Source organism: Acinetobacter geminorum (genome assembly GCF_013009345.1).
GTDB classification, from domain to species: domain Bacteria; phylum Pseudomonadota; class Gammaproteobacteria; order Pseudomonadales; family Moraxellaceae; genus Acinetobacter; species Acinetobacter geminorum.
On sequence record NZ_JABELE010000003.1, the window covers coordinates 57672 to 115342 of the forward strand.

52 protein-coding genes and 2 pseudogenes (2 of these 54 cut by a window edge) are annotated in these 57671 nt (G+C 38.9%); 31 read left to right on the forward strand and 23 right to left on the reverse strand.

Translation table 11 applies throughout. The annotated features are described in order from the left end of the window. Window positions 1–734 carry the 3' portion of a zinc metallochaperone GTPase ZigA gene (gene zigA, locus HJG58_RS03650; protein ID WP_170247967.1) on the forward strand. 532 nt of this gene lie to the left of the window's left edge, so the window shows 734 of its 1266 coding nt (coding positions 533–1266); the start codon falls outside the window, past its left edge; the stop codon is at window positions 732–734. Between the two features lie 33 nt (window positions 735–767). Here the strand turns inward: zigA and HJG58_RS03655 are convergent, their stop codons facing one another. Beyond that, window positions 768–1880: an acyltransferase family protein gene (locus HJG58_RS03655; RefSeq protein ID WP_170247968.1), complete on the reverse strand. Its 1113-nt coding sequence runs from the start codon at window positions 1878–1880 to the stop codon at window positions 768–770. A 353-nt stretch (window positions 1881–2233) separates the two neighbouring features. On the opposite strand from HJG58_RS03655, the gene hutC reads away from it, so the two are divergent. The 10 genes from hutC (at window position 2234) to murI (ending at window position 14427) form a co-directional block, all read left to right on the forward strand. Continuing rightward, window positions 2234–2986 carry a histidine utilization repressor gene (gene hutC / locus HJG58_RS03660; protein WP_170247969.1) on the forward strand — a complete coding sequence of 251 codons (753 nt, stop codon included), beginning with the start codon at window positions 2234–2236 and terminating at the stop codon, window positions 2984–2986. After that, complete coding sequence (locus tag HJG58_RS03665; RefSeq protein ID WP_216076497.1) at window positions 2983–3558, forward strand: HutD/Ves family protein; 576 nt, start codon at window positions 2983–2985, stop codon at window positions 3556–3558. The genes hutC and HJG58_RS03665 overlap by 4 nt, the downstream gene beginning before the upstream one ends. A 261-nt stretch (window positions 3559–3819) precedes the next feature. Continuing rightward, window positions 3820–5487, forward strand: coding sequence for a urocanate hydratase (gene hutU, locus HJG58_RS03670; protein WP_080947673.1), 1668 nt, complete (start codon window positions 3820–3822; stop codon window positions 5485–5487). A gap of 87 nt (window positions 5488–5574) precedes the next feature. Further along, window positions 5575–7113 carry a histidine ammonia-lyase gene (hutH, locus tag HJG58_RS03675; protein ID WP_170247970.1) on the forward strand — a complete coding sequence of 513 codons (1539 nt, stop codon included), beginning with the start codon at window positions 5575–5577 and terminating at the stop codon, window positions 7111–7113. A 64-nt stretch (window positions 7114–7177) separates the two neighbouring features. Next, entirely contained in the window at window positions 7178–8590 is a 1413-nt protein-coding gene (locus HJG58_RS03680; protein WP_170247971.1) for an amino acid permease, read from the forward strand. A 51-nt stretch (window positions 8591–8641) separates the two neighbouring features. Next, the gene (gene hutI, locus HJG58_RS03685) at window positions 8642–9847 is read left to right on the forward strand and encodes an imidazolonepropionase (RefSeq protein ID WP_170247972.1); all 1206 of its coding nucleotides are present in this window, start codon (window positions 8642–8644) and stop codon (window positions 9845–9847) included. 11 nt (window positions 9848–9858) lie between these two features. Further along, complete coding sequence (hutG, locus tag HJG58_RS03690) at window positions 9859–10779, forward strand: formimidoylglutamase (protein WP_170247973.1); 921 nt, start codon at window positions 9859–9861, stop codon at window positions 10777–10779. Window positions 10780–11033: 254 nt separating this feature from the next. Then, window positions 11034–12860 carry a DUF885 domain-containing protein gene (locus tag HJG58_RS03695; RefSeq protein ID WP_170247974.1) on the forward strand — a complete coding sequence of 609 codons (1827 nt, stop codon included), beginning with the start codon at window positions 11034–11036 and terminating at the stop codon, window positions 12858–12860. A 104-nt stretch (window positions 12861–12964) separates the two neighbouring features. Further along, window positions 12965–13603 (forward strand): HAD family hydrolase, encoded by a 639-nt coding sequence (locus HJG58_RS03700; RefSeq protein ID WP_170247975.1) that lies wholly within the window; start codon window positions 12965–12967, stop codon window positions 13601–13603. Window positions 13604–13626: 23 nt separating this feature from the next. Continuing rightward, window positions 13627–14427, forward strand: coding sequence for a glutamate racemase (murI, locus tag HJG58_RS03705; protein ID WP_170247976.1), 801 nt, complete (start codon window positions 13627–13629; stop codon window positions 14425–14427). Here murI and HJG58_RS03710 read toward each other — a convergent pair. Continuing rightward, window positions 14414–15037: a LysE family translocator gene (locus HJG58_RS03710; protein WP_005300472.1), complete on the reverse strand. Its 624-nt coding sequence runs from the start codon at window positions 15035–15037 to the stop codon at window positions 14414–14416. The two genes, murI and HJG58_RS03710, sit on opposite strands and share 14 nt — an antisense overlap. 900 nt (window positions 15038–15937) lie before the next feature. On the opposite strand from HJG58_RS03710, the pseudogene HJG58_RS03715 reads away from it, so the two are divergent. Beyond that, window positions 15938–16232: pseudogene (locus HJG58_RS03715) on the forward strand (hypothetical protein). A 241-nt stretch (window positions 16233–16473) separates the two neighbouring features. On the opposite strand, the gene glmS reads toward HJG58_RS03715, so the two are convergent. The 8 genes from glmS to HJG58_RS03755 form a co-directional block, all read right to left on the reverse strand. Further along, a complete protein-coding gene (glmS, locus tag HJG58_RS03720; protein ID WP_170247977.1) occupies window positions 16474–18312 on the reverse strand; it encodes a glutamine--fructose-6-phosphate transaminase (isomerizing) in 1839 nt (612 codons plus the stop codon). 12 nt (window positions 18313–18324) lie between these two features. After that, the gene (gene glmU / locus HJG58_RS03725) at window positions 18325–19689 is read right to left on the reverse strand and encodes a bifunctional UDP-N-acetylglucosamine diphosphorylase/glucosamine-1-phosphate N-acetyltransferase GlmU (protein ID WP_170247978.1); all 1365 of its coding nucleotides are present in this window, start codon (window positions 19687–19689) and stop codon (window positions 18325–18327) included. Window positions 19690–19705: 16 nt separating this feature from the next. After that, window positions 19706–20221: a phosphatidylglycerophosphatase A family protein gene (locus HJG58_RS03730; protein ID WP_016143831.1), complete on the reverse strand. Its 516-nt coding sequence runs from the start codon at window positions 20219–20221 to the stop codon at window positions 19706–19708. Continuing rightward, on the reverse strand, window positions 20199–21116 hold the full coding sequence (gene thiL / locus HJG58_RS03735) for a thiamine-phosphate kinase (RefSeq protein ID WP_170247979.1): 918 nt from the start codon (window positions 21114–21116) through the stop codon (window positions 20199–20201). Before thiL ends, HJG58_RS03730 begins: the two co-directional genes overlap by 23 nt. A 16-nt stretch (window positions 21117–21132) precedes the next feature. Continuing rightward, window positions 21133–21582, reverse strand: coding sequence for a transcription antitermination factor NusB (gene nusB, locus HJG58_RS03740; protein WP_002119137.1), 450 nt, complete (start codon window positions 21580–21582; stop codon window positions 21133–21135). A 3-nt stretch (window positions 21583–21585) separates the two neighbouring features. Beyond that, entirely contained in the window at window positions 21586–22056 is a 471-nt protein-coding gene (gene ribH / locus HJG58_RS03745) for a 6,7-dimethyl-8-ribityllumazine synthase (RefSeq protein ID WP_002119264.1), read from the reverse strand. 11 nt (window positions 22057–22067) lie between these two features. Next, a complete protein-coding gene (gene ribBA, locus HJG58_RS03750) occupies window positions 22068–23189 on the reverse strand; it encodes a bifunctional 3,4-dihydroxy-2-butanone-4-phosphate synthase/GTP cyclohydrolase II (protein ID WP_002119278.1) in 1122 nt (373 codons plus the stop codon). Between the two features lie 240 nt (window positions 23190–23429). Then, a complete protein-coding gene (locus HJG58_RS03755; RefSeq protein WP_170247980.1) occupies window positions 23430–24737 on the reverse strand; it encodes a hypothetical protein in 1308 nt (435 codons plus the stop codon). Window positions 24738–24796: 59 nt separating this feature from the next. Here HJG58_RS03755 and serB point away from each other — a divergent pair, with 59 nt between their 5' ends. Next, window positions 24797–26020 carry a phosphoserine phosphatase SerB gene (gene serB / locus HJG58_RS03760; RefSeq protein WP_046812091.1) on the forward strand — a complete coding sequence of 408 codons (1224 nt, stop codon included), beginning with the start codon at window positions 24797–24799 and terminating at the stop codon, window positions 26018–26020. A 23-nt stretch (window positions 26021–26043) separates the two neighbouring features. On the opposite strand, the gene HJG58_RS19150 is transcribed toward serB, so the two are convergent. Then, window positions 26044–26316, reverse strand: coding sequence for a hypothetical protein (locus HJG58_RS19150; protein ID WP_309171223.1), 273 nt, complete (start codon window positions 26314–26316; stop codon window positions 26044–26046). Between the two features lie 113 nt (window positions 26317–26429). On the opposite strand from HJG58_RS19150, the gene aciT reads away from it, so the two are divergent. Continuing rightward, window positions 26430–26765: a ciprofloxacin tolerance protein AciT gene (gene aciT / locus HJG58_RS03765; protein ID WP_002119105.1), complete on the forward strand. Its 336-nt coding sequence runs from the start codon at window positions 26430–26432 to the stop codon at window positions 26763–26765. A 252-nt stretch (window positions 26766–27017) separates the two neighbouring features. Continuing rightward, on the forward strand, window positions 27018–27497 hold the full coding sequence (locus HJG58_RS03770; protein WP_033849133.1) for an SCP-2 sterol transfer family protein: 480 nt from the start codon (window positions 27018–27020) through the stop codon (window positions 27495–27497). 43 nt (window positions 27498–27540) lie between these two features. On the opposite strand, the gene dtd is transcribed toward HJG58_RS03770, so the two are convergent. After that, complete coding sequence (gene dtd, locus HJG58_RS03775) at window positions 27541–27984, reverse strand: D-aminoacyl-tRNA deacylase (protein ID WP_170247981.1); 444 nt, start codon at window positions 27982–27984, stop codon at window positions 27541–27543. A 168-nt stretch (window positions 27985–28152) separates the two neighbouring features. Here dtd and pncB point away from each other — a divergent pair, with 168 nt between their 5' ends. From pncB to HJG58_RS03800, 5 genes are all read left to right on the forward strand, one after another. Then, complete coding sequence (pncB, locus tag HJG58_RS03780) at window positions 28153–29367, forward strand: nicotinate phosphoribosyltransferase (RefSeq protein WP_170247982.1); 1215 nt, start codon at window positions 28153–28155, stop codon at window positions 29365–29367. A 148-nt stretch (window positions 29368–29515) separates the two neighbouring features. After that, the gene (locus HJG58_RS03785; protein ID WP_032006659.1) at window positions 29516–30364 is read left to right on the forward strand and encodes a sulfurtransferase; all 849 of its coding nucleotides are present in this window, start codon (window positions 29516–29518) and stop codon (window positions 30362–30364) included. Next, the gene (gene asd / locus HJG58_RS03790; RefSeq protein ID WP_170247983.1) at window positions 30361–31212 is read left to right on the forward strand and encodes an archaetidylserine decarboxylase; all 852 of its coding nucleotides are present in this window, start codon (window positions 30361–30363) and stop codon (window positions 31210–31212) included. The genes HJG58_RS03785 and asd overlap by 4 nt, the downstream gene beginning before the upstream one ends. Window positions 31213–31641: 429 nt before the next feature. Beyond that, entirely contained in the window at window positions 31642–32862 is a 1221-nt protein-coding gene (locus HJG58_RS03795) for an acetamidase/formamidase family protein (RefSeq protein ID WP_170247984.1), read from the forward strand. A 130-nt stretch (window positions 32863–32992) separates the two neighbouring features. Beyond that, a complete protein-coding gene (locus tag HJG58_RS03800; protein WP_170247985.1) occupies window positions 32993–33412 on the forward strand; it encodes a hypothetical protein in 420 nt (139 codons plus the stop codon). A 72-nt stretch (window positions 33413–33484) separates the two neighbouring features. Here HJG58_RS03800 and HJG58_RS03805 read toward each other — a convergent pair whose 3' ends face one another. Continuing rightward, the gene (locus HJG58_RS03805; RefSeq protein ID WP_170247986.1) at window positions 33485–34243 is read right to left on the reverse strand and encodes an AcfC family putative adhesin; all 759 of its coding nucleotides are present in this window, start codon (window positions 34241–34243) and stop codon (window positions 33485–33487) included. 242 nt (window positions 34244–34485) lie between these two features. Here HJG58_RS03805 and HJG58_RS03810 point away from each other — a divergent pair, with 242 nt between their 5' ends. Beyond that, window positions 34486–35682 carry an alpha/beta fold hydrolase gene (locus tag HJG58_RS03810; RefSeq protein ID WP_216076499.1) on the forward strand — a complete coding sequence of 399 codons (1197 nt, stop codon included), beginning with the start codon at window positions 34486–34488 and terminating at the stop codon, window positions 35680–35682. A 69-nt stretch (window positions 35683–35751) separates the two neighbouring features. On the opposite strand, the gene phoR is transcribed toward HJG58_RS03810, so the two are convergent. The 3 genes from phoR to HJG58_RS03825 all read right to left on the reverse strand — a co-directional run bounded on the left by phoR (window position 35752) and on the right by HJG58_RS03825 (window position 38756). Beyond that, window positions 35752–37110, reverse strand: coding sequence for a phosphate regulon sensor histidine kinase PhoR (gene phoR, locus HJG58_RS03815; RefSeq protein ID WP_068564604.1), 1359 nt, complete (start codon window positions 37108–37110; stop codon window positions 35752–35754). Window positions 37111–37119: 9 nt separating this feature from the next. After that, entirely contained in the window at window positions 37120–37830 is a 711-nt protein-coding gene (gene phoB / locus HJG58_RS03820; RefSeq protein WP_000650776.1) for a phosphate regulon transcriptional regulator PhoB, read from the reverse strand. Window positions 37831–38084: 254 nt separating this feature from the next. Beyond that, on the reverse strand, window positions 38085–38756 hold the full coding sequence (locus HJG58_RS03825; protein ID WP_031949648.1) for a TetR/AcrR family transcriptional regulator: 672 nt from the start codon (window positions 38754–38756) through the stop codon (window positions 38085–38087). Between the two features lie 212 nt (window positions 38757–38968). Here HJG58_RS03825 and HJG58_RS03830 point away from each other — a divergent pair, with 212 nt between their 5' ends. Beyond that, on the forward strand, window positions 38969–39802 hold the full coding sequence (locus tag HJG58_RS03830) for an SDR family NAD(P)-dependent oxidoreductase (protein WP_039766441.1): 834 nt from the start codon (window positions 38969–38971) through the stop codon (window positions 39800–39802). A 56-nt stretch (window positions 39803–39858) separates the two neighbouring features. Here HJG58_RS03830 and HJG58_RS03835 read toward each other — a convergent pair whose 3' ends face one another. The 5 genes from HJG58_RS03835 to HJG58_RS03855 form a co-directional block, all read right to left on the reverse strand. Beyond that, the gene (locus HJG58_RS03835; RefSeq protein ID WP_216076500.1) at window positions 39859–41226 is read right to left on the reverse strand and encodes an MATE family efflux transporter; all 1368 of its coding nucleotides are present in this window, start codon (window positions 41224–41226) and stop codon (window positions 39859–39861) included. Window positions 41227–41332: 106 nt separating this feature from the next. Next, a complete protein-coding gene (locus HJG58_RS03840) occupies window positions 41333–42487 on the reverse strand; it encodes a pyridoxal phosphate-dependent aminotransferase (protein ID WP_170247989.1) in 1155 nt (384 codons plus the stop codon). 28 nt (window positions 42488–42515) lie between these two features. Then, window positions 42516–43826, reverse strand: a complete 1311-nt coding sequence (locus HJG58_RS03845) for a DUF445 domain-containing protein (protein ID WP_005078711.1) — start codon at window positions 43824–43826, stop codon at window positions 42516–42518. Window positions 43827–43839: 13 nt separating this feature from the next. Continuing rightward, window positions 43840–44403 (reverse strand): CC0125/CC1285 family lipoprotein, encoded by a 564-nt coding sequence (locus HJG58_RS03850; RefSeq protein WP_108009723.1) that lies wholly within the window; start codon window positions 44401–44403, stop codon window positions 43840–43842. Between the two features lie 59 nt (window positions 44404–44462). Next, a complete protein-coding gene (locus HJG58_RS03855; protein WP_170247990.1) occupies window positions 44463–45002 on the reverse strand; it encodes a DUF924 family protein in 540 nt (179 codons plus the stop codon). A gap of 168 nt (window positions 45003–45170) precedes the next feature. Here HJG58_RS03855 and gshA point away from each other — a divergent pair, with 168 nt between their 5' ends. The 7 genes from gshA (at window position 45171) to HJG58_RS03885 (ending at window position 54241) form a co-directional block, all read left to right on the forward strand. Next, window positions 45171–46748, forward strand: coding sequence for a glutamate--cysteine ligase (gshA, locus tag HJG58_RS03860; protein ID WP_170247991.1), 1578 nt, complete (start codon window positions 45171–45173; stop codon window positions 46746–46748). A gap of 16 nt (window positions 46749–46764) precedes the next feature. Further along, on the forward strand, window positions 46765–47286 hold the full coding sequence (locus HJG58_RS03865) for a disulfide bond formation protein B (RefSeq protein ID WP_170247992.1): 522 nt from the start codon (window positions 46765–46767) through the stop codon (window positions 47284–47286). Between the two features lie 156 nt (window positions 47287–47442). Beyond that, on the forward strand, window positions 47443–50826 hold the full coding sequence (locus HJG58_RS03870) for a type VI secretion system Vgr family protein (protein ID WP_170247993.1): 3384 nt from the start codon (window positions 47443–47445) through the stop codon (window positions 50824–50826). Between the two features lie 3 nt (window positions 50827–50829). Beyond that, window positions 50830–51366, forward strand: coding sequence for a hypothetical protein (locus tag HJG58_RS03875; protein WP_170247994.1), 537 nt, complete (start codon window positions 50830–50832; stop codon window positions 51364–51366). After that, entirely contained in the window at window positions 51363–52454 is a 1092-nt protein-coding gene (locus tag HJG58_RS18970; RefSeq protein WP_235944456.1) for a hypothetical protein, read from the forward strand. The genes HJG58_RS03875 and HJG58_RS18970 overlap by 4 nt, the downstream gene beginning before the upstream one ends. Before the next feature lie 147 nt (window positions 52455–52601). Beyond that, on the forward strand, window positions 52602–53759 hold the full coding sequence (locus HJG58_RS18975) for a M23 family metallopeptidase (protein WP_328704247.1): 1158 nt from the start codon (window positions 52602–52604) through the stop codon (window positions 53757–53759). A gap of 8 nt (window positions 53760–53767) precedes the next feature. After that, a complete protein-coding gene (locus HJG58_RS03885; RefSeq protein WP_170247995.1) occupies window positions 53768–54241 on the forward strand; it encodes a hypothetical protein in 474 nt (157 codons plus the stop codon). A gap of 288 nt (window positions 54242–54529) precedes the next feature. Here HJG58_RS03885 and HJG58_RS03890 read toward each other — a convergent pair. Further along, window positions 54530–55186: pseudogene (locus HJG58_RS03890) on the reverse strand (haloacid dehalogenase-like hydrolase). Between the two features lie 144 nt (window positions 55187–55330). On the opposite strand from HJG58_RS03890, the gene HJG58_RS03895 reads away from it, so the two are divergent. Next, the gene (locus tag HJG58_RS03895) at window positions 55331–55687 is read left to right on the forward strand and encodes a DUF5991 domain-containing protein (RefSeq protein WP_170247996.1); all 357 of its coding nucleotides are present in this window, start codon (window positions 55331–55333) and stop codon (window positions 55685–55687) included. A gap of 67 nt (window positions 55688–55754) precedes the next feature. Here HJG58_RS03895 and HJG58_RS03900 read toward each other — a convergent pair whose 3' ends face one another. Continuing rightward, window positions 55755–57098 (reverse strand): PGAP1-like alpha/beta domain-containing protein, encoded by a 1344-nt coding sequence (locus HJG58_RS03900; RefSeq protein ID WP_170247997.1) that lies wholly within the window; start codon window positions 57096–57098, stop codon window positions 55755–55757. Window positions 57099–57308: 210 nt separating this feature from the next. Here HJG58_RS03900 and HJG58_RS03905 point away from each other — a divergent pair, with 210 nt between their 5' ends. Then, on the forward strand, window positions 57309–57671 hold the 5' portion of the coding sequence (locus tag HJG58_RS03905) for a YqiA/YcfP family alpha/beta fold hydrolase (RefSeq protein WP_170247998.1). 219 nt of this gene lie beyond the right edge of the window; the window shows 363 of its 582 coding nt (coding positions 1–363); its start codon is at window positions 57309–57311; its stop codon lies beyond the right edge, outside the window.

Consider the following 57671-nt stretch of genomic DNA (forward strand, 5'->3'; position numbering starts at 1 on the left):
TAGGCGAACAAGATGAGAGAACTGTGGTTGACCTTCTTATCGATCAGATTGAGTTTTGTGATGTGATTGTGCTGAATAAAATTGATTTGATTGACCAAGCTCAGCAAGACCAGCTTATCGCCATTTTAAAAACATTAAACCCGCGTGCCCGAATTGAAATTGCACAATTTGGAAACATCGCTTTAGATAAAATCTTAAATACACAGCTATTTGATTTTGATGAAGCCGCACAAGCACCAGGCTGGTTAAAAGAGTTACGTGGTGAGCATACGCCAGAGACTGAAGAGTATGGCATTAGTAGCTTTGTTTACCGCGCGCGTCGACCTTTTCATCCAGAGCGTTTTTATGATTTGGTACAGGCTGAATGGCCGGGAGTCGTACGTTCCAAAGGCTTTTTCTGGTTGGCTGCCGAACCGACATTGGCTTATTCATGGTCACAAGCGGGTGCAATGGCTCGACATGGCTTAGCTGGTTATTGGTGGGCGGCCGTTGCAGAAGAAGATTGGCCGAGTGACCTAGCCAGCATTGAACAAATTAAGAAAAATTGGGATGCCCGCACAGGTGATGCGCGTCAGGAACTGGTTTTAATTGGTATGCAAATGGATGAGCAAGCGTTACTACAGCGCTTAGATCGTTGCTTGTTAAGCGATGAAGAAATGGCTTTAGGGCCACAAGTTTGGCAGAGCTGGTCTAACCCTTTTAAGCAAGATGATGAAACCATGTTGATTGCTTAATTAAATAAGCCCCTATTTTAAAGGGGCTTATTTTTATGATTTATCTTTAATGAAAATCTTTCGAACATAGTTGTTGAGCGGAGTCGAATAGTATTTTTCAATCGCTGCGCTGATGATAAAAGTCAAAACCAGATAGCTAATTAAAAGCATAATTTTGATGCTAGAGTCGGTTTGGGCGGGAATAAAAGCAACTTTCATAAGGCCCAGCACAACCAGATGAAACAAATAAGTTTCATAACTTCTTTGCCCCAACAAGACCATCACTTTGGTAAATAGGCTATGCGCTTGCGTTTCGGAAGGATGCTGAAAACACAGAATGAGTAAACTTGTGGCAAGAGCAAATAAGCTAATACCCCATGTGCTAACTTCTTTAATTGGCGCATATAAATATAGAGCGGTCATGCTCAAAATAATTAACCATGAAAGAGGTTTTTTATAGGTCCAATTTGGTCGATATGTATGAGAAAATATCGCAGTTAAGCAACCAATCGCTATGCCGTCAAAACTCGAAAAATAATGATATAAATAGGCACCGCTTTCTTCTCCAAAATGTAGAGATCTAAAATAAGGTCCGTATAAAATTACTCCAATAAGCACGGCAATAAATACCTTATTACTACGCGTGAGCAGGCACAATAATGGGAAAACAAAGTAAAAAACTTCTTCTACAGAGAGTGACCACAACACCCCCAAAGCGTAGTTTACCCAACCAAATTTAATAATCAGGATATTCATCCAGAAGGTTAAAGCCGCAAAAATTGTTAGTGGATAAGAGACCTCAATGCCATTCGGTGCTTGATTCATAAAGGGTTTTAAGTCAAATGAACCAAGTATGCTTACACCTAAAATGAGTAATACCAGACACGGTAAAATACGCGCTGCCCGTCGGATATAAAAATGTTTGAGGTTAATTGCAGAGAATTGTTTGTCTCTTTTTAAGGTGTGATGGGTAATTAAAAAACCCGAAATCACGAAAAACATGGTGACGCCATAATTTCCGTTTCTTGCGATGACTGTGCTAAATGCATCACCTAAGAAATCAAAACCTAACCATGTATCTTTGAGTTTATAGGGAATATTAAAATGATGTAAAAGAACCAAAAGGATAGAGATTCCTCGAAGAATATCTATTTTATAATTACGCATTCGATGTGCTTCCAGCTTTATTAATATACTGTGTGGCAGAAGAATACTATCGATCAGTTATTTTAAATAAAAGTTTTAAGCATCATTTCGTAAATTAGAAAAGACGATACTTTTTACATCCTTGAATTGAGCATAGACTTAGCAGAAATAACTATTAAATAAATATTGATAAAATCCTAATATATTTGAATTTCTCTACATAAAACTTTAAATTAGCTCTTATTGAGATATGTTTAATTTTTAAACTTTTTGAAATCTATTTAATTCATAAATTAACATGTTGTATGTGGTTGTATATACATAGCATGTCAACTAAAATACCTTTTTGCCTGCTGCCTTTTTGAGTATTTGTTATGCCCAGAACATCAAAACAAGAACATACTGAGCTTTCGATTGAAACTGATAGTCCAGTTCCTCTATACCAACGCGTAAAACAGCTGATTTCACAAAAGATTTATGAAGGTTCGTGGGCTGTAAATAAAAAAATTCCTTCGGAAAGTGAACTCGTTAATCAACTCGGCTGTAGTCGTATGACGGTAAACCGTGCGCTACGTGAGTTAACAACAGAAGGCTTACTTGTTCGAATTCAAGGCGTTGGTTCTTTTGTTGCTGAAGGGCAAGGCCGAACTGCACTTTTTCAGATTAACAATATTGCCGATGAGATTATTGCACGAAACCATAAGCACCATGCTGAAGTTTTAGTCTTAGAACAAATTTATGCAAATGCAGAGCAAAGCGTATTAATGCAGACTCGCGAAGGGCAAAGATTATTTCACTCGATTATTGTGCATTATGAAAATGATGTACCTGTTCAGGTCGAAGATCGTCTGGTTGATGCAGCATTGATTCCAGATTATTTAGAACAAGATTTTAAAACCATTACGCCTAATGCTTATCTCATGGCAAAAGCACCCGTGACGGAAGGTGAACACATTGTTGAGGCCGTTTTAGCATCTCCTCAAGAGTGTAAGTGGTTGAAGATTACTAAAGCTGAGCCATGCTTACTCATTCGTCGCCGTACATGGTCAAATAAACAACTCATTTCAAGTGCGCGTTTGATCTATCCGGGTAGTCGCTATTATCTCGAAGGGAAATTTAACCCATGATTGAATTGATCAGGGCCGATCAATATACAAAAATGCTTTGGAAAAATGGTGCGGGTTTTACTTTGGAAATTGCCAGAAGCCAAGGTGAAGCTGATTTCGATTGGCGTATTTCGATGGCAGATGTGACCACTTCCGGACCATTTTCACTATTTCCCAGTAAGCAGCGCATTATTAGCGTACTCGATGGGCAGGGTATGGTATTGCATGTCGATGATCTTCCTGTCAAAACGCTAAACCAAGGCGATATTTTTGCTTTTGACGGTGAAAGTCATGTCCAAAGTGAACTGGTTGACGGTGCAATTCGAGATTTAAATTTAATTTATGATCCTGCAAAGTTCCATGCCCGTTTTCAGCGGTTGAATGATGCGGCGGAGCAGACATTTATTAGCTCGGCAGACCTGATTTTTATTTTTAATCAGGGCGCTGAAACGGAAGTAAATGTTGATGATCATTCCTTTCAGATTGCTGCTACTGAGACTTTAAAAATTGAAAAAAATAGTGGGGTAACATCGGTTCATTTTACGCAAAATCAGCCAAACAGTTGTTATGTTATTGAGCTAATTCAACGTTAAAACTTAAGTGATTTGCTTCTTTGAAAGCACATGTCTAGTGAAAAGATATGTGCTTTTTTTCTGCTAGATACAAAAATAAATTAATTTAATTCATTAGCTTATTCAATTTTTTCAAAAAAATATGAGTCACCCTCTTCACGCCAAAAAATATTTGTGTAGTATATGGATGTATATACAAGTTAATACATTACTATACAAATGCAGAAACAAGTGATGTTCTGCTGATGTAAGCTCAAAGGAAGGAGTCCGCCTGTGACAACAATGACAACAAAATTTCGTGATGTAGAAATTCGTGCGCCACGCGGCACTGAATTGACGGCTAAAAGTTGGTTAACTGAAGCTCCATTACGTATGTTGATGAATAACCTTGATCCGGACGTTGCAGAAAACCCGAAAGAGTTGGTTGTATACGGTGGTATTGGCCGTGCAGCACGAAACTGGGAATGTTTCGACAAAATTGTAGATACTTTAAAAAATCTTGAAACTGATGAAACATTATTAGTTCAATCAGGTAAGCCAGTAGGCGTATTTAAAACTCATAAAGATGCTCCACGCGTTTTAATTGCAAACTCAAATCTTGTACCGCACTGGGCAAACTGGGAACACTTCAACGAGTTAGATGCAAAAGCACTGGCAATGTACGGTCAAATGACAGCAGGTTCGTGGATCTACATTGGTAGCCAAGGTATTGTACAAGGTACTTACGAAACATTCGTTGAAGCAGGTCGCCAACACTACAACGGTGACCTAAAAGGCCGTTGGGTTCTTACTGCTGGTTTAGGTGGTATGGGTGGTGCTCAGCCTTTAGCTGCAACACTTGCAGGTGCGTGTTCTTTAAACATTGAATGCCAACAAGCAAGTATCGATTTCCGTTTACGTACCCGTTATGTAGACGAACAAGCAACTGACTTAGACGATGCTTTAGCGCGTATTGACCGCTATACAAAAGAAGGTAAAGCAATTTCAATTGCGCTTCATGGTAACGCTGCTGAAATTTTACCTGAGCTTGTACGTCGTGGTGTACGTCCAGACATGGTGACTGACCAAACAAGTGCGCACGATCCCCTTAATGGCTACTTACCAGTAGGTTGGACTTGGGATGAATACCGTGCACGTGCGAAAACCGAACCAGAAGCTGTTGTAAAAGCTGCAAAACAGTCGATGGCGAAGCACGTACAAGCAATGCTTGATTTCCAAAAAATGGGTGTCCCAACATTTGACTATGGCAACAACATCCGTCAAATGGCGAAAGATGAAGGCGTAGCAAACGCTTTTGATTTCCCTGGCTTCGTACCTGCATACATCCGTCCATTGTTCTGCCGTGGTATTGGTCCATTCCGTTGGGCTGCGCTTTCTGGTGACCCAGAAGACATTTATAAAACAGATGCAAAAGTTAAAGAGTTAATTCCTGATGATGAACATTTACATCACTGGTTAGACATGGCACGTGAACGTATTAGCTTCCAAGGTTTACCAGCGCGTATTTGCTGGGTTGGTCTAGGCTTACGTGCAAAACTTGGTTTGGCATTTAACGAAATGGTTCGTAGCGGTGAATTATCAGCTCCAGTTGTGATTGGCCGTGACCATTTAGACTCAGGTTCGGTTGCGAGTCCAAACCGTGAAACCGAAGCAATGCAAGACGGATCAGACGCAGTATCAGACTGGCCCTTATTAAACGCGTTGCTCAATACAGCAGGCGGCGCAACTTGGGTGTCTTTACATCACGGTGGTGGTGTAGGTATGGGCTTCTCTCAACACTCAGGCGTTGTGATTGTGTGTGATGGTACAGATGAAGCTGCTGCACGTATTGCTCGCGTACTGACCAATGACCCTGCAACAGGTGTTATGCGTCATGCCGATGCAGGTTATGAGATTGCGATTAACTGTGCGAAAGAGCAAGGCCTACACTTGCCAATGATCACGCAATAAAAATACACGGAAGAACTGGCGGTGCTTTTTGCAATTGTGAAAAGCACCGTCTCAGCAGAATATAGTGCAAAAAATTAGGAAGCCAACATGGAATTACTGATCCAACCGGGAAAACTAACCTTAGCCGATTTACGTCAAGCTTACCTCAACCCAATTAAAGTTAAATTAGATGAAAGTGCTTCATCTGCAATCAATGCAAGTGTGGCTTGTGTAGAGCAGATTGTAAATGAAGGGCGTACAGCTTACGGCATTAATACTGGTTTTGGTTTACTTGCTTCGACCAAGATTGCTCCTGAAGATTTAGAAAAATTACAGCGTTCATTAGTTCTCTCGCATGCGGCAGGTGTAGGTGAAGCACTTGATGATGCAATGGTTCGTTTAATTATTCTATTGAAAGCAAATAGCTTGGCGCGTGGTTTCTCTGGTATTCGCCGTAAAGTCATTGATGCTTTGTTGGCTTTAATTAATGCTGAGGTTTATCCGCATATTCCTCTTAAAGGTTCAGTAGGTGCATCAGGTGACTTAGCACCACTTGCACATATGTCCCTAATTTTATTGGGTGAGAGTAAAGCGCGTTATAAAGGTGAATGGTTACCAGCAGTTGAAGCTTTAAAAGTTGCAGGTTTAGAACCGATTTCTTTAGCAGCTAAAGAAGGTTTAGCACTTTTAAATGGTACACAAGTTTCAACCGCTTATGCTTTACGCGGCTTATTTGAAGCGGAAGATTTATTTGCAGCTGCAACAGTTTGTGGTGGCTTAAGCGTTGAAGCAATGCTGGGTTCACGTGCACCATTCGATGCGCGTATTCATGAAGTACGTGGTCAACGTGGCCAAATTGATGTGGCTGCGGCTTATCGTGATCTATTAACAGACTCAAGTGAAATTGCACATTCGCACGAAGACTGTAGCAAAGTTCAAGACCCGTATTCATTACGTTGCCAACCACAGGTAATGGGTGCATGTTTAACCCAAATCCGTCAGGCTGCTGAAGTACTAGAAATTGAAGCAAATGCTGTATCTGATAACCCGCTTGTTTTTGCTGAACAAGGTGATGTGATTTCTGGTGGTAACTTCCATGCAGAACCTGTAGCAATGGCGGCCGACAACTTAGCATTGGCAATTGCAGAAATTGGTTCACTGTCTGAACGTCGTATTTCGATGATGATGGACCGTCACATGTCACAACTTCCACCGTTCTTAGTAGCAAATGGTGGTGTTAACTCAGGCTTTATGATTGCCCAAGTAACTGCTGCTGCTCTTGCAAGTGACAACAAAGCACTTGCACATCCGGCAAGTGTGGATAGCTTGCCAACTTCAGCGAATCAGGAAGACCATGTATCAATGGCTCCGAATGCTGGTAAACGTCTTTGGTATATGGCTGACAACGTCCGTGGCATTTTAGCTGTTGAATGGTTAGGCGCTTGTCAGGGTCTAGACTTCCGTGAAGGCTTAAAAAGCTCGCCTAAACTTGAACAAGCTCGTAAAATCTTGCGCGCTCAAGTGCCTTACTACAGTGAAGACCGTTTCTTTGCTCCTGATATTGAGCAGGCAAGTGAGTTACTCGCGAGTGGTTGCCTAAACGAGTTACTCATTCCAAAACTACTCCCTAGTTTATCTGAAGTGTGATTGAAAAAACGGTCACATGGAGTGGCCGAATCTAACTAAATATCCTCAAGGATTGGAGATTATAATGTCGCAAAGCTCCACACTACAGCGGGGGTTGAACACTCGCCACATTCGTTTCTTGGCATTAGGCTCAGCAATTGGAACTGGGCTTTTCTATGGTTCGGCAACTGCCATTAAAATGGCAGGGCCTTCAGTATTACTTGCGTATATCGTTGCAGGGATTGCAATTTATATCGTGATGCGTGCACTGGGTGAAATGGCTGTCCAAAACCCAGTTTCTGGCTCGTTTAGCCACTATGCTTCGCAGTACATTGGTCCTTTGGCAGGTTTTACCACAGGATGGACTTATGTTTTTGAGATGATCATTGTGGCTTTGGCCGATGTCACTGCTTTTGGTATTTATATGGGGTTCTGGTATCCCGATGTGCCACGGTGGATCTGGATTTTGTCTCTCATTATGTTCTTAGGTGCGATTAACCTGATTCATGTAAAAGTCTTTGGTGAGCTCGAATTTTGGCTGTCTATCATCAAAGTGAGTGCCATTGTTGCCATGATTTTAGGCGGAATAGGCTTAATGTTCTACGGCTTCCATGCTGACCATAGCAGCGTGGTACCGGGCATTCAAAACTTATGGATTTATGATGGCTTTATGCCACATGGTATTGCAGGTTTGATTGCTTGTTTATCTGTAGTTGTATTTGCTTTCGGTGGTATCGAAATTATTGGTATTACAGCAGGTGAATCACAAGATCCGAAAACCACTTTACCAAAAGCAATTAATGCTGTTCCAGTACGTATTTTACTTTTCTATGTACTGACCATTTTTGTACTGATGTCGATTTTCCCATGGAACCAGATCGGTAGCCAAGGTAGTCCTTTCGTACAGATTTTTGAGAACTTAGGCATTCAATCAGCAGCTACAATTCTAAATATTGTAGTCATTACCGCGGCAGTTTCAGCAATCAATAGTGATGTATTTGGTGCCGGTCGTATGCTTTATGGCATGGCGAATCGTGGTCAAGCACCTCGAATTTTCCAGAAATTATCACGTAATGGTGTGCCATGGATGACTGTAGTGGTTATGGCTGGCGTGCTATTAATTGGTGTAGTGCTGAACTACCTGATTCCTGAAAATGTATTCATGATCATTGCATCAATTGCAACATTTGCAACGGTTTGGGTGTGGCTCATGATCTTGCTTTCACAAGTTGCGATGCGCCGTAAATTATCTACTGCTGAAATTAAGGCATTGGATTTCCCAGTCATTGGTTGGCCATATGCTCCTGCTTTTGCAATTGGTTTTATGGCGTTCATTTTAGTCATGATGGGATATTTCCCAGACTCGCGTCCTGCAATTTATGTCGGAATCACATGGCTTGTTCTGTTAATGATTGCTTATCGTATTTGGGTAAAACCTCAGCAAGATTTGGGAAAGCAAAATAATTCAGTCCCGCATAATATCGAGATAGAAAGCTAACAAATGAACTGCCCAATGGTTTAACGATTGGGCAGTTTCGAGGATAGGCGAATGAAAAAACTTTGGCAAAACTGCCATATTGCGACCATGCAAAATGGGCAATATTCCTACATTGAAGATGCTGCAATCGTCACAGAAGGGCATCTGATTCACTGGATTGGAAAACAACAACAACTTCCTGCCGACACATATTCCGAAACAGTTGATTTAAAAGGAGCTTGGGTAACTCCAGGATTCATCGACTGTCATACACATAGTGTATTTGGTGGCAACCGTAGTGTTGAGTTCGAAAAGCGCTTACAAGGTGTGAGCTATGCTGAAATTGCAGCAAGCGGTGGTGGCATTGCCAGTACAGTACGTGCAACGCGTGAAGCCAGCGAAGAACAATTACTAAGCTCAGCCCTGAAACGTATTCGCTGTATGCAACAAGACGGCGTTACAACCATCGAGATCAAATCTGGCTACGGACTCAATTACGAAAATGAGCGCAAGATGCTGCGTGTGATCCGTCAAATTGGTGAAGCTTTACCAATGACGGTAAAAAGCACTTGCTTGGCTGCACATGCGTTACCGCCAGAGTACAAAGACCAAAGCGATGCTTATATCGAGCATATCTGTACAGAGATGTTGCCTAAACTGCATGCTGAAGGTTTAGTCGATGCAGTAGATGCATTCTGTGAGCATTTGGCATTTTCACCAGCTCAGGTTGAACGTGTTTTTAAAACAGCACAGTCTTTGAATCTACCGGTTAAGCTTCATGCTGAGCAGCTCTCATCGCTAGGTGGCTCAAGTTTGGCAGCACGTTATCATGCTTTGTCGGCTGACCATTTAGAGTACATGACCGAAGATGATGTTAAAGCCATGGCAGAGTCGGGCACGGTTGCGGTGTTATTACCGGGTGCCTTTTATTTATTGCGTGAAACACAATATCCACCGATTGAAAGTCTCATTAAACATGGCGTGCGTATTGCGCTGTCGAGTGATTTAAATCCGGGAACATCTCCAGCACTTTCTTTACGTTTAATGCTCAACATGGGCAGTACACTTTTTCGCTTAACGCCTGAGCAAGCATTAGCGGGTGTCACCATTCATGCTGCACAAGCGCTCGGTTTAGAGCAAACACACGGCAGTTTAGAGCAGGGTAAAGTCGCTGACTTTGTTGCTTGGGATATTGAGCATCCATCTGAAATAGTTTACTGGCTTGGCGGAGATTTGCCTAAGCGAGTAATTCAGCATGGACAAGAAGTTATTTTTTAAACGGTATCACCATGAATCACACATTTAAATGGCAAGGCCGCCATGATGGCGAAGGTGAAGCACACCAACGTATTCATCATATTATCAACAAGACCCAACATGCCGAATTTGCGCTGATTGGTTTTAGCTCTGATGAAGGCGTGAAACGTAATAAAGGTCGCGTCGGGGCTGCCGATGCGCCAGATGCAATCCGTAACCAGCTTGCCAATTTACCTATTCATCGTCCAGTCAGTATTGTCGATTTGGGTACAGTGACCTGCGAATATGACAATTTAGAGCAAGCCCAAACTGAGTTAGCTGAACAAGTCGCAAACAGCTTGCAAAATGGTTTAAAGCCGATTGTATTGGGCGGAGGACATGAAGTTGCATTTGGTAGCTTTAGTGGTCTGTTCCAATATATACAAGCCCACGCGCCAGATAAAAAAATAGGCATTATTAATTTCGATGCCCATTTCGATTTGCGTGAAGCAGAGCATGCTACCTCTGGAACACCTTTCTTACAGGCAGCTCGACTTTCAGAACAGCATCAAAAACAATTTAATTATTTATGTATTGGGGTCGCCAACCATGCCAATACTAAAATTTTATTTGATACAGCCGATGCTCTAAATTGTTCATATGTACGAGATCATGAGGTTAATATTTTTAACCTAAACAACGTGCTTGCAGCGGTTGATGCTTTTATTGAAAAAGTAGACTGTTTGTACGTTACGATTGATTTAGATGTCTTCGCGGCTGCGGTTGCACCGGGGGTCAGTGCGCCAGCTGTAAAAGGAATTGATTTAGCGACTTTTGAAGCGATTTTTAAGCATATTCAAGAGACTGGCAAAATTCAACTGTTAGATATTGCTGAGTGCAATCCAAAATTTGATTTGGACAATAGAACTGCAAAGTTGGCTGCCTATATTGTTTATCAATATTTGTTTTCTTGAGAAACAATTTTTAATGTAGAAATTCAAAAGTGCACTGAGATCGTTCATGTGCACTTTTTTTTAAGTTCTTGGTCTATTAAAGTCAGATGTGGAATATAGATAGCAACTATAAATAATATAATTAAAAAGAAAATTAATTTATAAAATCATTGAGTTAAAAAAATACTCGATTTTTACACCATTTTATATGCTGCTTGGCACGTAATTTGTTTTGTCTTTATTTTAACCTTTGTTAAATATTTCTGGATAATTAAATGAAAAACAGAACCTTACATTTTGCTTGTATCAGTGTTTTATTTTGGATGTCTCATTCTTCTAATGCTGCAACCCCCGAAATAAATACAAATACCATCGAAAAATCACAATCTAAACAAAACAGTAATGTCTCTGTTCGGGTGAAAGCTTTAAACCAGCTTTTACAAGAACAATGGGAATATACTTTGAAAAATAGTCCTGAAACTGCAACCGTTTTAGGAGATTTACGCTACAACAATCGATGGACCGAGCTTTCAAAAAATCAGATCGAGAAAGATAAAAAAAGCACTCAAGATTTTTTAAAACGTTTTGAAGCAATTGATAGCACAGGATTTTCAGCAACTGATCAATTAAATAAAGACTTAATGATTTATCAGTTGAAAGAAACACTTAAAAATTATGATTTGAAATTGTATGAGATGCCTTTTAATCAAATGTGGGGGCTACATTTACAATTTCCGGGATTTATTAGTTCGATTCCATTTGATAATGCTAAGCAATATCAAGACTATATTTCTCGTTTAAAACAAATTCCTCTTATTCTTGATCAAGGTATTCAGTTAGCGAAACAAGGACAAAAAGATGGTTTGATGCCACCCAAATATTTAATTGAAAAGGTGGCAAAGCAGATTAATAGCATTGCAACTCCCGCAGGGAAGGACAGTGTGTTTGCTTCTCCATTAAAGCAATTTCCAAAAAGCATTTCAAAAGCAGAACAAGAGCGTTTAAGCCGTGAAATACTACAGGCCATAGATCAAAATGTTCGACCTGCTTATCAAAAACTCGGGACGTTTATTCAGAAAGATTACTTACCCTATGGACGACAACACGAGGGTATATGGAGCTTGCCAAACGGTGACGAGCTCTATCGCTTTTATGTAGAAAACAATACGACAACTTCTGAAAGCCCTGAAAATATTCATCAGCTCGGGTTAAAAGAAGTTGCTCGCATAGAAGCGGAAATGTTGAAAATTGCCAAAGCGCAAGGTTTCAATGACTTAAAAAGTTTCCAACAATCATTAAAAACAAATCCAGCGGTTTTCCCAAAATCTCGTGAAGAAATTTTAGAAATTTATCGTGGGTATATTGCGCAAATGCAACCAGAGTTGCCGAAGCTGTTTGGTTTATTACCCAAAAATAAAGTCGAAGTTTTACCTGTAGAGCAATATCGAGAAAAAGAAGCGGCAGGTGCGGAGTATCACCAAGGCACACCTGATGGTTCACGTCCCGGACAGGTGTATGTAAATACTGGTGACTTCTCTGAACGTTCCAACATATCCATGGAAGCGACTGCTTACCATGAAGCAATTCCCGGCCACCATATGCAGATTGATATTGCCCAAAACCTGCCAAATTTGCCGATGTTCCGAAAGCAGCCGAATCACACCGCCTATATTGAAGGATGGGCACTTTACGCAGAGCAATTGGGCAAAGATGTGGGTTTCTATAAAGACCCGCTTTCAGACTATGGAAGACTATCGAGTGAGTTGTTCCGTGCTTGTCGTTTAGTGGTTGACACTGGCGTGCATTATAAAAAATGGACCCGTCAGCAAATGATTGATTTTATGCGAGAACATTCTGCGTTAGATGAACCAGATATTCAGGCAGAGGCAGACCGCTATATTGCTATTCCTGCCCAAGCATTAGCATATAAGATGGGACAACTAAAAATTTTAGAGCTAAGAGAGCTAGCCAAACAGGAGCTTGGAGACCGTTTTGACATCAAAGCATTCCATGACATGATTTTAAATGCAGGAACATTGCCTTTAAATATTCTGGATGCACGTATTAAAAATTGGATTAAGGAACAAAAAGCTGCAGCTTAAAACAAAATTCGAAATTTAGGTCAGGTCCTCGTTGGGCCTGATTTAAAAACTGATAGAAAACAGAATATAATTATAAAAAATATATTTTATTTCAGAACTTTAAAATGGAAAAATCTTTAAAAGAATACCAAGCTATTATTTTTGATATGGACGGTACTTTAGTCGACTCCTTTAGCTTCTTTTTAGGTGCTTTAAATCAGCTTGCCAAGAAGCATAAATTTAAATCTGTAGAGCTACATGAAGTAGAGCAGTACAAACATCTTTCACCAAAAGAAATTATGAAAGAGATGAAAGTCTCCAGATGGAAACTACCTTGGATAGCTAAGGATTTCATTCGCTTAATGAAAGAAAGAGATCAAGAAGTTAACATGTTTGAAGGAATGCGGGATCAGCTAATAGAACTCCACAATCGAGGCTATACGCTCGCAATTATTACTTCAAACTCTAAAGAAAACTGTCAAAGTCTTCTTGGTGCAGAGCTATGTGAGCTTTTTGCTCATATTGATGGTGGCTCGTCTATATTTGGTAAGGCAAAAAGAATTAGGCGTGTGCTCAACATTTTGGATGTAAGTAAAAACCAAGCAATTTATGTTGGCGACCAAACCACTGATGGCGAAGCTGCACATAAAGCAGGCATTGATTTTGCTGCGGTAGGTTGGGGTTATACATCGCCTGAAAAATTAAAAACCATTCAGCCCAAAGTCGTGCTAACAGACTTAGCAACCATGAAAGAATTTTTCTAAATATATGAAATGCAGGATAAACCATGAATAACAATAACAACCCGATTGGAATGATTGATTCTGGTTTAGGTGGGCTGTCTCTCTTTAAGCACATTCGGCAGGCACTTCCGAATGAAGACATTATCTATTTCGCTGATTCGAAATATGTCCCGTATGGAGACAAAGAAAGCGACTGGATTGTTTCACGAACCACTCACTTAATCTCAAATCTTATAAATGACGGGAAGTGCAAAGCGATTGTGGTTGCTTGTAACACCATGACGGCAGTAGCGATTGAAACGATTAGAGCACAAATTAGTGTTCCACTTATTGCAATAGAACCGGCCGTAAAACCCGCAGTGGCAATCACTCAAAGTAAACATATTGCGGTTTTGGCAACTGCAACGACGGTTAAGGGAAAAAATCTCAAGAATTTAATCGAAACTTACGCACAAAATATCAAAGTGTCTTTAATACCTTGTATTGGTTTGGCCGAAAAAATCGAAACGGGCAAAGCACATACCGCGGAAGTTAAGGATTATTTAGAAAATATTTTGGCGCCGTTAGTCGAGCAAAAAGTCGATACGATTATTTTAGGATGTACACACTATCCATTTGTCTTAGATACGATTCAGGAAATTGTAGGTCGTGATATACAAATTATTGAGCCTTCGGAAGCTGTAACAGCGCAATTAATTCGGCAGCTCAATCAATATCATTTAAGTTCTGAAAGTCCAAATGAGGGAAATCATATTATTTGGACCAGCTCAGATCCGTTGGAAGTTGCGGACGTGACTTTTTCTTTGTTAGGTAAACATTTACCCGTAGAAACTACTGGTTTTTAAAGCCAAGAAAAACGCCTAGCCCCATAAAAATGAGTCCACCCATAACTGACATAGATTTTTGGGGCTTCTTTGATTTAGTTAATTTTTGGCTAATGTAATTGGCTAAAAACACACAAACAATATCAGCAGAAACAAAGATTAGATTCACAATCAGCCCCAGAATGATGAATTGAGACCAAACTGGAAAATCTAATGAGGTATTAATAAATTGAGGTAAAAATGCGATATAAAAAATAGCGGTTTTAGGGTTTAAAACTTCGACCAGAATGCTCTGCTTTAAAGATAATTGACCATTTTCAACATTTTGTTGAACAGTAGGGGACGAGGTAGATCTAATTAATTTAATGCCTAACCAAACTAAATACAAAGCACCTAAAATCTTAATAATATCATAGAGTTTTGGAATAATTTGAAAGATAGTCGTTAAGCCTAAAGAGGCTGCAATGATATGAAAACAACCTCCTAAGAAAATTCCAAATGCTGCCATCAAACCAGATTTCCTACCGCGAGAAAGCGTCTGTGCAGCCGTATAAAGCATGGCTGGACCCGGAATATAAGCAAAAATAATTGTAGTAATTAAAAATGTAATGAAAAGCTCTAAAGAAATCATGTTTTACCTATCTTATTGTTACTATTTTTGAGTGAATTTTAAACAATTTAAAGTATATGAAATTTATAAGTATTTCAATTTTATAATCAGATTTATGGCTATAAAAACTCAAAATAACTTGATCTAACTTTTAGAGTCACTGTCAAAAAATCTCAATCACAAAACTCTAAGCTCAGAGTACCTAGATTAAGATATTTTTTATACTTAACTTTTCTCATCTTAGACGTATTTATATTAATTGTTAAATTAGAATTAATGATCAATCTATTTTATTAACCAAATATATATAACTCAAGTTTATATTTTAAATTTAATTAAAAGCCGTAAATATAATAAAGAAAATAATATTATTTAAATATGAATAAAATTATTATATTTAAAATTTTTCATTAAAATAAATTGACGTACTTTATTATACCGATTAATATCTCGTTGCTGGCCTACATTGCCAGCCGGTTTTGACAGACCGTACTTAGCAAATGGGTTATACTTACTCAGTATTTCCCATGTGGAAACCTTTGTGCCCCCTTTTTCTCTATGGTAGGGCGGAAGGGGGACGCGTTCGCGCGTGCTGGTCGCTAGGTCTAGTCTGTCAACCCTCTTTCGTCCTGCCACCCTAATCAATTGACGGTGATTTGGTGGTAGGACTCCATTTTTAAGGAGTTGGCCATGCCACTATTTAAACTCATTTTCTCTCTCAGTTAATAATTTTATTTATTTAAAATTGGGATTCTTACAACCTGATTTTTAAAATTTGTAAATTATTTTTATTTTAAAATTTTAATTATTTTATTTTCCTATATTTGTGGGAGGGTTGATTGTCATTTAAAAAATTATTTTAATATTAAGATTGATCATATTTTTATTTTATTTGAAGATATAAATAATCATGAGAATAATATGAAACTTCATAAATTTATATTAGTTTTAAACCTTGTGGTCGGTGCTTATAGTATTACAAATGATGAAGCCAATGCTCAGCAAGAATTTAAAAGAATTTGCTTGTCAGGTGAACACATGCAAGCCAGTTGTAATTGTGTTTGCCAACAGCTTGCGCAAGTGTATTCACCTCAAATCGTGCAACGTTTAAAACACACCAGTTTGCAAAGTCCTGATCTCCCACAGGACTTTGCCCCTAACTTGTTCAGCAGCATTCAACGCTGCGACAAAAATGAAATGGGCTAAGTTCGCTTAGCTCCTTTATCTCTGTGTCGCAATGATCTCTCAAACTTTAAATCAGCGCAAAAGTAAAAGTCCATTGTGACGCAGGGTCCTATAGGGGCTTTACTATCAAACTGGTTTTTCTTTCGTGAGAAAGCTTCTGTGTAGCGGTATGAAAGCAATAAAAAAGCCCGATAGGCAATTAATGCATGTCGGGCTTTCTAATCAACAGAAGCGATCTACACCTTTTATGGCATAGATAGCATGTCTGATTATTATTCTACAGTTACTGACTTCGCCAAGTTACGTGGCTGGTCAACGTCCGTACCACGTAATACAGCAACGTGATAAGACAACAACTGAACTGGCACGCTATAAACGATTGGAGCGAGCCATTCGTTTACTGCTGGAATATGCACAACGTGTTGACGGTCTTTTTCATTGATTCCGCTATTTTCATCAGCAAAAACAAATAACTCACCACCACGTGCCTGAACTTCTTCCATATTTGATTTTAGCTTATCAAGCATTTCATCATTTGGAGCAAGAATCACGATTGGCATTTCGCTATCAACAAGTGCCAATGGGCCGTGTTTTAACTCGCCCGCTGCATAGCCTTCTGCATGAATATATGAAATTTCTTTTAGCTTTAATGCGCCTTCCAATGCGATTGGATAATTCGTACCACGGCCTAAGAATAAGCAGTGATTTTTTTCAACGAATAATTCAGACAAACGCAAAATTTCTGGGTCATTTTTAAGCGTATCAAGAATAACTTTCGGGCTGTGCCATAACTCACGTGTAATCTCTTCAAGCAGAGCAGGGCTAATACGTTGTTTCACTTGACCAATTTTCAAGATTAACAACATAAGCGCAGCGAGCTGAGTCGTAAACGCTTTAGTTGATGCAACACCAATTTCAGGACCAGCAAGCGTCAATAAGTGATGATCGGTTTCACGAACCATTGAAGACGTAGCAACGTTACAGATAGTCAAAGTCTGAATATTGATATTGTTTGCTTTCGCACGCTTTTGAGTTTCACGTAGTGCAGCTAAAGTATCGGCAGTTTCACCTGACTGTGAAATACAAATATAAAGTGTATTTTCGACAATTACAGGAGTGCGATAGCGGAATTCACTTGCGATTTCAACTTGGCAAGGCACACCAATCAGTTGCTCAAACCAATATTTCGCAATCATTCCTGAGTGGTAACTTGTACCACAAGCAATGATTTGTACGCTTTGAATTTTGTTGAAATCTGCATCAGCATTTTTCAGGAAATCATCACGTAAGCTATTGCCATCAAGCGCTTGAGAAATCGTTTGCTTGATTGCTTCTGGTTGCTCATAAATTTCTTTGAGCATGTAGTGCTTGTATTCACCTTTTGATGCACTGCTTACGGTTGCATCAAGCTCTCGCACTGGACGCTCAACGCGCTCGCCATTTGCAAATACTTCAATTGAAGTACGTGTAAGACGTGCAATATCGCCTTCTTCTAGGTACATAAAGCGGTTAGTCACTGGTAAAAGTGCAAGTTGGTCTGAACTAATAAAGTTTTCACCAATACCTACACCAATGACTAAAGGTGAGCCTTCACGTACAGTAATCAGTTCATCTGGATAATCGCTGTGGATAATACCTAGCGCGTAAGCACCTTTAAGCTGAGGTACAACAGTTTCAACAGCTTCTAAAAGGCTATCTGTACTTTTTAATGCTTCAGCAACTAAGTGTGCAACAACTTCAGTATCTGTTTGAGAAGTAAAAACGTAACCTAAAGCTTGAAGGTCATCTTTTAATTCTTGGTAGTTTTCAATGATACCGTTATGTACAACAGCAACCTTACCAGACATATGCGGGTGAGCATTGTTTTCAGTTGGTTTACCGTGTGTTGCCCAACGGGTATGTGCAATCCCGATAGCCCCTGTAAGCTGGTGTTCAGCAACTGCATCGGCAAGATTGATTACTTTACCTACACGACGCTCACGTAAAATTTGTTGGTTATTCAGTAAAGCAACACCCGCAGAATCATAACCGCGGTATTCAAGACGTTTTAAACCTTCAATTAAAATCTCAGTTACACAACGTTCTGCAACGCCTCCGACGATACCACACATACTTCAATCCTCTTATTTCTTCAGCTTTTGGGGACGTTGATAATTTGCTTTTGAAATTTGTTGCGCACGTTCAAAGGAGAGACTTTGTTCGGCTACATCTTTCGTAATCACAGAACCCGCACCAACTGTTGCGCCATTCCCAATGGTTACCGGAGCAACCAGCGAGCTATTAGAACCGATAAAAACGGCATCGCCAATAGTGGTTTTGTGTTTATTTGCACCGTCGTAATTACAAGTAATCGTACCTGCCCCAATATTCGATTCAGCACCGATTTCTGCATCACCTAAGTAGGTGAAATGGTTGGCTTTACTACCCAATCCAATCGTTGTGTTTTTAACTTCAACAAAGTTGCCGATATGTACTTCATTTGCCAATTTAGCGCCTGGGCGTAAGCGTGCAAATGGTCCAATTTGAGCATTTTCACCAACTACTGCACCATCAAAAACGCTATAGGCTTGAACCTTAGTGCCTGCTGCAATTTTGGTATTCTTTAAAATACAACCAGCGCCGATTTCTACAAAATCGCCCAGTTCACAGTCACCTTCAATAATCACATTTACGTCAATACGAACGTCATGTCCAACTTTCACAGAACCGCGTAAGTCAAAGCGTGCAGGGTCTGCAAAAGTTACGCCTTGTTGCATAAGCTCTTTTGCTTGCTGTTGCTGGAACTCACGTTCAAGTGCAGCAAGTTGTAAGCGGTCATTGACGCCTTCAACTTCAAAAGCGAGTTCTGGTTGAATAGATGCGATTTCTAGACCATCTGCAACAGCCATTGCTACGATGTCAGTTAGATAATATTCGCCTTGCGCATTTTCATTTGAAAGTTTAGGCAACCACTCATGAAGTTTTGCATTGCTAACACAGTAGATGCCTGTATTGATTTCTTGAATCTGACGCTGAGCTTCTGTTGCATCTTTATGTTCAACAATCGCTTGAATCTTACCTTCTTGACGAACGATACGACCATAACCTGTTGGGTTGTCGACATGTAAAGTAATCATGCCAATGCCCGTTTTACTTGAAACTTCAACAAGTTGCTCTAGCGTTGTTTGACGTACTAAAGGTACATCACCATAAAGAATTAATGAAATACCGTCTTTAGGAAGTACGGGTAAGGTCATTTGTACCGCATGACCTGTACCTAGTTGTTCTGCTTGTTCAACCCACCCAATATTTTCTTGTGCAAAAGTTTGTTTGACGTGGTCACCACCATGTCCATAAATCGTAATAATATTTTCTGCGTGTATTTTTTTTGCTGTTTGAATGACATGTCCTAAAAGTGGGCGACCCGCTAAAGGTTGTAATACTTTAGGAAGCTGAGAACGCATACGCGTTCCTTTGCCTGCAGCAAGAATAATGACGGTAGTTGACATGAATAACTCTAATGATTTAACTCAAATGGATAATAATTAGTGTACAAAGAGCAGCCCATACACCGGCAATAATATCGTCAAGCATAATACCAAAACCACCATGCACTTGACGATCAATAACGCGTATAGGCCAAGGTTTCCAAACATCGAAAATCCGAAATAATATAAATCCCCCAATCACCCACATCCAATTCATTTGTTGTAAATAAAGCAGGGGAAGGAAGGTAATAGATTGTCCTGCAAATTCATCCCAAACAATTCGACCATCATCGTGTACATCAATAACTTTTGCAGTTTGACCACAAATATAAATTCCTACCAAGGACATGATAAGGATAGCGATTAAGCTTAAGTTAAAGCCAAGCGATAACCAGATTGGAACGAAAAGTAGGGCAAAGGCAGAGCCAAAAGTACCGGGAGCTTTAGGTGCGAGACCAGATCCGAAACCAACTCCACAGAAAACGATGCAGCGGTTGAACCAAGACATGTCCTTAAAATGAATCGGTGGCTTATGCAAAGTGTTGGTATCCATGAATTTGCAATGGGTAATCTGAACCCAAATGCTTAAAAGTTAGTTGTGTTTGCTCAACGATCTCTCCGATCATTGTAATCTTAATGTCTAGTTGTTTTTGCAAAAGTTTTTCATAATTTTGCGGTGTTATTGTAAAACATAACTCGTAATCATCACCACCAGCTAAAGCGTATTGCCAGCGCTGTTGTTCTGGTAGTGCTTGTAGTGTTGAATCAATCGGTAACTTTTCTAAAAGTAATCGGGCACCGACATTTGAAGCTTTTAAGATATGGCCTAAATCTTGGGCTAATCCATCAGAAATATCAATCATACTAGATGCTAATCCCTTCAGCTGTTGTCCAAGCTGACAACGTGGTGTCGGGTAGTCTAGTCTTTCTTGTAATGGATGACCTAGGTGCTGTAAACCATACGCGGCATCACCAACTTGACCGCTCACACAAACATAGTCACCGACTTTGGCACCTGAACGTAACACGGCTTGTCCGTTTTCAACCCAGCCCATGGCTGTGACAGTAATGGTGAGATGAGGGCCTTGGGTCGTGTCTCCACCAATCAGAGCAACCCCAAATTGATTACAGCAGTCATAAATTCCCTGACTGAATCCTTTAAGCCATTCATGATCAATTGTAGGTAGGCTGAGCGCCAGTAAAATACTATGCGGTTTTGCCCCCATTGCTGCAATATCTGAAAGATTAACAGCTACGCTTTTCCAGCCAATTGCATGGGCAGAGGTATCAAGAGGAAAATGACGTCCAGCAACTAGCGTATCTGCACAGATCACCAATTGTTGGTTTACGGGAGGGGTAATTAAGGCTGAGTCATCTCCAATACCCAAGGTGACATCTGTGTAAGATTGTCTGTTAAAGTATTGGTCAATAATAGAAAACTCAGCCATATCAACTTCAAACCTATTAGTTTGCTTGTTGTTTTTCAGCACTACGTAGTGTTGAACTTAAACGATCTAGAACGCCATTAATGTATTTATGGCTATCTGCTCCACCAAAGTGTTTAGCGAGTTCAATAGCTTCATCTAGAACTACTCGGTAAGGTACTTCTAAATGATCACGTAATTCGTAAGCACCCAAGCGTAATGTTGCTAGCTCTACACCATCAAGTGCACTAAGTTCACGGTCAAGGACCGGAATAAGTAATGCATCAAGATCTTCGTGCTGTGCAATCACTTGTGTTAGCAGTTCGTGATAGTAGTTTAAGTCTACCTTGTGCATTGCATTTTCAGCACGGGTGCGTGCTTCGATTTCATGTACAGGGTTGTGACTCATTTGCCACTCATAAATACCTTGTACAGCAAAACGACGTGCTTTACGTTTTGCTGCATAAGCGGCTTGCAGTGTTTGAGACATGCTTTAAATTGCCTTTAATAAATTAACCATTTCAATTGCAGTTAAAGCAGCTTCGCTACCTTTGTTTCCTGCTTTTGTACCTGAACGTTCGATGGCTTGCTCGATGCTATCAGTAGTTAATACACCATTGATGACAGGCAAGCTGCTTTCTAACGCGACTACACCTAAACCTTTTGCACATTCACCTGCAACGAAGTCAAAGTGTGGTGTGCTACCACGAATAACTGCGCCAAGTGCGATGATTGCATCAAACTGGTTTGATGTAGCTAATTTTTTAGCAACAATCGGGAGTTCCCATGCGCCAGGAGCGTGAATAACAGTAATGTTATCTTCATTTACACCATGGCGTTTTAATGTGTCGATTGCACCATCCAATAAGTGTTCAACAACAAAGCTGTTGAAACGACCCACTAAAATCGCATAACGACCTTCGCTTGCGAGATGTAATAAACCTTCAATACGGCGAATTGCCATAGCAACCTCGATTATTTCGTTGTGATTTGATCAGCAGTGACATATTCCACTACTTCTAAATTAAAGCCAGATAAGGCATTGAAACGTAATGGTGAGCTGAGAAGCTTCATTTTTTCAACACCTAAATCACGCAAAATTTGAGCACCGACACCAATGGTTTGATATTGATGTGAAAGTGCTGCATTGGATTTCACCGGTTTTGGCTTATTTAAATCATCCAACGCTGGTCCCAAGTCTTGCAAATGATCTTGTCCGATCCAGACTAAAACACCGCGATCACTCGCTGCAATCGTCTGTAGGGCACGGTCTAAGTTCCACGCAGGTTCACCATCAGCTTTATTGAGCTTAAGCAAATCGCGAATTGGACTAAAACCATGCACACGTACTGTTGTAACACCTTCTTTTGGCTCGCCTTTAACTAAAGCCAAATGAATGTCCGGGTTACCAATCTCACGATAACGATAAAGTTCAAATGAACCATATTCTGTTTGAATGGTTTTTTGATCCAGACGTTCAACCGTTTGCTCATTGGTCATGCGGTAGTGAATCAAGTCCGCAATTGTACCAATTTTTAAGCCATGCTTCTCGGCAAAAATTTCTAAATCTGCACGGCGTGCCATTGTGCCATCTTCATTAATGATTTCACAAATAACAGAAGCTGGTTCAAGACCTGCTAAACGGGCTAAATCACAACCTGCTTCGGTATGGCCTGCACGATGTAAAACACCGCCTGGTTGTGCCATTAACGGGAAAATATGACCCGGCTGTACGATATCAGTTGGTTTTGCATGCGCTGCGACAGCAGCTTGAATTGTATGTGCACGCTCTGCTGCTGAAATACCCGTGGTAATACCTTCAGCGGCTTCAATTGATAAGGTAAAGTTTGTACTGTGCTGAGCACCGTTTTGGTCAACCATCAACGGAAGGTTTAACTGTTTACAGCGCTCACGGCTTAGCGTTAGGCAAACTAGACCACGTGCATGGGTAATCATGAAGTTAATATCTTCAGGACGAACATGCGTTGCTGCAATGACAAGATCACCTTCATTTTCGCGATCTTCGTCATCCATCAAGATAACCATTTTGCCTGCACGAATATCGGCGACAAGATCTTCAACACGACTCAGCGGCATTCGCTTTCACCTTTTTTTGTCGTAAGACAATTTCTATTTAATAAATTTTGCATAGTTTACGCTGTTTAGAGAATTTTGCCTATGATTCTGATTTATCCAAATTTGTGACATCTAAGAATAGATCGAGATTTATTTATACAAATAAATCATAAGAAAATGGAGTGGTTTTAAATAAAAGCCATGAATTTAAATAAAAAAAACCTAGCCAAAAGGCTAGGTTCTGATGCGCGTAGTTACTTTTTATGAAGCTGCACTACTTGGACTATCATTTTGTGGGATTGATTTTTTCCCCATTAAAATTTCAGTCCGGATATTTTGAGCAAGTTCAGCACATTCTGCATTCATACCATTGATCATAAATGCATGACGTGTCATCACATTGCTTGGGTTTGGCATTGCAACAAGTTGGTAGCTGTCTTGAATTGCTTTGAGCTGTTCATTTTCGAGATATAAAGCTGACTCTTTAGCGTGAAGATGCTGTGCTAAACGTTGAGCAGCTTCTTTTGCATCGATTTGCATAGCTTCTACAGCATTACATGTTGCACTACGAGTTTGCAGCGCAAAACGTTTATCTTCACGGTAACGTTTATATAAAACATCTGAAAGTAATTGGAATACGGTTCCAATCATAAGCAGACATTCTACGGCATGCGTATGAGAGGTTGAAATCGCAAGTGTCGCGCCTTCGGCATTAAACTCATCTACTACTTCAATATCTGTGAGCTTCAATTGGTAATGCTTAACGCATAACTCAATACTCTTGTTTAAAAAGAGCTGGCAGAGTTTGAAATAAGGAATAGATACCGATTGGTTAACACTGCTTAATAACTGTTTAGGGTCATAAAACTGAATATTGAGTGCCAACGTATGTTGATCAGCTGAATCTGAAGCTTTCTCGGTTTGTTGGCGAACTGCTGGTTTCGCTTTCGCTTGTTGCTGAGCTTGTGCAACCAAAGTTACCGTATTTTGTTTTTCTAGAGCCAATGCTTGAGTTAACTGCTGAATTTCATGCTTCAAGCGGTTTTCTTCATTAATGCGTGCCAAATATTCGGTACGGGTTGGACGAGCAATCGCGCGATAGGCAAGCCACAATAAAACATGCAAAAACAGAGAAGCTAAAATTGCAAGCCATTGAGTACGAAGAATTTCTCCAATACTTGGCTGAATCAACGTAACTTCGATAGATCCGACTTTCTTTTCATTTTGAAGGGCATCACGAGCAAAAATTTCGCCTTGGCGGGTTTTTGAAATTCCGCTTGTTGCTAGAACCTGTTTGTTTGCATCAAGAATGCGAATAGACGCAACACTTGGATTGGTCGCATAGCGATTGGCAATCAGAGCTAAAGACACCGTATTAGCAGGTTCAAGCTCAGATAAGCTGTCTGCAACGAGCTGACTGGTCATGAGCTGACCTTGACTCGCACGGTTTTCATTAAGCTGGTGTGTCGTTGCAATGACCAATAAAAAGGTATGCAATGCAAAACTAACGATCAGTAGGCTAGCAAATAGCCCTTGTCTAGGCGCAATCAAGTTAAACTTCCAAGGCAATTATATTGAAATTCGATTATGATTCTTACAATAGTTGTCACTCAGACTAGAGTCAATTCATGCGAGAAATCATTCTTATATCCTTTTTAGGACCGGACCAACCAAACCAGTTTACCCGATTAATGCAAGTACTATCCGTACATTCATTGCAAATACTGGATGTAGGTCAGGCTGTTATTCATAATCAACTTACATTAGGCATTGTGGTCGCTTCTGATAATGAAACTGCGACCGCTTTGGCAATGAAAGAGATTTTGATTTTAGCACATGATATTGGCTTAACAGTGCGCTTTAAACCAATCACGGGCGCAGAATACGATCAATGGGTAAGTGAAGGTGGTCGGACTCGTTATATCGTCACGGCTTTAGCCCCAGAACTCACTGCGGCACACTTACAAGCAGTTACAAAAATTGTGTCTAGCCAAGGCTTTAACATCGAAACAGTAACGCGTTTATCAGGTCGTGTAGACTTCGAAAGAGATAATAAATTTCCACGTCGTGCCTGCGTACAGTTTGGTCTAAGTAGCGGCCCAACTTTAGATGCACAAGCCATGCGTGCTGCATGTTTACTTCTTTCAAGCGAATTAAATATCGATGTTGCTGTTCAAGAAGACAATGCTTATCGCCGTAACCGCCGTTTGGTGTGTTTCGATATGGACTCAACATTAATTGAACAAGAAGTGATTGATGAGTTGGCGATTGAAGCAGGGGTAGGTGCACAAGTAGCTGAAATTACTGAAAGAGCGATGCAAGGTGAGCTTGATTTTCAGCAAAGTTTCCGTGCGCGCGTTGCATTATTGAAAGGACTTGATGCTGCTGTTTTACCTAAAATTGCAGAGCGTTTAACCATTACCGAAGGTGCAGAACGTCTTATCTCGACCTTAAAGGCACTTGGTTATAAAACGGCAATTTTATCTGGTGGATTCCAGTATTTTGCTGAATATTTACAAGGCAAACTCGGTATTGATGAAGTCCACGCTAATATCTTGGATGTGCAAGACGGCTTCGTAACAGGTGAAGTGAAAGGCGCAATTGTAGATGGCGCCCGTAAAGCTGAGCTATTACGCGAGCTTGCGAATAAGATGGGGATTTCTCTAGAGCAAGCGATGGCAGTAGGCGATGGTGCAAACGATTTACCAATGCTTGCGATTGCAGGCTTAGGCGTTGCCTATCGTGCAAAACCATTAGTACGCCAAAATGCAAATCAAGCGATTTCAAGTGTTGGTTTAGATGGTGTGCTGTATTTACTCGGTATGCATGATAAAGATTTAAATCGTGCTTAACCTACATGGATAAGCTTTAAGCGCTACTTCAGAGTAGCGCTTTTTTTATGCAGAATAGTCATAAAAACAAGCAAGTTATGACAAAATTTTGCACAGAAAAAAGGCAATAAAAAAATCTGAAAAAAACTTATTTGGGGCCTTAAAAACAGCATATTTTTTTGTAATGACACGCCAGAATTGATGCTATATAGGGAATCGAACTTTTTGAATTTTACAAAAATGTAATGACAAAAGAATGTTGCGACAAAGTATGTCGCATTGAGAAAAAACGGGTCTTTTTTTCTAAAAAAAAACATCCATAATGCATCGTAAGCTTCAACACAAATCATGAATTAAAGTTGTTTTTGGAATGAGGTCGGGTATTTAAGACCGAATGTTTTTAGACGTTTTCATTAAGACGGAGGTTTCTATGGTAACAGCGAATTTTGCCGCTATCGCCGGATTCAGCTTAATTGCTGTCGCGCTTGTTGCTGTTTTCTTTTCTCCTTACCGTCGTTGGCTTGGTTTTATGCTTGCAGGGATGTTCTTTTGGGGGCTATTGGAAGTGGTCCGTTTTGGAGTTCAAGTCACTTTTGAAATGCCAGTCACATATAGTTATTTAACTGCACTAAGTCTAGCGATGGTAATGGTTACATTTATTCTGTTACGTGAGGATAAACAAGCACAAAAGGCATTGGCAAATCGCCAATATATAGAACACACGCCAGTATATGAAGATGATCAGCAGCAATGTTCTAGCCGATAATTAAATTGTTATCTAACGGTAAAAAGGTATGCACAGCATGCCTTTTTCATTTACGAAACGTGATTTTTATTATACAAAGCATTTATTAAAAAATAGCCAGTTATGCTACGATAGATGCGTCTGTTGACGTTTCATCTAGATTGCGTTGCCAGCTAAAAAATTATCAATTGATGCATAAAACACAGGCAATGGTATGTCGTTGCTAAGTTTTGCTCTAAAGTTTTCATAAAAATACAATAGGCGTGAATGTTCATGAAACTTTCTTCCATACCTGTAGTCAAGTTACCTCTCGTTGATGTCAGTACAGACCCGTTAGATTTATTGGTAGCAGGTTTAGTGCTGCGTATGAAGCAGTTGGCGCGTACTAGCCCTAAGTTTATTGAACTGATTCATGACCGCGCGTTCCGTATTCAGATTGGTACAGACCTAGGCGTTGCACGTCAGATCATTATTAATAATGGTCAAATTGACACGGTTGCAGGTGCACCTGAGAAAGCTGATTTTATTTTGCAATTCGCAGACAGTGAGCAAGGTGTAAAAACTTTGATTAAAGGTGACCCAACAGCATTTATGACGGGTATGCAAGACGGCAGCATTAAAATGGAAGGTGATTTCAGCCTATTGGTATGGTTTAACCAAGTCGCTAAGCTCATTCCACCTAAGTTACCAAAACCAGTAAAAGAAAAAGTACGTCAGGCGCGTGCTTTCATTAAAGAGAAAACTGGACGTTAATTGCCAGACATAAAAAAACTCCCATTTGGGAGTTTTTTTATGTCTATGCTTCAACTTCCAAATTGAAAGTTACTGGGCCATCATTAATGAGGTGTACTTTCATATCCGCAGCAAAAATTCCGGTTTGAACGTTTTCAAATTGAGAATGTGTATATTCAACCAATTGTTCGTATAATGCTTTTGCATCGCTAGGTGGCATTGCCGGGCCAAAGTCTGGACGCAAACCTTTTTGTGTTTGTGCCATTAAGGTAAATTGCGACACAAGCAGGATTCCACCATTTGCTTGAGACACGTTCCAGCCCATTTTGCCTTGCTCATCATCAAAGATTCGATATTTCAAAATTTTATCAATAAGCTTTTGGCCAACAGCCAAATTATCATCTCTGCCAATGCCTAAAAACACCAGTAGGCCGTGTTGGATTTCGCCTGTAGTTTCACCGTCTACCACCACTTTGGCTTCAAGAACTCGTTGTATTAAAGCGCGCATAGTTAAAGCAAATTTCTATAATTAATTGAATTAACGTAGTTTAGCAGAATTTAAATTAAATGATTTTTAAAAGGAAATTTCATGGAACTGCAACAATGGTATAAAACCTCGCAATTCATCCATAAAAATATGCTTTAATGCTAAGAAGCAAGCGAATAATCATTGACTATGTCTCCAATTATCCATTCTTTACTAGATACAGACTTGTACAAATTTACGATGTTACAAGTGGTTTTGCATAAATTCCCGCAAACCCATAGTGTCTATCATTTCCGCTGTAGAAATTTAGAAGATACTGTCTATCCACTAGTAGATATTTTGGATGATTTAAACGAGCAACTCGACTATTTGTGTAGCCTTAAATATAAAGAAGATGAGCTTCAATATTTACGTAAATTACGCTTTATCAAAAGTGACTTTGTTGATTATTTAGAACTATTTCAACTGAAACGACGTTTTATTCAGGCTAGCATTGATGCAGAAGGTCGTTTGGATATTCGTATTGAAGGTCCAATGGTCCAGGCCATGATGTTCGAGATTTTTGTTCTGGCAATTGTAAACGAGTTATATTTTAGCCGTATCAAAACAGACCAAGTTTGGGCTGAAGGCGAACGCCGTTTACAAGCAAAACTTGATTTGATTCAGCAATATGAAAAATCTCAACAGCCGAATGATCCACCGTTTTTAGTTTCTGATTTTGGTACACGCCGTCGTTATAGCTTTGCATGGCAAAAGCATGTCGTAGCGGCATTTCATAAAACTGTACCAAATGTGTTCCGTGGTACAAGTAATGTGTTGCTGGCTAAAGAGCTTAACATTACACCAATCGGGACCATGGCACATGAGTTCCTACAAGCTTTTCAGGCACTTGATGTACGTTTGCGTGATTTCCAAAAAGCTGCTCTGGAAACGTGGGTACAAGAGTACCGTGGAGATTTAGGAATTGCCCTAACCGATGTGGTAGGGATGGATGCTTTCTTACGCGACTTTGACCTGTATTTTGCCAAACTCTTTGATGGTTTACGTCATGACAGTGGCGACCCGTATGAGTGGGGCGATAAGGCGTATGCACATTACCGTAAATTAAAAATTGATACCAAAACCAAAATGCTGACCTTTAGCGATGGCCTTAATTTGCCAAAGGCATGGGAATTGCATCAGTACTTTAAAGATCGTTTTCAGGTGAGTTTTGGCATTGGAACTAATTTGACCAATGACATGGGGCAAAAGCCGCTGAATATTGTGTTGAAACTGGTTGAATGTAATGGTCAGTCAGTTGCGAAAATCTCAGATAGTCCGGGTAAAACCATGACTGACAACGATACTTTCTTGGCCTATTTACGTCAGGTTTTTGAAATCGAAGAACTTGAAGAAGCGGTTTAAGTAAAAAGTAGTCTCGCTATTTTTTATTTTTAAAAGTGAGAATGCTGATATCTGATTTGCTGCTAAAGTGTAGCAGAAAATCAGAGTTTGTTAGATATATGCTTATGCTAAGATTGAAAATAAGCTGGTATAAAAAGAAACCATGACGATGACACTCCCTGATTTTAAACTCGATTTATTAATAGAAGCAGAAGAATTAGTGCCTTATTTAGGCAATGAATATATTCGCATTATAGATTTGAGCCGTGCATCGGTTTATGAACAACTCCATATTCCACATGCCATTCATTTACAGCCTAAATGGTTAGTGGCTCAGCATGAAGAAGCAACTGGTGTTTTGCCGGATGAAGCGGGTTTACAAGCACTTATTGAAAAATTGAATATTTCACCTAATCATCATGTCGTAGTGTATGACGATGAAGGCGGGGCATGGGCTGGGCGTTTAATCTGGAATTTGCATTGCTTAGGATTTACCCGTACCAGTTTAATTAACGGTGGTATCCATGCATGGTTAGGGGCAGGCTTACCCACTACAGCAGAAGTCGAAAAAATTTCTCCTGTTACAGACTTAATTCAAATTGATTTATCACATGCTGCTCAGTTCAGAGTGAACTATGAAGAGCTACGCAAACAAGTTGAACAAGAAAGTGTGCAACTATGGGATTGCCGGACGAGTGATGAATATAGTGGTGTCCGTTTAGCAGCGCGACGCGGCGGTCACATTCCAAATGCCCTCCATTTTGAATGGAGTACTGCACTTAATCGTCAAAATCATCTAAAATTGCATCCGCTTGAACGCACGCGGCAGCGCCTTGAACAACTTGGGTTCGATTTACAACAACCTGTAGTTGTGTACTGCCAGTCACATCACCGTTCCGGTTTGGCCTATATTCTGGCTAGACTCTTGGGCTGGGAAGCAAAAGCCTATGATGGTGCGTGGAGTGAATGGGGCAATCGCCTCGATAGTCCTATTATTACTGGAGAATCACCCTCGTGAGTTTCACATCTCGATTAAAAAAAGAATTATTTATTAAGGCACAAAACCTTGTACCACAGCACCAATTGAGCCGTGTGGTAGGTAAAGTTGCTGCGAGTGAAAATCCAGTTGTGAAAAACGCTGTTATTCATGCGTTTAAAGCTAAGTATGGGATTGATTTATCGATTGCTGAACAAGGCAATGCACTGAAATATAAATCTTTTAATGACTTTTTTACCCGTGCATTAAAAGAAGGTGTACGTCTAATTGATGAAAATGCAGATAGTATTGTGTCACCAGCGGACGGTGCAATTTCCCAAATTGGTAAAATTACTGCGGGTGAAGTCTTTCAAGCCAAAGGTCAAAGTTTCTCTGTAGAGAAATTAATTGGTGATCCGCAACTTGCTCAGCCATTCCAAGATGGTGAGTTCGCGACAGTTTATTTATCACCACGCGATTACCACCGTGTTCATATGCCGTTTGCAGGTACTTTAACAGAAACGTTATATGTGCCAGGCGAGCTATTTTCGGTAAATCAGGTCACTGCTGAAAATGTACCGGGATTATTTGCTCGTAATGAACGTATGGTGTGTTTGTTTGATACTGAACTTGGCCGTATGGCTGTTGTTCTAGTGGGGGCGATGATTGTTGCTGGTATTGAAACTGTGGCAACAGGCAAGGTAAAACCTTCAGGTCGTATCGAATTACAGCATCATCAGTTAAAGCTAGAGAAAGGTGCTGAGCTTGGACGTTTTTATTTAGGTTCTACAGCCATTATTTTATTTGAAAAAGATAAGATCGAATGGGAACAACGTTTTAAAGCTGAGTCTGTGGTTGTAATGGGTGAGCGCATGGGACATACAGTTTAGTAAACGATATAATCACCATAAAATAAGTAAACCCTGACTTTAATTATTCAGGGTTTATTTTTTTAATTTAAGTTATATAAAATTAAAATATATAACTATGTTTTGACTTATATTATATAGAAAAATAATTATTATTAAGTGATCTAAATGAGTACGTTATATGAGCTAGTCTATAAATATGTATCTGAAGAGAGCAAAAATATTAATATGATTAAAAATTAATAAATAAAAATAGAATGAAATATTTAAGTTAGACTTAAGTCGAGGTTTTAATTTTATTTGAAGATAAGTTATTAAATCTAAAAAAATTATTTATTTTTTATAACCATGAAGCGCTTTTTTGATATTACACCACTTTAGCCTTGGCACAATGCTTGCTACTTGTTTAGGACTTTACTGTAACTTTCATATTTTTTAGGTTCTGAAATCATGTTAAAAGTTAAACGCCTGACAGCTTCGGTTTTATCTGTACTTTGTATTTCACTCACCCATGCCAATGATTTTAAAGTTTTAAATCAAATTTCAAAACAGCCTACTCAACTTCAAAGTGGCGAATATAAAGGTAATTATTATGTTCCCTCTACTTTAAATACCATTACATGGGGCTATTTACCAAATCGAGATGCTAAACCCGTGCTTACTGTTCCGTCGGGTAGTGTAGTGACATTCGATACGGTTTCTCATGAAGGTTTACTTGAAGATCAGGGGCGTAATGCTGAAAAGTTCTTTAAATCGAAGGGTGTAAATTCTAATCAAATATTGGAAGATGCAAAAACAATTACACAGTCAAATTTAAAGCATGATTTTCATAAAGATGGGCCGCATATTGTGACAGGCCCTGTTGCCATTGAAGGCGCACAGCCCGGTGATATTTTGAAAGTTGAAGTACTTAAAGTTGAACCGCGTGTTCCTTACGGTGTGATTTCAAATCGACATGGTAAGGGGGCTTTAGTAGGGGAGTTTCCTAAAAAAGCGAAGCAAGAAAATGCATCGGCTGAACATCCTGAACGCTATGGAAATGTATCGATTTTCACCCCAATTGAAAAAAATGCACAAGGTGAATATGAAGGGGTATTAAAAACAGAATCTGGTAAATCAATACGTTTTCCGCTGTATCCTTTTATGGGAATTATGGGGGTAGCAGCCAATACATCTGAGCCGGTTCACTCTGTACCACCTGCAATGTATGGCGGAAATATTGATATTAATGAACTAGGTACAGGTTCAACCGCGTATTATCCTGTTCAGGTTAAAGGTGCATTATTCTATACGGGTGATAGCCATTTCGCGCAAGGCGACGGAGAGGTGGCATTAACGGCACTGGAAGCTTCAGCCCGCGCCACGCTCAAATTTACCTTACTCAAAGCAGGTAAGGACAAAATACCGGGCAAAGATTTAAAACAACCCTTAGCTGAAAATGCTGAGTTTTGGATTACGCCGGGACTTGATGAGGATTTAGATGAAGCCATGAAAAAGTCTACACGTGAAGCCATTCGTTTCTTAAACCAAGAATACGGTATTGATGAAGCGACAGCGTATGCCTATTTAAGTGCCGCAACTGATTTTGAAGTTTCACAAGTAGTAGATAAAACTAAAGGTATTCATGCAAAAATCAGAAAAGCTGATTTTAAAGAGTTTGAGCGTAAATAATTGAGATGATCAGAGCTTGGTATTTAAAATATTAAATACCAAGTTAATCTTATTTTAACTATTTATAAGTATTATATAATTTATAATTAAGTATAATGAATATCACACATATTTATTAGTATAAAATCTAATGCAATCACTTCCAAACGTTCTACTATATCTTGCTGCTTTATTAACATTCTGTGCCGCATTACTTCATTTTGTTTGTGTGTTCTGGGGAGCAAATGGTTTTCGGTTTTTAGGGGCGGGGAAAAGTATTGTCCAGATGGTTGAAAGAGGGCACTGGTATCCTAATTTTACAGCTATAACTGTGGGGTTAATTCTAACTGTATGTGCTATTTATGCCTTCTTTGCAGCAAAGGGAATACAGGTATTACCATTTACTAAACTTATTTTGTCACTTGTTTCAGCGGTTTTTCTTATCCGTGGTTTTGCTTTTTCATGGTTAAAGTCAAAATTTGTGGGAAATAGTGATTTATTTTGGTATGTCAGCTCAGCCTTTTGTTTAATACTCGGCGCTTTATATGCCGCAGGCGTATATTTAATTTGAAACGAATATATTCTAAGTGAACTAGAGTGAATAATTTTAAAAATTAAAAAGGGAGCTTAGCTCCCTTTTTAATTATTTAGTCCAGCCATATTTTTTGAAAATAGCATTAGCTTGCTGAGACGATAAGAACTCTACAAAACGTTTAGCCTCGGCATCTTTTAAACTATGTTTAGTTAATGCTACACCTGTGTCACGATAGACAACTAGCTCTGGTTCGATAGGGATAATTTGTCCAACATCTGGGTTACTAACTCCCCAAATATTAAAGACTAACCAAGCATCATAGCTGCTATTTTCTTCCCAGTTTTTCTTGGCAATCCCTGTGTTGGCTGCATAGGTGGCAATATTCTTTCGAAAAGCTTTTGTTAATTGAATATTTCCGGTTCTGCCAGCGATATCTTCCCACATACCGACTTGACCTGCACCATGTGTAACTAAAACTTTAATATTGGGTTTAGCTAGGTCTTTAAATCCTTTAATATTTTTAGGATTTCCTTTGCGTACTAAAATGGCTGCGGGGCGTAAATATAAAGGTTCCACCGAGTCTTTTATAATTTGCTCAGAAAAGGTATTTTCGAAATCAGACATCATGGCTTCGGAACCACTATAGATAACATCTGCATTTAGTTTCGCTTTTTCAGACCATTGAGCAGTAGGAACAGAAGTCACATGGACTGCTATGCCAGTTTTATTGGTGAATTGTTTGGCGGCTTCTTTCATGGCGGGTGCGGGCCCACCTGGACCATAGACTTGTACGTCTGCAAAACTATGGATAGATAGAGAACCGAGAATAAGAAAAATCAGGTAGGGTATAAATTTTTGTTTTGACATTTTAATCACTATAGTAATTAAGAAAATATCAGCATATATTTTTTATTATTGAAATTGGATTAATTTTTGCAACGATATTTATAATACATTTCTTTGAAATATATTTAATGAGATTTTAAGAGACTATATATAAATGTAAATTATTTTGAGTTGAATATAAATATAGAAGATTCTATGGTAATTTATATTTTATAAATTAATTATTTAAATAGATGTAATGTAAATAATAGAGGAGTAATCCCTTGATTAGAAAAAGTAATTCTTTTTTAAAAATTTTATTTAGCAGTATTTGTTTGGTGTCTGGCTCTGCTATGGCTGCTCAAATTACTGATTTGGGTAAGCAAATTGTGAGCGAAAAACCAGGCTCCATACTCTCGATAGCACAACAAGATGTGACAGATTTATTTCCTCATGCAGATCAGCGCTTGTTGGTTAATTATCGTAGTCGAGGTATTCAGGGCGAGCCTATTGTTGCATCGGCTTTTATTTTATTACCGAAAGGAACACCACCAAAAAATGGCTGGCCGATACTGGCTTGGGCACATGGGACGACAGGAGTTGCTGATACTTGTGCACCTTCGGGTGACTATGTGGGTGGACCAGTTCACTCATATCAAGAAGTTGCTTCCAAAGCTTTAGATGGTTGGCTTGCACGTGGCTATGCAGTTGTTGCACCTGATTATCAGGGCTTAGGTACATCAGGCGGGCATCCTTATATGAATGCAAAGAGCCAACTACATACGGTTGTCGATGCAGTGCGTGCATTGCATTTGCTTAAGCCCAAGAGCTTTAATAAACAGTGGTTGGTGATGGGGCACAGTCAAGGTGGGGCTGCGGCAATTGCAGTGTCTGCCTATGGTCAAAAAGATGCACCTGAACTAGATTTAAAAGGGGCAATTGCTCTTGCGCCAGGCGGCTATCAATATGAAGGCATTGCAGAATATGTGAAAACTAATCCGAACCCAGAACCTAGTGTGGCAGCATTTTTCCCGATTGTGTTATTGGGAGCACAAGCAGCAGAACCAAGTATTGTTCCTGAAAACTTAGTCAGTGCAGAAATGAATGCGGTGCTAACTCAAGCGCGCAGTCGCTGTTTATCTGAACTTCAATCTGATTTGAAGAAGTCTCCTTCTAGCATATTTCTGCCTAATGCAGACTTAAAACCTCTTCTGGCTTATCTAAAACAACAGTCCATTGAAAATATGGTGCCGACTGTGCCATTAATGATTGTTCAAGGTTCTAAAGATCATTTAGTCGACCCTAGAGGCACATCTGCTTATTATCAGCAGTTATGTAAATTAAAAAAACCAACTATATATCAAACGATTGATGGCGGAGATCATCGTGATGCATTACGCCAGAGCAATACTTTTGCCACTAGTTTTTTAAACGTAATAGAGAAAAATCAGACAAAATCGTATTGCTCCAATTTTAAGTAAATTGGTTTAAATAATACAAAAAAGCCGACTTTTCATGAGTCGGCTTTTTTGTATGTGCAGGGAATAGTTTTAGGTCATGTTATATAGTCTTTCTTTTGGAAAAACTGCGGTAAATGTTGATCCCTCGTTTTCTTTAGACTGCACATCTAAATACGCACCGTGTTGCATAAGCACATGTTTTACAATTGCTAAGCCTAAACCTGTACCACCTGTTTGACGGCTACGGTCGCTGTCCACACGATAGAAGCGTTCAGTCAGGCGTGGTAAATGTTTAGGATTAATTCCGATGCCCGTGTCTTGTACACTAAAGTAAGCATGTTCGCCATCATCATGCCAGCCAATGGTAATGGTTCCACCTTTTGGCGTGTACTTGATGGCATTGGTAATTAAATTACTAAATGCGCTGGCAATTTCCATGTCGGAACCAATCAGGTCGCAGTGGCTATCAATGTGTAAATTGAGCGTATGTCCATAATCGGCATTATAGGCCTGAGCATCATCAAATAATTGATTCATTAAACTCGGCATTTCAATAATCTGATTTTTCGCAATTTTCTTGTTATTTTCTAAATTTGATAACAACAGTAAATCATTGACCAAAGCATTCATACGCTTGGTTTGTGACTGCATTTGATCAAAGGCACGTTTCCAGCGTGGACTAATATCTTCCTGATCGGTAAATGTTTCGATATAACCACTCAGTACGGTTAATGGTGTACGAAGTTCATGTGAAATATTATCGACGAAGTCTTTACGCATTTGCTCAAGGTTATGCATACGAGTCACGTCGTAAGCTACTAATAAACGACTTTCTCCACCAAATCGAGTGAGCTTAACCTGTACATAACGGTCATCATCAAAATTGGAATGGAGTTTAATCCCATCGGGTGCCTGATCAATATTGTTAAAATATTCAATAAAGGTCGGCTGACGTAAAATCGTTAAGAGGTTTCGGCCACGGTCAAGTGGACTAATCCCTAATAAACGCTCTGCGGCTGGGTTCCACCATTCGATTTGATGTTGATCATCAATTAGAACTACGGCCTCAGCAAGGGCAACTAAGGAAGATTGTGCTCGGTCAATTAAACCGACCATTTCGGCCTGAACAATTCGTTCCTGACGCTGAGCACGGTAAACATTAAATAATAATGCACCCCAAATCCCGTTAAGATTTGGAGGCACATCATAAGGTTTATTGGCAATCCAGTCATTGACCAGATATAAAGAACGCAACTGGAGTGTAAAAAACACCACGAAGGCGATAAAAATACAACTCCAGAAATACCCGACACCTAAACCGACTAAACCGGCAATAATTAGAAAAAATAATAAAAGCCGTAAATCTTGTTTGGCAAACGTCCATAAACTACTGTAACGAGAAAGTTTTTGTTCACGTACCTGTTCAGGGACGGGGTAGGGTTCATACATAAATCTTGGTTAACCTGCGGCTAAATCTGCACGTGTTGAGAAACGGTAGCCAGTTCCACGTACAGTCTGAACAAATCGGTCAACACCAAAAGGTTCTAAGACTTTACGCAAACGACGGATATGCACATCGATAGTGCGGTCTTCAATATATACATTACCGCCCCATACCTGATCGAGCAACTGGGCACGCGTATATGCACGCTCTGGATGGGTCATAAAAAATGCAAGTAAGCGATATTCAGTTGGGCCCATATCTAAAATGCTGTTGCCAAAGCTAACACGCTGGCTTACAGGATCAAGAATTAAACCATTGGCATCAATTGTTTTTTCACCACTTAATGCATTTGCACGGCGCAGAACTGCCTTAATACGTGAAACCAGTTCACGTGTTGAGAAAGGCTTCGTCATGTAATCATCTGCACCCGCATCAAGACCTTGTACTTTATGGTCTTCTTCTCCACGAGCGGTGAGCATAATCACTGGAATTTCTGCTAGGTTCTCATCACGTTTTAAGCGGCGACATAAATCGACACCACTTACGCCTCCAGGTAACATCCAATCAAGCAAGATAAGCGCCGGACGTTGGTCGACGATAATTTGATGAGCCTGTTTGGCATCTTCAGCCTGTAAACACTGAAAGCCTGCCATGTCCAAAGAAGTATGGATCATTTCACGAATAGGGAGCTCATCATCGACAATTAAAATATAGTCATCTTTCACAGCGCAATATCCTATAGATTTAACGGTGAACCGTTTTGTAGTTATGACAGGCTTATTACAAAGATTAATTATGACAATTTCATTGCAGAAAAGTCTATAAAATTGAATTTAGCAATAATTTGTGACAAAACCAAGGCAAAGGCATGACCAAATGATGACATATAAACTTTAAACTTCTTAAATTCATTCAATGGGTTATTACCATAATTGCTTAACCGGTTTTTCAGATTATTAGCTGTCAAAAAACTTTAATATTATTTTGAAACTTGGGCTAATAGGGATAAGAAAACAATACGGCATGCGGTTAAAACCTGCTCAAGAGACTGCTCAAATCCTCCCATGACCCATCGAATCGCAATTTGAGTGACATATCCATTCAAGCCAGTTGCGATTAAAGAGAGCTCATTTTCATGGTGTTGAATTTGCGGCATGGTTAGCATAACAAAGGCCTGAATCATGCGATCAAATTGCGCAAGCGTTTCTTGAATGGTGGCTTGATTATGTAATTCTTGTACCAAAACGGCATCGACATAGATGATACGAGCTAATCTTGGATCATCTTTTAAGGTGGTCAGCAGTGCTCTTAAACCCGCATCGACCATTTTTTCTGGGTCGGGTGCAGCTTTAATCACGGCTTGCATCAGATTTTGCTGTAATTCTTCAATCATTTTTAAAAAGATGGTTTGGAATAAATCTTCACTTTTCTTAAATGATTCATAAAAATAACGTTCTGTGAGTTTTGCCTCTTGGCAAACATCTTTTACCGTCACTGAAAAAAAACCGAGCGTTCCGTAGGTCGCAATACCTGCTTCAATCAGTTTTTCACGGCGTGCCTCTTTACGTTCAGATAGAGATAACCCTTTGAACTGACGTTCTTTACTCACACTTTTTGTTTTCTTTTTACTGGTTGAGTCGTTAGTCGCCATAAATAAGTCGTTTCCTAAAGATTGGTTTCCTAATTTATAGGTTTTGGCCAAATATGCTCACTATGATAAAGCCCTCAGAAGAATTGTGCCATTCTATCTGAAATTACAGTGTACTATATTGACAATGGATATTGTCAAAATTATATTGAAGATGTCTGAACTGCACATGCAATGAACCGACTGTGCAAATATCGAAAAACAAAGGATGGACAATGAAAAATTTTAAAAACAAAGTCGCTGCAATTACGGGCGCGGGTTCTGGCATTGGGCAACAGTTAGCAATTCTTTTGGCAAAACAGGGCTGCCATCTTTCGTTGAGTGATATTAATGAAAAAGGATTACAACAAACTGTCGAGCTTTTAAAGCCTTACAGCAATATTACTGTTACCACCAAAAAGCTTGATGTGTCTGACCGTGAAGCGGTAAAACAGTGGGCGCAAGAAACTGTGCAAGATCACGGTTCTGTTAACCTGATTTTTAACAATGCTGGCGTTGCGTTAGGCTCGACTGTCGAAGGCGCAACCTACGAAGATTTAGAGTGGATTGTTGGGATTAACTTCTGGGGTGTCGTATACGGTACTAAAGAATTTTTACCGTTCATTAAGCAAACTCAAGATGGGCACATTATTAACATCTCGAGCTTATTTGGTCTAACTGCTCAACCAACCCAATCTGGCTATAATGCAACTAAATTTGCTGTGCGTGGCTTTACCGAATCGTTACGCCAAGAGTTGGATATTGAAAAAAGTGGCGTAAGTTCTTTGTGCGTACATCCGGGAGGCATTCGCACCAATATTGCTAAAGCTGCAAAAATGAGTGACAGTTTGACTAGTTTAGGTATGGACCCGACAAAATCGATTCAAAACTTTGACAAGCTACTTCGTACTCCTCCAGAAGAAGCTGCCCGTCAAATCTTGGATGCTGTTTTGAAAAATAAACGCCGTTTATTGATTGGTAGTGATGCAAAAATTCTTGATGCATTCCAGCGTTTATTCCCGACCGGATACCAACGTGCTTCAACCATTGTGACTAAGTTAATGAAATAATTTTCAATGCAAAAAAGCCATCAATTGATGGCTTTTTTTATAATATTTAAATAGTTCTAAATAAGAACTTTGATCGTCTTTTTCTTCCAGATAAATTGATAATACAAGCCTTGAATAATACATAGACTGACAAATGCCAAGGCATAGGCAACCCAAATGCCTTTAAGTCCCCACATTGAGCTAAACCAGTAAGCACATGGAATCTCAATAAATAAAATGGCAGAGATGTTAATCAGCATTGGAACAGTCACGGTACCGCTCGCACGCATGATAGATGCAAAAATGGCACCTGCGCCAAAGAATAAAATTGCCCAAAGTACAATAAATAAAAGCTGCTGTCCTAACACCACCACAGTTGGGTCTGTGATGAATAAAGCCATCAAATATTTTGAAAATAGATAACCAAGTGCAATTAAGGTACCTGTAAATAAAAAGTTCATTCCCAGAGCCGTGCGAGTTACTCGTGCTAAGAGATCTGATTTACCCGCACCAATCGCTTGCGCTGCAAAAATTGAGGCTGCGATGGAGATCGAAATCGCTGGAAACTGAATGTAGTTGAGCACCTGATTCACTGCACCATACGCTGCTGTAGCATGTGAACCATAATGGTTAACCAACCCAACAATAACTAAACCCGCCATTGAGGTCGTAATCATTTGAATACCAGTTGGGACGCCTAAACGTAAAATGATTTTACTCAGTTCTGGATTATGACGAATATGTTGCAGAAGTTGACGATTCGGCCGGAGTGGATGATTTTTCTTATTTAGATAAATCGCGAGAAAAATCAAAATAGCCACATAACCCATGATCGTTGCGATTGCTGGAGCAATAATCCCAAGAGCAGGTAAGCCAAAATAACCTTTAAGTAATATTGGGGTAATTACTAAACCAATTACACTTGTTAGAGCAAGGGCCAGTAAAGGGGTTGTACTATCTCCCACACCACGTAAAATTGAGGTATAGATAATATAAACGAACAGAAGTGGGCTACCTGCCAGCATCCATTGCACATACGGCAAAGAAAGATGCATGACCTTGGGATCTGTACCTAAAAGCTCCAAAATATCATGAGCGAAAAACACACCGATAATCGCGGTAATAATTCCGCCAATGATGGTCATAAACAGGGTAGAACCAACCACACTTTGGACCTTTTCTATATTTTGCGCGCCCCATGCTTGTCCTACTAAAACAGTAGTACCCGTTGAAATCCCGATGATAAAAGCGAGGAGCAAAAATAAGATAGGAAAAAAAACCGAGACGGCAGCAATCGCATCAACTCCCATCATTTGACCAACAAAGATGGTGTTAATAGTTCCCGACAAGTTCTGCAAAATATTGGTTGCAATCAAGGGTAGCAAGAAAACAAAAAATGTTTTCCATAGATTTTGCTGTTGAATTAAGGACTGTCTTGGTGGCATGTATTCTCCATCGCCCATCTCTTTGTTGAGCTGGGCGGATATTCAACTTAGCATAGTTGGAGCGAATGACTTGTAGTATTTTTACAGCGCTAAGTGGCTAAATTTATTAACATTGATTCAAAATTTCTCCTGCTTTTTTCAGAGTCTCATCATTTTTAGCAAAGCAGAATCGAATCAAGCGTAAAGACTCAGGCGCTTGCTGATAGAAAACCGAAACTGGAATAGCCACAATCTTATGTTGTTCGGCAAGAAACTGGCACATTTCTACATCGTTTAAGTCGGGACGAATTTGACTGTAATCGAGGTTTTGGAAATAAGTACCTTGAGAAGGTTTAAGTAAAAAACGACTATTATGAATTGCCTGATTAAATCGATCTCTTTTCGTTTGGTAAAACTGCGAAAGCTCTTGAATATGTTCTGGATGTTGCTCCATATATTGTGCTAGAGCAATCTGACAAGGAGTCGTACCACAGAAGTTCGCATATTGATAAATCTGGCGGAATAAACGCATCAGTTCAGGTGAAGCGACGCAGTAACCTGTTTTCCATCCCGTCACATGAAAGGTTTTTCCAAAAGAACCAATTACAAAACTACGCTCTCTGAGCTCTGGAAAATGCAATGCACTAAAGTGTTGTTGACTATCAAAAACTAAGTGTTCATAGACTTCATCGGATAAAACTAAAATATTTTTATCTTGAATCAGTTCAATGAGTTCTAACCAGTCTTGTTTATCCCAGATCGTACCTGTTGGATTATGGGGAGTATTCACCACAATCATGCGTGTTTTGTCATTGATCAAATCTTTAACCTGTTGCCAGTTCACCTTAAAGTCGGGTGCTTGCAGGGCAATATGAACCGCTTTGCCGCCTGCTAATTCGACAGAAGGGCCATAACTATCATAACTTGGGTCAAAAATAATGACTTCATCACCTGCATTGATGCAGGCTTGTATGGCACAAAAAATTGCAATGGTTGCACCGGGAGTAATCGTGATTTGAGTAACAGGATCAAGTTGAATTTGATCACGCTGCTGAAATTGTAAAGCGAGTTGCTCCCGTAAACCGAGAATACCATCGCCAGGCGGGTACTGATTATGTCCAGCTAAAGTCGCTTGAGATAAGGCTTCAAGTAGGGCTTGTGGCGCCGGAAAATCTGGAAAGCCCTGTGACAGGTTGAGTGCACCTAGACGATGTGCCAGTGCCGTCATGGTACTAAAAATAGTCACGCCTTGAGTGGCCAATTTTGACTGTAGCTGAAGCATATTGTTCTCTTATTAAAAATATTTAAAGTTATAAAATTGATTCAATCACTGCCCGAATTACACCGAGTGTCAAACCAATAAATGCACCCACTACCACACCATTTACACGGATCATGTGCAAGTCGCCACCGACTTCATTTTCAATTTTCCCGATCATTTCACGTGAGTCCCATTCATGAATGCGTTCACTCACATAGCGTATGATTTTATGGCTATACTGATCCGTAAAATTCATGGCAAGTCCTGTCATTTCTTTGTTGAGAACTTCACGTACTTTTACATTTTGAACAAGGTTTTCACCGAGCTGCTGAATCGCAGCCCGCAGGTTCATTGCAATGCCAGAGTCTTCTTTCATTAAATCTTCTTTAATGGCATCACACAAAATGGTGACAGCACCACTAATGAAATTTAGAACTTGAGGACTATCAAGGAGCGCATCTTTACCACTGTTAAGACGTTGACTGGCAACACTATCGGGTTTCGCTAGTTCCAGCATGAGTGAATGTGCAATTGTTTCAATTTCTTGCCGCCATGGGTGTTCATGGTCTGCCAGCATCGATTCTACTTTTTCAACCAATGAGTCGATGGTACGTTGTTGAACATCAATTCCAATCCAGCTTGCACCTCTTGCAAGTGACCAGACGCCTAGTGCTTTAAACATTTTTCGGGTTAATTCACGAGTTTTATCTGGATTTTGTACGACCCATTCATGAGCGATATCGAGACCACGCTGTAAAACGTCTTGGTGGAAATCATTTTCCAATACCGCGCGTAGCATCTCACTGGCGAGTTTGTTGACTTGGGTATTACGTACCCATTGCACACTGTTGTTTTGCACGAAATTAGCAATTTGCTCTTGGCTCACAAATTCAAAAATTTTCGGTACAGTTTGCTGAATGAGCTGCACTACTTGAGTATTGTTTTGTGGACTTGCCAACCATTGACCAATTGCGAGACTTAAGTCTGTTTTTTCTAAGCTTCTTTCGACTACTTGAGGCGAAAGAAAATTTTCCTGTACAAAACGGCCCATTGACTCTGCAATGCGTGCCTTATTGCGCGGAATAATCTCGGTATGGTCGCGTAAAAACTTAGGAATCGGTAACTTACCAAAAGGGTTCCGAAACAGAACTGTAATCGCGTACCAATCGGCTAGACCACCAACTACACCTGCTTCGGCCCCTAGCATTAAAATATGAATAAAACCTGTGTACTCTGGCAGAAAACGGTCGGCTACCATCAGTGCAATCCACAGCACAACGACGATGATCAGCGCTAGGGTAGCAAAATATTTACTACGTTTAAGACTGGGCACGTGGTGAACTTCTTCTGCCATGCTCATAAATTTATCCTATTCATTTTTGTTTTACTGGAGGCTCGGGCGGTGGCAACAGCGCTCCTGTCGGACTCAATCCATATTTTTGTCCGATTGATTTCAAGATCAAGGTTGCATCAAAAGCGTCTTGAGGAGCTTGCTTTTGATCCCGATAACATTCAATAGTATACGACACTTGAACAGGGTCGATATTGACCACTTGTGGGAAATCGTAGAACGGATCATGCCAGAAACCCGGATAGCGACGACCATAGCCATAAGGATAAAAGCTCGGCGCAGATGGATAAATCACAGCCTGACGTGGTGGTTTCTGACTTTGGTTACTTGGGTCATTCAGTACTTTAAAAAAGCGGAAACCTTTTTGCACGGTCGTTTGTGCTGATTTTACCAAAGTGATTTCTTCAGCTGCACCGTAGCTCATATTCGGATCGGCTTGGAAACTAATACGAAACGTTTGCGCATTTAAAGGGTATGCGGAAAACTGGCCAAGTTGATCAAAGGTTTTTGGTTTACTTGGAGTCGTCGCACAAGCAGTTAAAGTTAAGGCAGTGCCTAATGCTAAACAAAGAGAGAGATATTTCATGGTGAACTCCCAGCTGAGTATTAAAACAAAGATGACTCAGCATTAAAAATTAATAAGCTTTAAAAACTACTGTTCGGTTCTAATAAAAATTCGGTTTCCTCTGGAGTAGAAACACGTCCAAGAATGGTATTGCGATGAGGATAGCGTCCAAAGCGATCAATAATGACTTTATGCTTTTTTTCAAAGCTTAAGTTAATTTCATTGCCAAGACGTTGAAATAGTTTCAAGGCAAATTCATGGATCAATTTTGATTCACTATGCATAAACGGCATATATAAAAAAGAGCGTTGCTCTGGATTAAGCTGTGCATCGAGTTGCAAACTAATTGCTTCTTGTGCCAAAGCTAATGCCAAGCCGTCATAGGCAAAAGATTGGGGCTGATCACGATAGATGTTGCGAGAAAACTGGTCTAGTACAATAATCTCTGCCAAACGACCTTCTGCTGTTTTTCGCCAAGACCAGAGTTCTGCTTGAGTTGCCTGTCGATGAACATCAGAAAAATTTTCACGGATTTTTTTGTCAAAATCATCACTTTTTGCAAACCAAAGTGAACGGTGTTCAGGAGAAAACCAGAAGTTTAAAATGTCTTGTTCGTTCATGATATTGACAACTCTTTAGCAATTATTCTTCAATAAAATCACAATTCTTTCGTGTCTTAAATAACAAGATTGTGATAAAAATTGCCAAACTGGAATGATGTGATTATATAAGTAACCGTATCATCTCACGATTTTGTATATAGTGATCTTTAATAAGCGAGCAAATGCATGAGTCAACCCACTACACCATCTCAATCAGTTATTCCTGCTTGGGTGGATTCGTCGCTACTACAAGGCATGTTACGTGGAATAGAGCGTGAAAGCCTACGTATGCAAAGTAATGGGTTCTTATCACAAGAGTTACATCCGAAAGCATTAGGTTCAGCTTTAACACATCCAAAAATTACGACTGATTATTCAGAAGCGTTGATGGAGTTTATTACTTCACCTAAGCCAACCATTGAAGAAGCTCTGCACGAGCTCACCGATATTCATGCGGTTGTGCATCATCATTTAGAAAATGGTGAAAAACTCTGGCCGCTGTCTATGCCATGTATGTTAGACGACAATGAAGAACGCATTCGTCTAGCGCAGTACGGCACCTCTAATATTGGTCGTTTTAAAACACTATATCGCCGTGGGTTAGGAATTCGATATGGTCGTCGTATGCAGACCATTTCAGGTGTGCATTACAACTTATCTTTCCCAGATACACTTTTTGCTGAGCTACAAGCTCATGAAACTGACGAACAATTAAAATCATTAAGTTTGCAGGATTATTGTAGCCATCGTTATTTTGGCCTTATTCGTAATTTTATTCGTTTAACACCATTGGTCATGTTCTTGGTGGGCGCGAGTCCAACAGTATGTCGTTGTTTCTTGACCGGACACAAACATCATTTGTTGCCTTTAATCAAAGGTTCATACTATTTACCGTATGCTACAGCACTCCGTATGGGGCGATTGGGCTATCAAAACTCAGCCCAAAAAAGCTTAGGTATTCATTACAACAATTTGTCTGGCTATCTGGATGGTTTACAAAAAGCCGTTCATTCTCCTTACCCACCATTTAGCCGTTTAGGGTTAAATGATGCATCTGGTGAGCCGTTGCAAATTAATGATCATGTTTTGCAGATTGAGAATGAATATTACAGTCTAGTACGTCCAAAACAGGTGCCTCAAGCAGGTGAAACACCGTCTCAAGCTTTAAAAAATCGAGGCGTGGGCTATGTTGAGTTACGTGCTGTAGATGTAAATCCATACTCGGCAATTGGCATTGATGAAACGACAGCAGGCTTTCTTGAAGTGTTAGCACTTTATTGTTTGTTAAGTGATAGCCCAGACTTGTTATGTTCTGAGCAAGACTTGGTTGAGAAAAACCAGACAGAGGTGGTCAACCGAGGTCGAGCGCCAAACGCCACCATTACAGATTTAACTGGGTCATATCACATCGAAGATTGGGCACGTTTACATATTGCAAAAATGCAAGATTGTGCACAGCTACTCGATCAGACCTATGCAACGGACTTGTATGGTTCAGCTTTGGCGGTCATGCAAGCACGAATTGATGAAGTTGATGAAACTTTATCTGCCCATGTCATTGACGATACGTTAAAGCATGGTGGAACTTGGAGTTTTGGTAGCCACATGGCTCAGTTACATGCTGAAAGTTATGAACAGCATGAGCTTAGTGTGGAAACTTTGAAACATTTTGAACAGTTGGCTGCGCAATCTTTACAGCAGCAAGAAAAACTTGAGCAAGATACCAAGATCAGTTTTGATCAATATCTTGAACAATATCGATAATAAAACGAGGTTTTACATGCGATTAAGTTACCGTTTGGTGAGTGGACTACTTGTTTTAGCAAGTATAGTCGGCATGTCTTTTGCGTTGTATCTGGAACATGTAAAAGGTTTAGAGCCATGTCCGCTCTGTATTTTTCAACGTGTTGGCTTAATGGCGATGGGCCTTGTAGCACTCATAGCCTTTTTGCATAACCCAGTTTCCAATGCGATTAAACGTTTTTATGCATTTTTAGCAGGCATTGCAATTTTATGGTCAGTGGGTGTGGCAGGACGTCATGTCTGGTTGCAACATTTACCACCTGATCAAGTACCAAGCTGTGGTCCGGGTTTAAATTATCTAATTGATGCCTTGCCAATGAAAACGGTTTTACAAGAAGTATTGTCGGGTTCAGGTGAATGTGCAGCAATTGATTGGACCTTTTTAGGTCAATCTTTGCCAGTTTGGTCATTGGTCTACTTCCTCTTACTATTACTGGTCTGTTTATGGCAGTTATTCCGTTTTTATCCAGTATTTAAGACAACCAAAAAAAGAGCTTAAAGCTCTTTAAAAAAGCCCAACACTATGTTGGGCTTTTTATTGCTTAGGAATAGGTCAAAATATAAGAAAACAAATTCAAAAAAAGAATAATGATATAGACAGATAGGTCTGTTTTTTATAAAGTGCAGCCGTTTTATATCCTTATGATTATAAAAAATGCTTTTTAATATCTTTAATATTTTGGAAAAAATAGGGTTAAGTGCGCAGAAACGTGCCGTTCATGTGCAATTTTCTAATGAACTACTCAACAGCCAAGTTTTTTTACAACGTATAGAAGGCCAACATCAGCTAAATGGGGGATTGGAAGCTGAGTTGATCTGCCTTTCAATGAGTGCCCAAATTGCATTGAAGCAGTTTATAGGTGTGCAAGTTGCTGTTGATCAGGTCACTGATTCTGGACAATTATTTCGAACTACTGGAATTGTGACAGAAGCGAGTTATGGCCAGAGTGACGGTGCTTTAACGCTTTATAAACTCACCTTAAAAGACGCCACAAACTTATGGCACAAGCGCCGTAATAGTCGTGTTTTTATGAATAAAAGCATTATTGAGGTCACTGAAGTTTTATTTAAAGAATGGCAAGAAAGAAGTCCACTTTTTGCGAAAAGTTTAAGTCTCGATCTTAGTGGGTTAAGTCAGAGTTATGATATTCGCCCATTTATCATGCAGCACAATGAATCTGATAATGACTTTCTTACACGCTTGTGGCGAAGTGAAGGCGTTAGTTGGGTAATTGATGAAGCAGAGCTTTTTGTTCCTCACTTTACTGCATCTATACAATCTCAAAAACTTAGACTCATTGATGATAATAGCCAGTATCAAGCTTTAGCACGTCGTAGTATTCGCTATCACAGAAGTAGTGCAACAGAATATCAAGATAGTATTACGGGTTTTGTTGCGGTGCGGAGTCTGCAACCGACTGCGGTACATGTGCAACGCTGGCAACCTGATGCTCTAGCACACGAAGAAGGTGTAGGTTCAGTTATCACTACACACCTACATTCAGAACAATTTGATTCAGCGAGTTTAAGCCTTGAACAAGCATGGCATGTTAGTCCTGCTTGGATGCAAGATTTGAAAGGGGAAGATCAGGCCACTGCTTCAAGTAGTAATCAGCTAGAGAAATTGAATCAGCAATTTACGGATATGTACGCGAGTCGGGCCAAATATTTTAAGGCTTATAGTAGCGTCCGTGATAGTCAAGTCGGCTATTGGTTTAACTTACAGGAGCATCCTGAAATTGACCAGCATGAAGGAGCAGATCAAGAGTTCTTAATCATTGCTAAAAGTTTCTATAACCAAAATAACTTACCAAAAGATTTACATCAGCAAGTGAGCCAGTTGTTAATCCAAAGTCGTTGGGATAAGCATAGTTATGATGATATTGAGCGCCAAGGTAATGAGCTGATATTAATACGCCGTCAGATCAAGACGGCACCTGAATATAATCCAGAACAGCATCGCCCAATTGCGTACCCGCAAAGAGCCAAAGTCGTGGGGCCAGAGGGGGAGATTATTCATGTTGATGAATGGGGACGCATTAAGGTGCGTTTTCTATTCACCCGTAGTGATGATCATGGGCATGACGGTGGAGCAGGGAGCAATGACAATGATACCGACTCAGCTTGGGTCGATGTACTGACTCCTTGGGCAGGAGAGGGTTATGGCGCACGTTTCTTACCACGTATTGGTGAAGTGGTTGTCATTGACTTCTTCGATGGCAATATTGACCGTCCATTTGTGACTGGGCGCATCCATGAAGCGCAGCGCTCACCAACCAAGTTCGACGTAAAAGGGCAGCTTCCTGATACTAAAAAACTAAGCGGAATTCGCAGTCAGGAAATCAGTGGTAGTGGCTTTAACCAATTACGCTTTGATGACACGACAGGGCAAATTAGTACCCAATTACAAAGTAGTCATGCAGCAACACAGCTGAACTTGGGTAATTTGAGCCATCCGAAAGAACAAGCGACGAGCCAAGGCCGTGGTGAAGGCTTTGAGTTAAGAACAGATGCTTGGGGAGCTGTGCGTGCGGGTAAAGGCATGCTCATTAGTACCTATGCACAAGAGCAGGCGATTGCGGACCATTTAGAGGCTGCACAAGCACAATCTTTACTTTCACAAGGCTATGAAAGCATGAAAATGCTCAGTGAAGTTGCAGCAAAGCAACAGACTGATGCTTTGAACGTGATTAATCGCTTACCCAAATTCATCCAGTCACTTGAGCTAAAAACTACAGGACAGGCATTAGATAGTACGGTGAACCTATTTAAAGAAGGGATTAATAACGATCCTATTCACGCTTTAAAAGACTGTGGTGGCTTTATTCAAGATATTGGTGCGCTAGGGGGAAATGCAAAAGGTGTTGTAGACGAATTTAATTCTTTCTTTAGTGATGCCAAAGATGCGGTAGAAAACTTAAAAGCTTTCATCGAAAACGTTGAAGAACATGGTGCTGATATCGTTAAAGGTAAACTTGCCAGCATTAAAGACCGCATTCATAAAAATCCATTTGAAAGTATTCAAGAGGTCGGAAAAGTCTTAGCTAATGTCGAGACTAAAGACTTTGACATGATGAGTGTATGTGGAACATTTAGTAAAGGCAGTAAATTGGAAGTATCACCTTCTAAAGCATTAAGTTCTTTGCAAGGCTTTATGGAAGGTTATACCCAAGGTTTAGAAAGCAGTTCCGATGCTAAACAGCAAGAACAAGGCAAAATTTTTAGACAAGCGCTTATGTTATTAGCATCACCAAATGGCATTGCTTTGACTACACCTGAAAATATTATTCTGCAAGCTTCGCAAGATATTGCTGAAAGTGCCAGCGGTTCAATTAATTTAAGTGCACAGAAAAATATCATTGGGCATGCGCAAGACAAAATAAGCTTGTTTGCCGCGCAAAAGGGTTTCCGTGCTTATGCAGCAAAAGGAAAGCTCGAACTACAAGCACAAGACGATGCTATTGAAGCAATTGCTAAAAAGGTCATAAAGCTCATTTCTACTGAAGAAAGAATCGAGCTTATCAGTCCAAGAGAAATTGTTTTAACAGCGGGTGGATCTCAGCTCAAAATTAATGCGAATGGCGTATTTTCAACAACAGGTGGTAAGTTTGAAAGTAAAGCTGGGCAGCATTTATTTACAAGTGGAGCAACAGTAAATGCTGAGTTGCCGAAAATGCCTGAGAGTGGAATTTTTAGTCGAAGATTTGATTTTAGTGATATTTTCAATTTAGAAAATTTGAAAGAGGAAATTAGATTTAAAGTTATCAATAAAACAAAGAATACAGAATATGTTGGAATGTTAGATGAAATGGGTCGAACACCAAGAATATTTAGTGATTCATCAGATACTATTGAAATTCAATTTATTAGCAATAATGACAATAAAAGTATTATACCTACGAAGGAATTAAATGAAGATATTTATGATCATGATACTGGGGATTTTGTAGATGATGGAATTCAGAGCCAGCTTGCAGAAGCGCTAGATGATGAATATAAAGATGATCTAGAAGATGATTTTAATAAATTTGGAGTTTAAGAGATGAAACGCAGTCTAATATTGCTACTGAGCACATTTATCTCAATACAAGTTTTTGCTGAAGAAAATGCTTGTGAAAAAATTTGGGATAGCTTCAAAAATAAGAATGAAAGTATCAAAATTGATAAAGTTAATGTCCCATGTAAACAAATTTGGGAAGATAACAATAAAGCAAAGCTTGTAAAGACTATTGGCTTAAACCCAAAAGATCCTCAATGGATGTCAACAGGGGAATGTCAAGTTATTGAAGTGAATAAAAATAAATACCAAGTTTATTATGCTTATCTAAAAAATGATCATAGTGATATAAATATCATTAGTGATACTAATGGTAATTATTTTTCATATTTTAGAAATTTAGGTCGCTATGATATGTTTGAAGATAAGTTTTTTCCAACAAAAAAAGCGAATAAAAATGGTGTTGAGTTAAGTTGCCCTGGATTGGGGAATTTTGAGAAAATGAAACCTATTTTAAGTTCATATATCAATAATAAAAAAATTGATATTAAACGATTTAGTTTTGAGGACTTAAATAAATGAAAAATGGTAAATCTATAAATCAAAAGTCATATCCATTAACGCGATATGGATTTATTTGTGCCGTTTCAAGAATGGAATCTTCATCAGATTTAAGTTTACCCTTAACGGCACCAGTAAACATTAGAGCAAGCCAAAATAAAAATTCTCTGGGTTATATTGGTTTTTTCCAGTTTGGGGAAGCTGCACTTATCGATCTTGGTTATTATAAGCATTGGAAAGATAATTCTGATAAAACTGAAGAAAACGATTGGACAGGGAGTTGGACTGGACACAATGGTGTTAATTCTTTATCAGATTTTTTGAAATCTCCTGCTAAGCAGGTTCAAATCATTGGAGAATGGATAGATCTTCTTTGCAAACGATTAAGAAATAGAAGTTTTAATGAAAACTACGGGAAAATAATAAATGGAATTGAAATTACTGAATCGGGTGCTATTGCAGGGGCTCATTTAGTTGGTGACGGAGGCTTAGGTTCTTTTTTAGGTATATCAGGTTTTAAAGGAAATTATAAAGAAGTAGATGGAAATAATGTTCATATTAGTAAATATATTGAGATGTTTAACCATTATGACTTAGAAAGCTGTTGTAGTAGAAAAATATATATAAAATTAAAGAACCAAATTGGACAAATAGCAAAAAATAAAAAAGTAACTATTGAATCTGAATATAGTGGTAAGTTTAAACAATCAAAGTTTATTGTAAATGCAGAGTCAGATGAGCAAGGACTATTACCTGTTATTATTAGACATCCAGGCAGTAAAATTATAATTAAGGCAGATGGAAAACAATCAGCTGTTATTACCCAAGCCTCTGATAAAAAACAATCTATTGAATTAAGTGTAAGTGAAGATATTAAAATTCAATCTGTTTTACAAAAACCTGCTGAACCAGAGCCAAAACAAGAAAAAGTTGTTGTTGTTGAACAGAAAACTGTTGATTCGAAGAAAGATGAGGTGAAAACAAATACTTCTAAAGATATAAAATTTGATATAACCATAATAGAAAGTGACACAAATAGAAAAATAACGAATATGAGGTTTTTCGTAAGATATAAAGGTAAGATCAAAGAGCATACTTCTGATAGTTAAGGAATAAAAACTGGTATAATCGCAGAAGAGGGTGAAAATTTAGATATATTGGTAAATGGAAGTAAAGGTTACCAAAAACTAAAAACAATATCCGTAACTAAAGGAATAGAAAATAGCTGTATATCAGTTCCATTAGGGCTAGTCAGCGTGAAATTGAAGATACATGATAGTAAAGGCAAGATTTTAAAAAATAATAAGTTTTTTGTTTCATATAGAGGTAGAGAAATAGAGAAAACAACTGATAGTAATGGCTTTATTCAATTAAAAATGTTGAATGCATTTGTTTATAAATTGCTACTTTCAAATAAGAAACCTGTTTTGACATTAAGAAATGATCCAAGTATTTCTGTAATTAATGTCAACTTAAATCCTGCAGCTACAACAATACAGATGCCTCGAGTAGCTCCAAATACTCCAAGTAAGACAGTACCAGCAAAAAAAGCACCAGCGAAAGAAACACCGTCTAAGAATGAAGAGAGCTTTGTTGATTACTTAATTGATTTTATTCCTTCATTAGGAAAAACAGAGAATGTTCATACAGAGAAAAATGGTAATCCTTTAACTAAACAATATGGTAGTGATGTCGCTTTTACTATTAAAACAATAAATAAAGAGACAGGTAAGGAAGAAAATCTAGCTTATTCAATTAAATATAATGGCGCAAAAAGAACACATTATACTGGGCAAGATGGGATTGGATTAAAAAAACATCGGGGCGAAGAAGGGAAGAAAATTGAAATTGTTGTAGATGTTGATAGTAAAGAACAAGTACTTTATACCGCTGTATTGAAGAATCCTATGCCAGTTATTGTGTTAAGAATAGATAAATTGAAAGAGGATGAATCTTATTTGTTCCCATTAAAAACTCGTACAAGTTCTTATAAAAATGGGAGCGGTAGATTTGGTTCAAATCGTAGTGGTGGAACACGGAAACATGCAGGTTGTGATCTGTATGCACCAGTAGGAACTGAAATTAGAGCGATGGCTGATGGAAAAGTACGTGTGGTAAAAGGTTTTTATTCTGGTACTGATGTAATTGAAATTGTACATAAAAAACATATTATACGCTATGGCGAGGTTCTGGCAGGGAAGTCCTTAGTAAAAGTTGGAGATGATGTAAAACGCGGACAAACTATTGGCTATGTAGGTAAACTCACAATACAAGTTCCAAGTATGATGTTACATTTGGAGATGTATTCTAATCCTAAAGATACTGGCCCATTAACAGTTCGTGGCAACAATGCCTATCAACGACGGTCTGATCTAATAGATCCTACTACTTTTTTAGATAATTCAACATTATGAGATGAGTAATGAATAAAATTTTAATAGTCCTATGTATTTTACTTTTGACGGCTTGCAATGATGTTAACAAAGTGGAAAAAGAATCTAATGTATCTATTGAACAGCAAAAAGAATCAAATTCAGTTATAAAATCACAGCCAAATAATACTAATGACTCACTGATAAAGGAGACTTCTGTTTCTCAACTGAGAGATACAAAAATAGAGAATTCAAAACCGCAAATGGATGCTCAGGATAAAATTACTTGTATGGGTAAAACCTTAAATGATTGGTATACTTTTGATGAAAAGTTAGAACAACCAAAATGTAAGAAATTAAACGGTTATAAACTAAAGGATTATCAATGCTCTGTTGAGAAAAATGTATTCGATTTAAATTCTGATGCTATTAGAATTACTATGAAAGATACTAGAGTATTTGCATTCCATTCTCTTGAACAATGTCAAGAAGCTGTTGAAATGTGGGAAGCGAATGGTATTTAGAATTTGAAAAAAATGATTAGAGTCATGAATCATTATATTTATTTAGAAAATATAAAATTATTTCATTAAAAGTGGTTTTAATGAATATCTAATATATTTCTGTAATTCTAGATTTTGATAAGATTTTTATCTAACTTGTTGTAAAGATACGTTAAGAGTCAAATTAACTGGTAGATAGCTTATAAATATATAAAATCACTTTTATAAGCACTTTTATTACTAAAAGTGCCTATACTATCTATATTTAGTCTTTAGAAAGCTTATATAAACAATATTCATATCATAAGTTTAAAACCAATTTAATTGTTTTAAGTTTTTGATTTTAATGTTTTTAGTTTTTTTGTCATCACCGTTAATTAAATAGGGAAGTTTAGCGCCAATCAAAATAGGTAAGTCATCTTCAATATCATCACTGTATGTTGCAAACCAAGGTTGTTTGATATCAAGCTTATTCAATCTTCTTACTTTTTCTTCAGACCTGCAATGTATCCCACTTATCCATCCTCCTAGCTTGTTTTGTAGAGGAGTACCAATAATTTGTACATTTAGATTAATAGACTCGAGTAAAACATTCGCTAACTTTTCTGGTGCAGCCGTGGCAATAAACACAATTCTTCCATTGGCTAAATGATCTTTAACTTCGGCTATACCTTTCTCAAACCAATATAATGAACTGGAAGTAGTTCCATTGATATTCTTAGAGAAATTCTTAAAGCTATATTCTAATTATTCTTCATTCACACCATACGTTGCAATCCACAAATACAATGAAGCACCTTTAGATTTATATTTCTTGAATTTCATAAGAGGTAAAGCAATCGGACTAACAATAATTGCAGCGATAAATCTGAGAAGATTAGATTTCAATTTATCTGTTAACCATGCCTTTGTAGAGTCACCGGATAGTAATGTCCCATCCAAGTCAAAAACAACAATTTCTTTCATATATTTCTCTATATTTGGTAATAGTGATAAGCATTAATTTTCAAAAATAGTATTTTTAAGGGTTGATTTATAAAATAATAAAATATTTTATTGTATTGCAATTTTGTTATAATGGTTTGACCTGATTATTTATAAACTAAACTAATGAAAATTTTTTGCTCTTTATTATTGTTGGTTCTTTCTAGTAATACATTTGCAAATGTAGATGAGTGGCATGGTACATATCACTATTATAGTTCAGAGGAGCTACCTAGTGGAAATGTTGCGACTATAGAGTCAACTTTAACATTAGCGCCAAAAAAATGTGTGTACTCTATTATTGGTTTTCAGGTTGATAAATCCTATATGTGCAAAGTGAAAGAGAAAAATAACGAGCTATATTTCTTTAATGTTCAAAGTGGTGAAAAGTTAGGAAAAGTAGTCTTTAAGAAAGGAAAATACTATCTTTATTCTGATGAAGTTTTAGATAGTAAAGACAACTTGTTTTTTAAAGATAAATAATAGTTATAGAGCTCTTTTTAAAATATTTCAGATTCTATAAAAAAGCCCAACAAAAGTTGGGCTTTTTTTACGTCTCTACAATTCCTTCTAAATCTTCGAGCTTATAGTTCGGCATATCAATAATATGGGTTTGAATACCTTCTTGCACATAATCATTCACATGAGGATATAACCAACGAGTAATCTGTTCCGCAACACTCGAGTGATACTGAATCTCAAAGTGATTTAAACCATAAAACACGGCTTTATGCGAGTCTGGAACTTTAAGCTGAAAACGTGGATTAGGATGTTCGCCGAGTGCACTTTTTACACTCACTAAGTAGTCACCAATTACTGTTAACGCTTTATTGCGCACCTTTTCAAATTCTAAGGTCCCTGCTACTAAAAAGGTGTTGATATGGGAAGGTAGCGGAGCAGGCGCACGGTTATCATCCATCATGCCAATACGGGCATCCATATGTTCCCAATCATCATCACGAACGCTGCCGTGGCGTAGGTCTAAAATACCATTACTCCGAATATTAACCAGTTGACCGAGTAAGCCGACAAAAGGGAAAGCCCCAAGTTTATCTTGTATGGTAAAGCCAAAGCGCTCTAAAACTGCCCCATGATGTGGAGAGCCAATACAGACTAGATTCTCGACCATATGGATCCATTGATACATATTTTGTTTGCCATAAAACAAGGCACTACGGGAAACCAGTCCGCCCATACTATGGCCAATCACATCAATGCTGGTAATTCTTGGATTATTTTTTACGAGATCTTCTAATAAATTTGAGAAGCTGCGACCATTGGCTGAAATACGTCGCCCTGTATTGTAATTTAAATACAGCATGGTGTTATGGTCACGCTGGGCTAACAGACGTTCCCCAATACCACCGTAATGGGCGTTTGACCAAGTCAGATGATTCATACACAAACCATGAACCATAATTACAATACGGCCTGCAAGCTCACCTTGCTGTATAGCTCCGTAGTGATCGTATAACACTATTGGTAGAGCGAGAGGACTATGTTGCTTGAGTAGGTAATCCCCAAAAACACCATTCAAAATTCCTACCAAAAAATGTAGGCTTGGGGTGAGTGGTTTTTCGTGAAGTGTTGGATATTTTTCAATAATGCGACGCAAACCGGGCGCTAAAAAATAACGACCATATTTTTGTAAAGCGCCATAAGAAAATTGATATGCCTTTTGCACAAATGGTCGTTTTTGAAAGTTTTTAGCGTTTTGTGTGCTAATACCAAAAGCATTTTTTAAGACTTCAATATTAATAACTTGTATGAATTCATGTACACCATTTAAGCTGGTGCTGAACAGTTGAGCTAAACCTTCTAGTACGTCTGCCTGACTAGGTGGCGTACGATCCCATTTACAATAAGTTTCATGTAGTGGTGTTAAGCTCGGCATATCTTTTCCCCATATACGTTATAACCGACGTTTTAAGCTGTACTTTTTATCAACGGCAGTAAACGTTTCCATCTTAGTAGTTTAAATAACACATTTTTTTAAAATACTGATGAATGGTTAGTTGAGTGGTTTTTCTTGTCTAACAATTGTGCTTTTCTATACAAACTGAGAACAAAATTGTGAAATTAGTCTCAATTTAGAGGGAAATATATGAATATTATCTACCTCCATGGTTTTAATAGTAGCTCTCTTTCAATTAAAGGGCTGAGTCTTAGACAGTATTGTAGCGAATTGGGCATAAATGTGCATTTGCCAGATTTAAATAGATCTCCTGATCTAGTGGTTGAGCAAGTTTCAGAGCTGATAGAGTCTTTACAAGATGTAGCCTTAGTCGGTAGTAGCCTTGGCGGGTTTTTTGCGACATATTTTGTCGCGAAATATAATATTCCGGCTGTACTGATTAACCCTGCTATGCAACCATGGAAGCTGTTTGATGAGTTATTTCAAGTTGAAAGCATGCCTTATAAGGTGAACGATCAATGGTCAATTGATCATGTTCAGTTACGACAGTTA

What these genes read in the sequence shown, in the direction of transcription:
- HJG58_RS03655 (WP_170247968.1), bottom strand. Translation starts at nt 1,880, where the DNA reads ATGCGTAATTATAAAATAGATATTCTTCGAGGAATCTCTATCCTTTTG.
- hutC (WP_170247969.1), top strand. Translation starts at nt 2,234, where the DNA reads ATGCCCAGAACATCAAAACAAGAACATACTGAGCTTTCGATTGAAACT.
- HJG58_RS03665 (WP_216076497.1), top strand. Translation starts at nt 2,983, where the DNA reads ATGATTGAATTGATCAGGGCCGATCAATATACAAAAATGCTTTGGAAA.
- hutU (WP_080947673.1), top strand. Translation starts at nt 3,820, where the DNA reads ATGACAACAAAATTTCGTGATGTAGAAATTCGTGCGCCACGCGGCACT.
- hutH (WP_170247970.1), top strand. Translation starts at nt 5,575, where the DNA reads ATGGAATTACTGATCCAACCGGGAAAACTAACCTTAGCCGATTTACGT.
- HJG58_RS03680 (WP_170247971.1), top strand. Translation starts at nt 7,178, where the DNA reads ATGTCGCAAAGCTCCACACTACAGCGGGGGTTGAACACTCGCCACATT.
- hutI (WP_170247972.1), top strand. Translation starts at nt 8,642, where the DNA reads ATGAAAAAACTTTGGCAAAACTGCCATATTGCGACCATGCAAAATGGG.
- hutG (WP_170247973.1), top strand. Translation starts at nt 9,859, where the DNA reads ATGAATCACACATTTAAATGGCAAGGCCGCCATGATGGCGAAGGTGAA.
- HJG58_RS03695 (WP_170247974.1), top strand. Translation starts at nt 11,034, where the DNA reads ATGAAAAACAGAACCTTACATTTTGCTTGTATCAGTGTTTTATTTTGG.
- HJG58_RS03700 (WP_170247975.1), top strand. Translation starts at nt 12,965, where the DNA reads ATGGAAAAATCTTTAAAAGAATACCAAGCTATTATTTTTGATATGGAC.
- murI (WP_170247976.1), top strand. Translation starts at nt 13,627, where the DNA reads ATGAATAACAATAACAACCCGATTGGAATGATTGATTCTGGTTTAGGT.
- HJG58_RS03710 (WP_005300472.1), bottom strand. Translation starts at nt 15,037, where the DNA reads ATGATTTCTTTAGAGCTTTTCATTACATTTTTAATTACTACAATTATT.
- glmS (WP_170247977.1), bottom strand. Translation starts at nt 18,312, where the DNA reads ATGTGTGGTATCGTCGGAGGCGTTGCAGAACGTTGTGTAACTGAGATT.
- glmU (WP_170247978.1), bottom strand. Translation starts at nt 19,689, where the DNA reads ATGTCAACTACCGTCATTATTCTTGCTGCAGGCAAAGGAACGCGTATG.
- HJG58_RS03730 (WP_016143831.1), bottom strand. Translation starts at nt 20,221, where the DNA reads ATGGATACCAACACTTTGCATAAGCCACCGATTCATTTTAAGGACATG.
- thiL (WP_170247979.1), bottom strand. Translation starts at nt 21,116, where the DNA reads ATGGCTGAGTTTTCTATTATTGACCAATACTTTAACAGACAATCTTAC.
- nusB (WP_002119137.1), bottom strand. Translation starts at nt 21,582, where the DNA reads ATGTCTCAAACACTGCAAGCCGCTTATGCAGCAAAACGTAAAGCACGT.
- ribH (WP_002119264.1), bottom strand. Translation starts at nt 22,056, where the DNA reads ATGGCAATTCGCCGTATTGAAGGTTTATTACATCTCGCAAGCGAAGGT.
- ribBA (WP_002119278.1), bottom strand. Translation starts at nt 23,189, where the DNA reads ATGCCGCTGAGTCGTGTTGAAGATCTTGTCGCCGATATTCGTGCAGGC.
- serB (WP_046812091.1), top strand. Translation starts at nt 24,797, where the DNA reads ATGCGAGAAATCATTCTTATATCCTTTTTAGGACCGGACCAACCAAAC.
- HJG58_RS19150 (WP_309171223.1), bottom strand. Translation starts at nt 26,316, where the DNA reads ATGTTTTTTTTTAGAAAAAAAGACCCGTTTTTTCTCAATGCGACATAC.
- aciT (WP_002119105.1), top strand. Translation starts at nt 26,430, where the DNA reads ATGGTAACAGCGAATTTTGCCGCTATCGCCGGATTCAGCTTAATTGCT.
- HJG58_RS03770 (WP_033849133.1), top strand. Translation starts at nt 27,018, where the DNA reads ATGAAACTTTCTTCCATACCTGTAGTCAAGTTACCTCTCGTTGATGTC.
- dtd (WP_170247981.1), bottom strand. Translation starts at nt 27,984, where the DNA reads ATGCGCGCTTTAATACAACGAGTTCTTGAAGCCAAAGTGGTGGTAGAC.
- pncB (WP_170247982.1), top strand. Translation starts at nt 28,153, where the DNA reads ATGTCTCCAATTATCCATTCTTTACTAGATACAGACTTGTACAAATTT.
- HJG58_RS03785 (WP_032006659.1), top strand. Translation starts at nt 29,516, where the DNA reads ATGACACTCCCTGATTTTAAACTCGATTTATTAATAGAAGCAGAAGAA.
- HJG58_RS03795 (WP_170247984.1), top strand. Translation starts at nt 31,642, where the DNA reads ATGTTAAAAGTTAAACGCCTGACAGCTTCGGTTTTATCTGTACTTTGT.
- HJG58_RS03800 (WP_170247985.1), top strand. Translation starts at nt 32,993, where the DNA reads ATGCAATCACTTCCAAACGTTCTACTATATCTTGCTGCTTTATTAACA.
- HJG58_RS03805 (WP_170247986.1), bottom strand. Translation starts at nt 34,243, where the DNA reads ATGTCAAAACAAAAATTTATACCCTACCTGATTTTTCTTATTCTCGGT.
- phoR (WP_068564604.1), bottom strand. Translation starts at nt 37,110, where the DNA reads ATGTATGAACCCTACCCCGTCCCTGAACAGGTACGTGAACAAAAACTT.
- HJG58_RS03825 (WP_031949648.1), bottom strand. Translation starts at nt 38,756, where the DNA reads ATGGCGACTAACGACTCAACCAGTAAAAAGAAAACAAAAAGTGTGAGT.
- HJG58_RS03830 (WP_039766441.1), top strand. Translation starts at nt 38,969, where the DNA reads ATGAAAAATTTTAAAAACAAAGTCGCTGCAATTACGGGCGCGGGTTCT.
- HJG58_RS03835 (WP_216076500.1), bottom strand. Translation starts at nt 41,226, where the DNA reads ATGCCACCAAGACAGTCCTTAATTCAACAGCAAAATCTATGGAAAACA.
- HJG58_RS03840 (WP_170247989.1), bottom strand. Translation starts at nt 42,487, where the DNA reads ATGCTTCAGCTACAGTCAAAATTGGCCACTCAAGGCGTGACTATTTTT.
- HJG58_RS03845 (WP_005078711.1), bottom strand. Translation starts at nt 43,826, where the DNA reads ATGAGCATGGCAGAAGAAGTTCACCACGTGCCCAGTCTTAAACGTAGT.
- HJG58_RS03850 (WP_108009723.1), bottom strand. Translation starts at nt 44,403, where the DNA reads ATGAAATATCTCTCTCTTTGTTTAGCATTAGGCACTGCCTTAACTTTA.
- HJG58_RS03855 (WP_170247990.1), bottom strand. Translation starts at nt 45,002, where the DNA reads ATGAACGAACAAGACATTTTAAACTTCTGGTTTTCTCCTGAACACCGT.
- gshA (WP_170247991.1), top strand. Translation starts at nt 45,171, where the DNA reads ATGAGTCAACCCACTACACCATCTCAATCAGTTATTCCTGCTTGGGTG.
- HJG58_RS03865 (WP_170247992.1), top strand. Translation starts at nt 46,765, where the DNA reads ATGCGATTAAGTTACCGTTTGGTGAGTGGACTACTTGTTTTAGCAAGT.
- HJG58_RS03870 (WP_170247993.1), top strand. Translation starts at nt 47,443, where the DNA reads ATGCTTTTTAATATCTTTAATATTTTGGAAAAAATAGGGTTAAGTGCG.
- HJG58_RS03875 (WP_170247994.1), top strand. Translation starts at nt 50,830, where the DNA reads ATGAAACGCAGTCTAATATTGCTACTGAGCACATTTATCTCAATACAA.
- HJG58_RS18970 (WP_235944456.1), top strand. Translation starts at nt 51,363, where the DNA reads ATGAAAAATGGTAAATCTATAAATCAAAAGTCATATCCATTAACGCGA.
- HJG58_RS03885 (WP_170247995.1), top strand. Translation starts at nt 53,768, where the DNA reads ATGAATAAAATTTTAATAGTCCTATGTATTTTACTTTTGACGGCTTGC.
- HJG58_RS03895 (WP_170247996.1), top strand. Translation starts at nt 55,331, where the DNA reads ATGAAAATTTTTTGCTCTTTATTATTGTTGGTTCTTTCTAGTAATACA.
- HJG58_RS03900 (WP_170247997.1), bottom strand. Translation starts at nt 57,098, where the DNA reads ATGCCGAGCTTAACACCACTACATGAAACTTATTGTAAATGGGATCGT.